Annotated in this window: 37 protein-coding genes, 1 tRNA gene and 4 pseudogenes (1 of these 42 running past the window's edge); 20 read left to right on the forward strand and 22 right to left on the reverse strand. The window is 69.3% G+C overall.

What is annotated here, in order from left to right; translation table 11 throughout:
- Positions 1-299: 299 nt before the first annotated feature.
- Positions 300-1,751 (reverse strand): MFS transporter, encoded by a 1,452-nt coding sequence (locus tag H305_RS0118755; RefSeq protein WP_028801732.1) that lies wholly within the window; start codon positions 1,749-1,751, stop codon positions 300-302.
- A gap of 354 nt (positions 1,752-2,105) precedes the next feature.
- Here H305_RS0118755 and H305_RS0118760 point away from each other — a divergent pair, with 354 nt between their 5' ends.
- On the forward strand, positions 2,106-2,684 hold the full coding sequence (locus H305_RS0118760) for a TetR/AcrR family transcriptional regulator (protein ID WP_028801733.1): 579 nt from the start codon (positions 2,106-2,108) through the stop codon (positions 2,682-2,684).
- 3 nt (positions 2,685-2,687) lie between these two features.
- On the opposite strand, the gene H305_RS0118765 is transcribed toward H305_RS0118760, so the two are convergent.
- Complete coding sequence (locus tag H305_RS0118765; RefSeq protein ID WP_028801734.1) at positions 2,688-3,530, reverse strand: DUF429 domain-containing protein; 843 nt, start codon at positions 3,528-3,530, stop codon at positions 2,688-2,690.
- Between the two features lie 228 nt (positions 3,531-3,758).
- Between H305_RS0118765 and H305_RS0118770 the strand changes: the two genes are divergently transcribed.
- On the forward strand, positions 3,759-4,961 hold the full coding sequence (locus tag H305_RS0118770; protein ID WP_051370727.1) for a carbohydrate-binding protein: 1,203 nt from the start codon (positions 3,759-3,761) through the stop codon (positions 4,959-4,961).
- A gap of 204 nt (positions 4,962-5,165) precedes the next feature.
- Here the strand turns inward: H305_RS0118770 and H305_RS0118775 are convergent.
- A pseudogene (locus H305_RS0118775) lies at positions 5,166-5,588 on the reverse strand (aldehyde dehydrogenase family protein); the annotation flags it as partial.
- Between the two features lie 243 nt (positions 5,589-5,831).
- Between H305_RS0118775 and H305_RS0118785 the strand changes: the two are divergent.
- The 4 genes from H305_RS0118785 (at position 5,832) to H305_RS0118800 (ending at position 11,987) form a co-directional block, all read left to right on the forward strand.
- Positions 5,832-7,043 (forward strand): L,D-transpeptidase, encoded by a 1,212-nt coding sequence (locus H305_RS0118785; RefSeq protein WP_107440059.1) that lies wholly within the window; start codon positions 5,832-5,834, stop codon positions 7,041-7,043.
- A gap of 484 nt (positions 7,044-7,527) precedes the next feature.
- On the forward strand, positions 7,528-8,730 hold the full coding sequence (locus tag H305_RS0118790) for a cytochrome P450 family protein (RefSeq protein ID WP_028801738.1): 1,203 nt from the start codon (positions 7,528-7,530) through the stop codon (positions 8,728-8,730).
- A 624-nt stretch (positions 8,731-9,354) separates the two neighbouring features.
- Entirely contained in the window at positions 9,355-10,926 is a 1,572-nt protein-coding gene (locus H305_RS46395) for a PP2C family protein-serine/threonine phosphatase (protein WP_051370729.1), read from the forward strand.
- On the forward strand, positions 10,923-11,987 hold the full coding sequence (locus tag H305_RS0118800) for a cobalamin B12-binding domain-containing protein (RefSeq protein ID WP_028801739.1): 1,065 nt from the start codon (positions 10,923-10,925) through the stop codon (positions 11,985-11,987). Before H305_RS46395 ends, H305_RS0118800 begins: the two co-directional genes overlap by 4 nt.
- Positions 11,988-12,840: 853 nt before the next feature.
- On the opposite strand, the gene H305_RS0118810 is transcribed toward H305_RS0118800, so the two are convergent.
- From H305_RS0118810 to H305_RS0118825, 4 genes are all read right to left on the reverse strand, one after another.
- A complete protein-coding gene (locus tag H305_RS0118810) occupies positions 12,841-15,711 on the reverse strand; it encodes a pPIWI_RE module domain-containing protein (RefSeq protein WP_028801741.1) in 2,871 nt (956 codons plus the stop codon).
- 84 nt (positions 15,712-15,795) lie between these two features.
- Positions 15,796-19,230, reverse strand: coding sequence for a hypothetical protein (locus H305_RS0118815; RefSeq protein ID WP_028801742.1), 3,435 nt, complete (start codon positions 19,228-19,230; stop codon positions 15,796-15,798).
- Positions 19,223-20,398 carry an HU-CCDC81 and SPOR domain-containing protein gene (locus H305_RS0118820; protein WP_028801743.1) on the reverse strand — a complete coding sequence of 392 codons (1,176 nt, stop codon included), beginning with the start codon at positions 20,396-20,398 and terminating at the stop codon, positions 19,223-19,225. The genes H305_RS0118815 and H305_RS0118820 overlap by 8 nt, the downstream gene beginning before the upstream one ends.
- Positions 20,395-22,035, reverse strand: coding sequence for a PD-(D/E)XK nuclease family protein (locus H305_RS0118825; protein WP_028801744.1), 1,641 nt, complete (start codon positions 22,033-22,035; stop codon positions 20,395-20,397). The genes H305_RS0118820 and H305_RS0118825 overlap by 4 nt, the downstream gene beginning before the upstream one ends.
- A 136-nt stretch (positions 22,036-22,171) precedes the next feature.
- Between H305_RS0118825 and H305_RS0118830 the strand changes: the two genes are divergently transcribed.
- The 7 genes from H305_RS0118830 (at position 22,172) to H305_RS0118860 (ending at position 36,040) form a co-directional block, all read left to right on the forward strand.
- Positions 22,172-23,047 (forward strand): hypothetical protein, encoded by an 876-nt coding sequence (locus H305_RS0118830; protein WP_028801745.1) that lies wholly within the window; start codon positions 22,172-22,174, stop codon positions 23,045-23,047.
- A gap of 88 nt (positions 23,048-23,135) precedes the next feature.
- A complete protein-coding gene (locus H305_RS0118835) occupies positions 23,136-24,254 on the forward strand; it encodes a hypothetical protein (protein ID WP_028801746.1) in 1,119 nt (372 codons plus the stop codon).
- Positions 24,251-25,768 (forward strand): hypothetical protein, encoded by a 1,518-nt coding sequence (locus H305_RS0118840; RefSeq protein ID WP_028801747.1) that lies wholly within the window; start codon positions 24,251-24,253, stop codon positions 25,766-25,768. The genes H305_RS0118835 and H305_RS0118840 overlap by 4 nt, the downstream gene beginning before the upstream one ends.
- Positions 25,765-27,129, forward strand: a complete 1,365-nt coding sequence (locus H305_RS0118845) for an AAA family ATPase (RefSeq protein ID WP_028801748.1) — start codon at positions 25,765-25,767, stop codon at positions 27,127-27,129. Before H305_RS0118840 ends, H305_RS0118845 begins: the two co-directional genes overlap by 4 nt.
- Positions 27,130-27,207: 78 nt before the next feature.
- A complete protein-coding gene (locus H305_RS0118850) occupies positions 27,208-30,426 on the forward strand; it encodes a BPTD_3080 family restriction endonuclease (protein ID WP_234020956.1) in 3,219 nt (1,072 codons plus the stop codon).
- A gap of 89 nt (positions 30,427-30,515) precedes the next feature.
- The gene (locus H305_RS0118855) at positions 30,516-33,155 is read left to right on the forward strand and encodes a site-specific DNA-methyltransferase (RefSeq protein ID WP_234020957.1); all 2,640 of its coding nucleotides are present in this window, start codon (positions 30,516-30,518) and stop codon (positions 33,153-33,155) included.
- A 119-nt stretch (positions 33,156-33,274) separates the two neighbouring features.
- Positions 33,275-36,040: an ATP-dependent helicase gene (locus tag H305_RS0118860; RefSeq protein WP_028801751.1), complete on the forward strand. Its 2,766-nt coding sequence runs from the start codon at positions 33,275-33,277 to the stop codon at positions 36,038-36,040.
- Positions 36,041-36,216: 176 nt separating this feature from the next.
- Here H305_RS0118860 and H305_RS0118865 read toward each other — a convergent pair whose 3' ends face one another.
- Both H305_RS0118865 and H305_RS46400 read right to left on the reverse strand, forming a co-directional pair.
- Positions 36,217-36,402 carry a DUF397 domain-containing protein gene (locus H305_RS0118865; protein ID WP_028801752.1) on the reverse strand — a complete coding sequence of 62 codons (186 nt, stop codon included), beginning with the start codon at positions 36,400-36,402 and terminating at the stop codon, positions 36,217-36,219.
- Positions 36,399-37,333, reverse strand: a pseudogene (locus H305_RS46400) (helix-turn-helix domain-containing protein). Before H305_RS46400 ends, H305_RS0118865 begins: the two are co-directional and overlap by 4 nt.
- Positions 37,334-37,502: 169 nt before the next feature.
- On the opposite strand from H305_RS46400, the gene H305_RS46405 reads away from it, so the two are divergent.
- Both H305_RS46405 and H305_RS0118880 read left to right on the forward strand, forming a co-directional pair.
- Positions 37,503-37,973 carry an ATP-binding protein gene (locus H305_RS46405; protein WP_037764518.1) on the forward strand — a complete coding sequence of 157 codons (471 nt, stop codon included), beginning with the start codon at positions 37,503-37,505 and terminating at the stop codon, positions 37,971-37,973.
- Positions 37,974-38,183: 210 nt separating this feature from the next.
- Positions 38,184-38,915, forward strand: coding sequence for a hypothetical protein (locus H305_RS0118880; RefSeq protein WP_028801753.1), 732 nt, complete (start codon positions 38,184-38,186; stop codon positions 38,913-38,915).
- A 1,024-nt stretch (positions 38,916-39,939) separates the two neighbouring features.
- On the opposite strand, the gene H305_RS0118890 is transcribed toward H305_RS0118880, so the two are convergent.
- The 7 genes and pseudogenes from H305_RS0118890 to H305_RS0118920 all read right to left on the reverse strand — a co-directional run bounded on the left by H305_RS0118890 (position 39,940) and on the right by H305_RS0118920 (position 46,274).
- Positions 39,940-40,425, reverse strand: a complete 486-nt coding sequence (locus tag H305_RS0118890; protein WP_028801754.1) for a hypothetical protein — start codon at positions 40,423-40,425, stop codon at positions 39,940-39,942.
- Positions 40,422-40,751, reverse strand: a complete 330-nt coding sequence (locus tag H305_RS0118895) for a plasmid mobilization protein (protein ID WP_010474533.1) — start codon at positions 40,749-40,751, stop codon at positions 40,422-40,424. The genes H305_RS0118890 and H305_RS0118895 overlap by 4 nt, the downstream gene beginning before the upstream one ends.
- Before the next feature lie 162 nt (positions 40,752-40,913).
- Positions 40,914-41,363 (reverse strand): hypothetical protein, encoded by a 450-nt coding sequence (locus tag H305_RS0118900; protein ID WP_028801755.1) that lies wholly within the window; start codon positions 41,361-41,363, stop codon positions 40,914-40,916.
- Positions 41,360-42,367, reverse strand: a pseudogene (locus tag H305_RS54870) (hypothetical protein); the annotation flags it as partial. The pseudogene H305_RS54870 and the gene H305_RS0118900, both read right to left, overlap by 4 nt.
- A 1,030-nt stretch (positions 42,368-43,397) precedes the next feature.
- Positions 43,398-43,964, reverse strand: a pseudogene (locus H305_RS56400) (AAA family ATPase); the annotation flags it as partial.
- A 39-nt stretch (positions 43,965-44,003) separates the two neighbouring features.
- Positions 44,004-45,677, reverse strand: a complete 1,674-nt coding sequence (locus tag H305_RS0118915) for a DUF262 domain-containing protein (protein ID WP_028801758.1) — start codon at positions 45,675-45,677, stop codon at positions 44,004-44,006.
- A 405-nt stretch (positions 45,678-46,082) separates the two neighbouring features.
- Complete coding sequence (locus H305_RS0118920) at positions 46,083-46,274, reverse strand: hypothetical protein (protein ID WP_028801759.1); 192 nt, start codon at positions 46,272-46,274, stop codon at positions 46,083-46,085.
- 326 nt (positions 46,275-46,600) lie between these two features.
- Here H305_RS0118920 and H305_RS56405 point away from each other — a divergent pair, with 326 nt between their 5' ends.
- A complete protein-coding gene (locus tag H305_RS56405; RefSeq protein ID WP_420708098.1) occupies positions 46,601-47,047 on the forward strand; it encodes an NUDIX domain-containing protein in 447 nt (148 codons plus the stop codon).
- Between the two features lie 24 nt (positions 47,048-47,071).
- Here H305_RS56405 and H305_RS46415 read toward each other — a convergent pair whose 3' ends face one another.
- A complete protein-coding gene (locus tag H305_RS46415) occupies positions 47,072-47,839 on the reverse strand; it encodes an IclR family transcriptional regulator (protein ID WP_037764520.1) in 768 nt (255 codons plus the stop codon).
- A gap of 278 nt (positions 47,840-48,117) precedes the next feature.
- Here H305_RS46415 and H305_RS53435 point away from each other — a divergent pair, with 278 nt between their 5' ends.
- Positions 48,118-48,639: a hypothetical protein gene (locus tag H305_RS53435; protein ID WP_158690548.1), complete on the forward strand. Its 522-nt coding sequence runs from the start codon at positions 48,118-48,120 to the stop codon at positions 48,637-48,639.
- A gap of 210 nt (positions 48,640-48,849) precedes the next feature.
- On the opposite strand, the gene H305_RS46420 is transcribed toward H305_RS53435, so the two are convergent.
- Positions 48,850-49,170, reverse strand: a complete 321-nt coding sequence (locus H305_RS46420; RefSeq protein WP_033178253.1) for a helix-turn-helix domain-containing protein — start codon at positions 49,168-49,170, stop codon at positions 48,850-48,852.
- Positions 49,171-49,191: 21 nt separating this feature from the next.
- Here H305_RS46420 and H305_RS0118940 point away from each other — a divergent pair, with 21 nt between their 5' ends.
- The gene (locus tag H305_RS0118940; RefSeq protein WP_158690549.1) at positions 49,192-50,196 is read left to right on the forward strand and encodes a hypothetical protein; all 1,005 of its coding nucleotides are present in this window, start codon (positions 49,192-49,194) and stop codon (positions 50,194-50,196) included.
- A gap of 95 nt (positions 50,197-50,291) precedes the next feature.
- Complete coding sequence (locus H305_RS0118945) at positions 50,292-52,094, forward strand: hypothetical protein (RefSeq protein WP_028801762.1); 1,803 nt, start codon at positions 50,292-50,294, stop codon at positions 52,092-52,094.
- 246 nt (positions 52,095-52,340) lie between these two features.
- On the opposite strand, the gene H305_RS0118950 is transcribed toward H305_RS0118945, so the two are convergent.
- The 4 genes from H305_RS0118950 to sucC all read right to left on the reverse strand — a co-directional run bounded on the left by H305_RS0118950 (position 52,341) and on the right by sucC (position 56,791).
- A tRNA-Leu gene (locus tag H305_RS0118950) sits at positions 52,341-52,425 on the reverse strand.
- A 414-nt stretch (positions 52,426-52,839) separates the two neighbouring features.
- The gene (locus tag H305_RS0118955; protein WP_051370731.1) at positions 52,840-54,405 is read right to left on the reverse strand and encodes an aldehyde dehydrogenase family protein; all 1,566 of its coding nucleotides are present in this window, start codon (positions 54,403-54,405) and stop codon (positions 52,840-52,842) included.
- Positions 54,406-54,698: 293 nt separating this feature from the next.
- Positions 54,699-55,649 carry a succinate--CoA ligase subunit alpha gene (sucD, locus tag H305_RS0118960; protein ID WP_028801764.1) on the reverse strand — a complete coding sequence of 317 codons (951 nt, stop codon included), beginning with the start codon at positions 55,647-55,649 and terminating at the stop codon, positions 54,699-54,701.
- Positions 55,650-55,660: 11 nt separating this feature from the next.
- Positions 55,661-56,791, reverse strand: a complete 1,131-nt coding sequence (gene sucC / locus H305_RS0118965; RefSeq protein WP_028801765.1) for an ADP-forming succinate--CoA ligase subunit beta — start codon at positions 56,789-56,791, stop codon at positions 55,661-55,663.
- Positions 56,792-56,971: 180 nt separating this feature from the next.
- On the opposite strand from sucC, the gene H305_RS0118970 reads away from it, so the two are divergent.
- Positions 56,972-57,671, forward strand: the 5' end (the start) of a protein-coding gene (locus tag H305_RS0118970) for a thiamine pyrophosphate-binding protein (protein ID WP_028801766.1). Its footprint extends 995 nt past the window's final position; the window shows 700 of its 1,695 coding nt (coding positions 1-700); it begins with the start codon at positions 56,972-56,974; its stop codon lies beyond the right edge, outside the window.

Here is a 57,671-nt window from a genome sequence, read left to right on the forward strand (position 1 = left end):
CAAGGACCCGCTGGACGTGGCGAAGGAGTGGCTGACCTCGGCCGGCCTGTCCTGACGACCGCCGGGCCTGCGACCGCCGGGCCTGCGACCGGCGGGCCTGCGACCGGCGGGCCTGCGACCGCCGGGCCTGCGACCGCCGGGCCTGCGACCGCCGGGCCTGCGACCGCCGGGCCTGCGACCGCCGGGCCTGCGACCGCCGGGCCTGCGACCGGAGCGTACTTCCGCTCCGGCCGCAGGCCCGTTCACCGGTTTGGCGCGCCGAGCCGGGACTCCGGCTCGGCGCGGCGGCCGGTGCCCTTTCAGCTCCGCACGCCGACCGGGGCGGTCTCCGCCTCGGCGCCCGACGTGTCGCCGAAGGCGCGGGACGCGCCGGCGAGACGGCGGGCACGCTGCGCGGGGACGAGGAGCGCGGCCAGCGCCGCGGCCAGGCACAGCAGCGCGAGCAGGCCGAACCCGTGGGTGTATCCGGCCTCGTAGGGCAGCCCGGACGGCTGGAGGCGGCTGGTCACCAGCACGCCGGTCAGCGCGGCACCGATGGATCCGCCGATGGTCCGGATGTTGGCGTTCATCCCGGTCGCGGCACCGGTCTGCTCGGGCGGGACGCTGCCGACGATCAGGTTGGCCATCGAGGCGAAGGCCAGTCCGATCCCGAGGCCGAAGACGCCCGCCGCGAAGGCCACATGCCACTGCTTGTCGTGTTCGAGGGTCAGGAGGCCGCAGGCCACGGCGCCGAGCGCGGCACCGGCGATGAGCAGCTTCTTCGCCCCCAGGACGGGTTCCAGACGGCCGCTCAGGACGCCCGAGCAGAACATCGCGATCAGCATCGGCAGCATGAGCAGTCCGGCACCGGTGACGCTCGTACCGAAGCCGTACCCGGCGGTGCCGGGCGTCTGCACGAAGCCGGGCAGGAAGGACCAGATCGCGTATATGCCCGCACCGAAGAGCAGTGCGGCGGCGTTCGTGGTCCACACCGCGGGCAGCCGCATGATGCGCAGGTCGATCAGCGGGCTCTGCGAACGGGCCTCGGCGAACAGCCACAGCGCGAACAGCAGTACGGCGGCCGCGAACAGTCCGATCACCCGGGCGGAGCCCCAGCCCCAGTGGGTCGCCTGGCTCAGCGGCAGCAGCAGGGCCACCAGCCAGCCGGACAGCAGGACGGCGCCCAGCCAGTTGACGCGGCCCTCCGCACGGCGCGGCGACTCGGGCACGTAGCGCAGGGCGATCAGCGCGGTGAGGGCGACGACGGCGACGGGCAGCCAGAACAGCCAGCGGTAGTCGAGCGCGGTCACGATGGGACCGGCCGCGACGATGCCCACACCGCCTCCCGCGGCGATGACCGCCGACAGGTTGCTGATGCTGCCGCTCACCTGCGCCGGGGCGAATTCGTCACGGATGATGCCGAAGGACAGCGGGAACAGCGCGCCGCCGACGCCCTGGATCACGCGGGCGATGATGAGCACGCCGATCGTCGGCGCGAGCGCGGCCAGCAGACAGCCGGCGAGAACGGCGACGAGGACGGCCACGAGGGTGCGTTTCTTGCCGACGAGGTCGCCGACCCGGCCGAGGATCGGTGTGAAGACCGAGGCGGACAGCAGGTAGGCGGTCATCACCCAGGTCACGGTGGACTGCGAGGTGTGCATCGCGTGCTGGACGGTCGGCAGTGCCGGCGCGATCAGCGACTGCAGCATGGCGAACACGCCCGCACCGGTCGCGAGGACCGTGAAGGTGAGGCGAGTGGATTTTCCGGGCATGAAGAGCCTCTCCGAACAAGCGAACAGGTGCGGCCGAGGTCGTCGGGCCGCGAACGTGGGGACGGGGCGCACCGCGGGGCGGCGCGAGGCACGCCGACGAGCACACGGAGCGGTCCCCTGAAGGACGTGGAGTGTGGGGTGGTGCGGGCGGCGGGACGACTCGGTCGTCGCGGGGTCCGCGCCGGTGGCCGACGTCTCGACACCGGGCCGCGGTACGGGATGCTGTCGCTCCGGCGCGGTGTGCGGCCGCACACCGCCGAGGCGAACGCACCCCGCACTGCTAAAGTGGAGGTACACCTCCACTGTACCGGAGGCACACCTCCGCTTCAACCTGGTCCCTTCAGGGAGGCACCCGTGACGGCACAGCCGTTCCCCGTCAGCGATCTCGTCGCGTCCCGGCGCCCGCACCGCAAGGACGCCGCGCGCAACTACGACGCGCTGCTCGCTGCCGCGCGCCAGGCGTTCGCGGAGAACGGCGCGGAGGCGTCACTGGAGGACATCGCCCGTCGCGCGGGCGTCGGTATCGGCACGCTGTACCGGAACTTCCCCACCCGCCGCCATCTGTTCGAGAGCGTGTACGCGGACGAGGTGAACGACCTGTGCCGGGTGGCCCAGGAGGTCGCCGGGCAGGAACCGTGGGAGGCGCTGGCCTCGTGGCTGCGCCGCTTCGTGGACTACACGGTCACCAAGCGGGCCATCCGTGAGGCGCTCAACGACGAGTCGGAGATCTTCCTGGCCTGCCGCGAGTCCATGTACCAGGCGGGCGGGCCGCTCTTCACTCGCGCGCAGGATGCCGGCGCGGCGCGCACGGACATCGGCTTCGACGACCTGCTCCGCATGGTGGCGGGCATCACCGCCACCAACTTCCTGGACGACGGTCAGCGCGACCGCGTGCTGGCGGTCGCCCTGGACGGGGTCCGCACGACGCGCTGACGCTCACCGGACCTTGTCCGACGACACCCTGCGCTGTTCCGGCCGGGCGGGCGCGATGATCGTGGCGGCCGTCCCCGGCGCGGCCGGGCTGTCGTCACCGAGCACCTGGCAGCGCGCCCGCCCGTGGCGCACCCACAGTGCCGCCGTCCAGGCGCACACCAGCGCATCGACCAGGTCCTCACGGTGCTTGTACGCGGCCGACGCCAGGGGCGAGGGCTCGTCCGCCAGCCGGCGGGACACCGGGTGGGAGGAGATCCGCAGCGGCGGATCGGCCGCCGCCAGACCCGCCAGGCGCCCGATCAGCCGGTCGCACTCGGCGGCGCGCACCGCCCGCCACTCGGCCGCGGGCACCCCCGCGGGCCTGCGTTTGTACGTGGGGCGCTGCTCGGTGTATCCCCACTCGGCCGCCCCGACGAGGGTCGTGTACGGATAGCACTCGGACATGGCCCGCCCGGCGCGCGGCGGCCCGCACCGTCCGTCGTCGTAGACCCAGCCGGCCGCTCGCAGCCGTTCTCGCAGCACCACTCCGGCGAGGCGGGGCGAGGCCAGATTCGTGCTGTTCGCGCTCACCTTCCAGCGGCCGTACCGGCGCCCCACCTCACGCTCGCACGGGCGCTGCCCCGACGGGTTGTCCACGACCAGGGGCGCGTCGACGAACGCCAGCGCCGGGCCGCCCGCGGCCGCCTCGCCGAGCCAGGCCACCGTCTCGTCGATCCCCCGGGTCCATCCGCAGTCGAGCACCTCGCCCGAGGCGTCGACGACCGCGACGCCCGTCTCGTTGGGCCTGGACCGGGGGCCGCCCTCGGACCAGGCGAGGTCGATGCCGATGTACCGCTCGATGGCCATGGACGCTGTCCTACCAGAGGCGCGACCACGTCCGGAGCGGGAGGGCGGTGGGTCGACGGTCCGCGCACGAGGCGGAACCAGTCGGCGAGCTCACCCCCGCCCCCGGAAGTCCGAGTAAAGAGATTGCATGGTCTAGTCCAAAGTGGCGTTTGGTCTAGTCCAACTCATTGACGTGATCGCGACAGCGCCCGGAAGCTGGGGCCCTTCCCCCACTCCCCTGGAGGCACAGTGAGACGTCTTCGCGCATGCCTGGGCGCCGCGGCAGCGGTGAGCCTGGCCGCCGTCGGCACGACCGCGCTCGTCGCGGGCAACGCCTCGGGCGCGACCACCGCGCTCAGCAACCGCTGGTACGCCGCCGCCCCGTATCTGATGCCACTGGACAACGACCCGCCGGACGCGGGCGCCATCATGGACGCGACCGGCCTCAAGGCGTTCCAGCTGGCGTTCATCCTGGCCCCCGACGGCGGCGGCTGTTCGCCGACTTGGGGCGGCACCGCGGCGGTCTCCTCGGACACCGCCGTGCAGTCGGTCGTCAACACCATCCGTGCGAAGGGCGGCGACGTCTCCGTGTCCATCGGCGGATACGGCGGCACCAAGCTCGGTCAGGCATGTTCGGACCCGGCGTCGACCGCGGCGGCGTACCAGCAGGTCATCACCAAGTACGGCCTGCACGCCATCGACTTCGACCTGGAGGAGCCGGAGTACGAGAACACGGCGGCCATCCGGAACGAGATCGGCGCGGCCAAGATCCTCCAGCAGAACAACCCGGGCCTGTACGTCTCCGTCACCACGGCGGGGACGGCGGACGGCACCGGCTGGTTCGGCAAGCAGATGCTGCTGGAGGCGAAGTCCCAGGGGTTCACGCCGAACAACTTCTCCATCATGCCGTTCGACGGCGGCTTCAACGGCGCCGCCTCCCAGACCAGCGCGCTCACCAACTTCAACGCGATCCTCCAGTCCACCTTCGGCTGGGACCAGGCCACCGCCTACGCCCACGAGGGCTTCTCCGGCATGAACGGCCGCAGTGACACCGGCGAGTACTTCTCGCAGGCAGACTTCCAGACGGTGCTGGACTACGCCACCAGTCACGACATGGACCGCTTCACCTTCTGGTCCCTCAACCGCGACCGTCAGTGCACCCCCGCCGACAACGGCGGCCGCACATCGGGCACATGCTCCAGCGTGGCGCAGAACGCGTGGGACTTCGCCAAGTACTCGGTGAAGTTCGCGGGCGTCACCCCGCCCACCGGCACTCCCACGCCGACCCCTCCGAACACCGCGTGCAAGACGGCCTGGAGCTCGACGGCGGTCTACACGGCCGGCAACGAGGTCTCGTACGACAAGCACAACTGGAAGGCCAAGTGGTGGACCCAGAACGAGGCGCCGGGGGCCTCGGAATGGGGACCCTGGCAGGACGAGGGCGCCTGCTGACGGCGGTCGCAGCCGTCGGACCCGTGCGGGGCGGATCCCTGCGAGGTGGAGCCGTCCGAGGCGGAGCCTGCGACGCGGAGCCCGTCCGGCACGCGGCCGTCCGGCGTGGGGCCGGGCACCCTTCCTCCGGGTGTCCGGACCCGTGCCGTGCCATGCGATGCCCGGCTCAGCGCGTCACGACGCGTCACGGCGCATCACGGTGCGTCATCGCGACGTCATCACATGCTTGATGCGCGTGCAGTCCTCGAAGCCGTACGCCGACAGGTCCTTGCCGTAACCGGACTTCTTGAAGCCGCCGTGCGGCATCTCGGCGACCAGGATCATGTGGGTGTTGATCCACACGCAGCCGAAGTCGAGGCGCTTCGACATGCGCATCGCGCGGGCGTGGTCCTTGGTCCACACGGAGGAGGCGAGGGCGTAGTCGACGCCGTTCGCCCACTCGACGCCGCCGGTCCTGGCGTCGGCGGCGGCCTTCGCGAGCGCGGCGACGAACTCGTCGTGGACGGACTCGCGCACCAGCACTCGGGCCGCTGCCGTGCAGCCCTGGCCAGCGTCGCCGAGGCCCGCGGCTCCCAGGTCGAGATCGTGCGGAACATCGACCGGGCGCTCCACCTGAACCGGACACCGCCATCGTGACCGACTCCGGGCGGCGAGAGCGGATCGACTACGCGCCATCCGTCAGTCGATCAGAGCCTCGGCGACGCGCTCGACAGTGCGTGGCATTCACCACAGATTGCTCATTTAGGTATCAATAAACCCATATAAAGAGTTCTATTGCTAGCTGCACCCCCTCGGCATCCAGCTACAGGGATTCGATGACCAGTGACGCGGGAGAATCGTTTGATCACGGCATGTAAAGGGCGCGCCCGGATGGTGGCTGCGGTCGGCGTACTCGGCGGCGTGCTCTCACTCACGGCCCTCGGCGGTACCAGCAACGCCGCTACCAGCGGTGACGGCGCCGGGATTCACCCGAAACCGCAGGCGTCGGCGGATCGGGCGGCCGCCCAGGAGGCTTCCGACGCCCGCATAAAGATCACGCCCAGGCAAGGTGCCTACGACGTCGGGGTCGATGACTCCGTCAAGGTCACCGTCAGCAAGGGCACGCTCACCAAGGTGACCATGACCGCCATCGCGACCGGTGACGAGGTTCCGGGCGCCCTGTCCGCCGACGGCACGTCCTGGAAACCGAACGGCCGCCTGGAGCCGGCCACCCGGTATCAGGTCGCCGCGGAGGCCGAGGACGCCAAGGGCCGCTCCGTCACCTCGAACGCCACGATCACCACGGTCTCCCCGGCGAACAACTTCATCGGGCACCTCTCCCCCGAGGCCGGCTCGACCGTCGGCGTGGGCATGCCGGTGACGGTCAACTTCGACCAGGCGATCGGCTACAAGACCGCCGTGGAGTCGAGGATCCAGGTCAGCTCCAGCAGCGGCCAGCAGGTCGTCGGCCACTGGTTCAACGACTACCGCCTGGACTTCCGCCCCGAGACCTACTGGAAGCCCGGCTCCACCGTCACCGTCACGCTCGACCTCGACGGCATCCAGAAGACGGTCACGTTCAACATCGGCCGGAGCCAGATCAGTACGGTCGACGCCAAGACGAAGCAGATGACCGTCGTACGGAACGGGAAGACGATCAGGACCATCCCGATCTCGTCCGGCAGCGCCGAGCACCCGACTTACAACGGTCAGATGGTCATCTCCGAGAAGTTCCGGCACATCCGCATGAACGGCGCGACCGTCGGGCTCACGAAGAAGGACGGCAAGCCCTCCTACGACATCGAGGCCGTACCGCACGCCATGCGCCTGACCGACTCGGGCACCTTCATCCACGGCAACTACTGGGCTGCCGACGCCATCTTCGGCAAGGTCAACACCAGCCACGGCTGCGTGGGCCTGAAGGACGTCAAGGGCGGCGGCGACGGCAAGCGGCCCGCCGCGTGGTTCTTCGACCACTCGATGATCGGTGACGTCGTGATCGTCAAGAACTCCGAGGACAAGACCACGTTGGCCCCCGACAACGGCCTCAGCGACTGGAACATGCCGTGGGACGAGTGGGTCGCGGGCAGCGCGACCGGCTGACGCCACGTCGCCCCCCGAACATCTGAACCTGAATCACTTCCGCCAGGCGGCGGGCGACACCGTGTCGCCCGCCGCCTGCGGCGTCCGGACACTCGAGCAGCCCTCGCCGCGTGTGGGACCGCGGTTGCGTCACGCAATACGGGCTTGTACGCAGCACGGTAAACGGCGGGCCATCGCTGTCCTGGTGGAGTCCGGGGAGGTCTTCACAGTGCCCCAGCGCGGCACCTACGTGGCGGAAAACCCCAGTTCAGAGGACGGCTCCGGGTACAAGTTCCACCCGGCCGGCCAGGAACTCTCCACGTTGCGAGGGGGTTGGGGCCTCCCTCCCCTGCCACCGTGGTCTTCACGCTCATCGCGGTCGCCGTGCTCGTCTCCGTCGTCCGCGTCGTGCCGATCGCTCCCCGCCCGGTGCGGCTGGATGCGTCCTTCGCCGAAGCGTCGCCCACTGCTAGCTTCGGAGCGAAGCGGGAGACGGGGGTAGGGGATGACGGCAGCCGAGGTGATCGATCTGGTGACGATGGGCGAGGACTTCGTCCGCGATCCGTATCCGGTTTACGCGGCGTTGCGCGAGCGCGGCCCCGTACACAAGGTGCGGATCCCGGAGGGTGCGGAGGCCTGGCTTGTCGTCGGGTACGAGGCCGGCCGGGCAGCGCTCGTGGATCCGCGGTTGTCCAAGCAGTGGAAGAACGCCTCGCCCTCCTTTCCGATCCCCAGTCCATCTGCCGGCCCCCACATGCTCAACTCCGACCCACCGGACCATGAGCGGCTGCGCAAGCTGGTCGTCCGCGAGTTCACTCCGCGCCGGATCGAGCAACTCGCGCCGCGCGTGCGGCAGATCACCGACGAGTTGCTCGACGCCATGACGGCGCTTCCCGAGGGGCGGGCCGATCTGGTCGAGGCACTCTCGTTCCCACTGCCCATCTCGGTGATCTGCGAACTGCTCGGCGTCCCGATGCTGGACCGGGCCGCCTTCCGCGCCTGGACCGGCACGATCCTCACCGACCCGGACCCGAGGGCACGGCTGACGGCGACGGATGAGGTGTCCACGTATCTCTCCGAGTTGGTGAAGCGCAAGCGCCTGGCCCCGGGTCAGGACCTGATGAGCGCCCTGATCCGGACCACCGACGAGGACGGCGACCGGCTCTCCGCGGACGAACTGCGCGGTACCGCCTGGCTGCTGTTGGTCGCGGGGCATGAGACCACGGTCAATCTGATCACCAACGGCGTGTTGGCCCTGCTGACCCACCCCGACCAAGCCGCCGCACTTCGCGAGGACATGACGCTCATCGACAACGCGGTGGAGGAGATGCTGCGCTACGAGGGGCCGGTGGAGACACCGACGTTCAGGTTCACCACCGACCCGGTCGAGATCGGCACTACGGTCGTCCCTGGCGGTGGTGAGCTGGTCCTCGTGGCTCTGGCGGACGCAAACCACGACCCGGCACGCTTCCCCGACCCGGGCCGCTTCGACATCCGGCGGCCCGCCAACGGTCACGTCGCCTTCGGCCACGGCATCCACTACTGCCTCGGCGCACCGCTCGCCCGCATGGAGGCCCGGATCGCGATCCGTGCCCTACTGGAGCGCTGCCCCGACCTCGCCCTCGACGCCCACCCGGCCGCCCTGACCTGGCGCCACGGCATGCTCATCCGCGGCCCGCGTCAGCTGCCGGTCCGATGGACGTTCTGACTTTGCACCTGCTTCGCGGGAACTGGACGCGGCCGATGAGAAGGCCACTTGGCAGAAAGACCTGACGGAGTCCTACCAGACTCCTATGCCCATGGAGACGGGGGAAGTCGGACCGCGGTCGCAGGCCGTGGCGCGACCGGCTGGTCAGGCATCGTGCGCCGCGGCCCTGCCGGCCGGAACAGCGGGGCCGACGGCCCGCGCACGGCGTTCGCCCTGGAGCCGGGGCGTGGCCACCGCAGTGTTCGGCGTGCTCGCCCCGCCCCGCATCCCCGACGGCGCCGTCTGATCCAAGGGGCGCGGGCTCTCACCGGAGGCGTCCAGTCCTGCCCGCGTACCGCGCTCCCACGGCCCGGGTGCGGTCGGCCGCGCGGTCCTGCAGGCGGTGCCCTGGCAAGGACTGGGCTGTATCGTTAGAAATCGGACGTAAAGAATTCCTCGGGTGCCGGATTGTGAAGCGGCGGTGCGTATGTCTCCTGTGCCGGCCGGCGAGGCAGCCGGCGGCGTTCCGCGTCGGGCCGGGACCCGTCCTCTCGAGGCACGGGGCCGGTGACGGGCACGCGAGCCCGAAGCCCGGCGGCGCACGGCGGTGCCGGGGAGTCGCGGAACCGTCCCGGGGGGAAGTTGTTGGATGCCCTGCTCGACCTCGTCGACCAGGCGGTCGTGGTCTGCGACGCCTCCGGCGTGGTGCGCTGGTGCAACGGCCTGACCGGCGTCTACTTCCCGGGCCTGCGGCCGGGGATGGCGCCGAACCCTGTGGCGGCCGGCCCCCTGGGGCAGGCGGTCGTCGCCTCCGCGGCGCGCTTCGATGCCGACTTCCTCGGTCGGCGGCTGACCGGGCGCAGAAACACAGTGGAGGACTGCGCGGTGTGGCTCGTCAGTGACGAGACAGGGGCACGCCGGCGCGAGGCCGAACTGCGCGCCGAGCGGTCCCGGGCGGCGTTCCTCAGCAAGGCGGGCCGACGGCTCGGTGCCTCCCTGCACCACGGCCGCACTGCCCGGAGCGTGGTGGAACTCGCCGTGCCGGCCTTGGCGGACGCCGCGGTGCTCGTACTGCCGCCGCGTAGAGGCCACGCGGACTGGTACCGCTGCGCCGCGCCGGGCGCGGCGGCGGAGTCGGGCGTCTTGCCGGTGTCCTCCATCGAGCATGTGCCGCAACTGGTGCAGGCGCTGTCGGGCCTGTGGCCGCGGCCCGCCCCCTGCCGGCCGGGCGAGCTCGGTGCGCTCGGCGGGGCGGCGCCGCCGGATCCGGGCACGGGAGGGGAGTCGCTCGTGATGGCACTGCCGGGTAGCGGAGCCCCGGCGGGGGTGCTGGTTCTCGTCCGATCGGCGGGATCTGAGGGCTTGGACACCGCGGACACCGCCGTGGTGCGCGATTTCGCGTTCCGGGCCGGTATGGCGCTGTCGACCGCCGCCCTCTACGCCCAGCAGGCCCACACTGCGGCCGTACTCCAGTCGGGCCTCGATCCGGCGCCGCTGCCCGAGGTGCCGGGGGTGCGGCTGGGCGCCGTCTACCGCCCCGCCCCGGAGGCACTGGGCTTCGGCGGCGACTTCTACCAGGTGGAACCTGCGCGGGAGGGCGGCGGGGGCGTGGACTTCGCCCTGGGAGACGTCTGCGGCAAGGGCGTCGAGGCGGCCGTGCTCACCGGCCACGTCCGCCAGAGCCTCCGGACCCTGGCCCTCGTCGAGTCCCGGCCGCTCCGTGTGCTCGACGTGCTCAACCAGGCGCTGCTCGAGGCGGACTCGGGCCGGTTTGCCAGCTTGGTCATCGGTACCGCACGCCTGGGCTCCGGAGGCACCCTGGACGTCGCGCTCGCCGGCGGCGGGCACCTGCCGCCGCTGGTGCTGCGCCGTGGTGGCACCGTGGAGGCTGTGGACGTGGGCGGGATGCTGGTCGGGGCCCTGCCAGGCGCGGAATTCGGCCAGGCCGGAGTCCGACTGGCGCGCGACGAGCTGATCTTGCTGTACAGCGACGGGATCACCGAGGCACGAGGCGGCCCCAACGGCGTCGAGGAATATGGGGCGGAGCGGCTGGCGCACGACCTGGCGGGCTGCGCGGGGATGCCCGCCGGCGCGGTCGCCGAGCGTATCGAACTGCGCATCGCCGACTGGCTGGCCGGACATGCCCACGACGACATCGCGGTGCTGGCGCTGCAGGCCTCGCCCGGTTCGTCCGGCGCCGTCGGAGCCCTGCGGTGACCGGCGCGTCCGCCGTGGCGCCGGGGGCCCGCGCCGCCTTCGACGCCCATCTCACCCACGCTGACGAGACCGGGGCCACCGCGCTCGCCCTGGGCCTGCTGCGGTCCGGGACCGCGGCGGAGGATGTTCTGCTCCGTCTGATCGCCCCGGCACAGGCCGCTGTCGGCGCCCGGTGGGTGTCCACGGAGTGGAGCGTGGCCCAGGAGCACGCCGCGACCCACGTGAGCGAGCGCGTGGTGAGCGCCGTGGCCGCCGCGGCCTGGGCACCGCGGCCTCGGGACTCCGCGCCTGCCCGCCGTGTCCTGTTCGCGTGCGTCGAGGGGGAGCGCCACACCCTGCCCGCGAGGATCGCCGCCGAGGTGTTGCGGCTGCGCGGCTTCGACCTGACGTTCCTGGGCGCCCACGTCCTCGTCCCGCGCCTGGTGTCCCACGTGCACCGACACGGGCCCGACCTGGTGGCCCTGTCGTGCATGATCCCGGTGCGCTTGCCTGCCTCGCACCGCCTCGTCGAGTGCTGCCGGCGCGCCGGGGTGCCGGTGCTCGCGGGCGGCTCGGGCTTCGGGCCCGGAGGCGTCTGGGCCCGCACGCTCGGAGCTGACCTGTACGCGCCCGAACCGGCCACCGCCGCTGAGATGCTCGCCGTGCGGTGGCCGGAGGCGCCACGGGAAGCGGCGCCCCTGGAGCACCTCGCCGACGAAGAGTACTCCCGGATCGTCCGGCAGCGAGCCGAGTTGCTGCGGCGGCTGCTCGCCCGACTGCGCGAGGGGTACCCGTGGCTGCGCGACCCCGGCGCGGAGCACGCTGAGGCAGTTCTGGAGGAGTTCGGCCGTCTCCCGGACTTTGTAGCCGCGGCAAACTACGTCGACGATCCGCAGGTCCTCACCGACTATCTCTCCTTCGGCGTGCAGTTCCTCCCCGCCCGCGGCGTGCCCACCGCCGCTCTGGGCGCGGCCCTGGCGGCGCTGTCCGAGCCGCTCGGCGGCCTTCCACGGGCGGCCGCACACCTGGACGCCGGGCGGCGCTGGCTGGCGGCCGCGGGCCACGCCGTCCCGCCGGCCTGACGGCGGGGGCGGGACGATGTGCACCCGGGCGGCGCCGGCCTCCGCGTAGGTGCGCGCGTCGGTCTGCAGCCGCTGTGCGTAGGCGGTGTAGTCGTCCCCGTAGGAGTCGGTCGACTCGGGCCAGCGGCTGCGTACCGCGGCGAAGTCCTCGCGTGCCCAGCGCAGCACGATCCCGTCGAAGGCCGCTGTGTCCTCGGGCAGCTCCACCGGCCTCCCCGGCGGCAGCCCACTCGGTGTCCGGTCCAACTCTTCACCGAATTCCTGTAGTTCGGCGTGAGCAAGCCCAAGCCCGCCAGGCGGTCAAGGAACGCGAGCGGCGCCTCGCCCGCTACCAGCCGCCCTCGACACCGGAGCCGACCCAGCCCATCGTCACCCAATGGGTCAACGACGCCCAACGCGACAAGGACGCGGCACAGAAGAAGCTCGACGCCCTCCCCACCGTCACCCAGAAGAAGGAGAACCACCCCTCGCCCCCGACAAGATCCGCGAGAGGACTGAGAGTGTCGGCGACATCGCACAACGCATCCAGACCGTCGACGCCGCGAAGAAGGAGCCTCTCTACGATGCCCTGGGCATCGGCATCACGTACGACAATGCAACGAGGACCGCGACCGTAAGGTCGAGGCCCTCGCTTGTGTATCGCTATAGAAAGTAGAAAGTGGGACGTTCACGAGTTCCCTTGACCAGGCACAACAGGACTAATTGCTGTTGAGGTTCCCGCGGGCCGCAAGATCACTCCCCGAGAGCATGCGTATGCATTTATTGAACCCGCACCTACGCCCCTGAGGTAGTGGGGGCCTTACCCGCTGAGGAGACGAGGGGTGAGACTCCCTCGGCTCCTCAGCGGGAAGCCTCATTCGTCCTCATCCCCGTCATCGAGGTCGAAGTCGAAGGCCAGCTGGCCCGACAGAGCGTCGTCCGGCGCGGCCGCAGCCTGGGGCTCCGTCGGGTCCAAAGCCTCCTCGATCTCGTGAGGCAGAGCGTAATCGTCCGCGAGTCGCGCAAGGTGGAGGATCAAGGGCAGAGCCAACCCCTCGCGACCAGCACGGTAGTCCTCGCTGAAACGCTGCTGGTGGACGAATGCGGCCCATGCCTCCGCATCGTCATCGGGCTGAAGGCACGCAACGGTCAGTTCGAGGAGGTCCGGATTCCAGGCGTTCGCCGTCGGCCGGTAGGCGTTGTTGCCCGAGGCGTTGGTGTGCGGAGTGAGTTTGGCGTCGTCGTTGGTGAGATTTGGCTGCGAGCCGGACTTGCCGGTCGTGCTGTAGAAGACGCGGTCCGAGTCACCCCGCACTCCGGGCCGCCACAGCCCCATCGCGATGCCCCCACGCTGCTGGCCCTCCAACTTGGGAGAGCGTTCCTCCGCCTCGGCCCAGCACTGTGCCGTTTCGTCCCGGCTGCCATCGGCGATCCGAACGATACGAAGCTGCTTGCCGTACAGACCGATCCGCTGAACGGGACCCCCGTCGAGGCCGAGCCTGTCCCGTTCCAGCCCGTCGTTCCTCAGCCATGGCCAGCGCTTCCGGACGTCCTGGGCGTGGGTCAGAACGAGCGTCGGGGTACTGCGCAGCTGCGCGAGAGTCTTCTTGACGAAGGCCGCCATGAGGGCCGACTGCTCCGCGCTGTTCTTCTTGCCTTCGACCCTTCCCGTCAAAGACTTGAGGAGTTCGGGGTACGGCACCCATGCGTGCATGTCGGCCGACTTGCCCAGCACACATTTCGCGCCCGGTCGGATGAGCACCGCGATCGGCGTGAACTGCTGCTTGCCTGTGGGCCCGTCAAGGCGGCGTTCCACGAGGTGGAAGGCCACCTGGTTCAGGTTCGCGGGGATGAGCGTGTCACCGAGCGTGTGCTGGGGCACCAGCCGCACACCGGTCTGGCGCAGGCCGTCCGACCAGGCCGCGGCGGCACGCAGACCAGCATCGGCGAGAGCCTCCTCCGTCTCCGCATCCGGGTCTGGTGGACGGATGAACTGGGTCACCAGGCCTGCGTCCGCGCAGCCGAGGCGGATCGCGTGCTTGGGGTCGGTCCGTCGCTTGGCGTGGCGGAAGGCATCCTGCCCGTCGAGCTCCACGAAGGCCAGCCGCACCCCGGGTACGGCTTCCCGCAAGGCGGCCATGGCCCGCGCGACACCGATACGGCGCTCCTCGATGGCCTTGTCGTGCTCCTGCCCCCGGCGCGGCACGCTGTCGCCTCCCAGCGGTGCGCCGAGAGCGCCCAGGGGCCGCGCGTGCAGCCGGACGGTCAGCTCCTCCGCCTCCCACACCCAGGTATCGGGGCCTTGCGCGTGCCGGTGCCCGGCCAGCCCCAGCCCCATTTCCGCCGCTGCGATCATCTGATCGCGGATGGCATCGTTCTGGTGGAGCACGACCGCGGTGAGGTCTTCCCCTTCGAGGGCTTCGGCCAGGCGTGCCCGCAGAACCTGAGCGTTGTGGGCCGCGTTCAGCTCACGCTGGTCCAGGATGACCGCGCGCTCTTCGGGATCCTTCTCTTCCATGTTCTTGGGAATGGACGTCAGCTTCTTGAGCTGCTTCTTGGGCGGCCGCGCGTACGCACTGCGCTCGAGCTTCGGAACGGAGACGAACTCGGGAGCGATCGCCTGCTCCGCCCACTCGATCAGCCGTCGGCGTTCACTGGGCATCAGTCCGGTGCCGATCGTGTGCCTGCCCATGGCCGCCTGGTGCCCGATCGCGATCCGGATGCCGTCCCGGCCGTGGATCCAGTGGTCGGCCTCCTTCACCAGCCGGTCCGGGGACGGCAGTGCGTCGAGTGCGCTGATCCCGGCGAGCATTCCTTCTGCTCCGCCCTGACGCCAGTCCGTGGTGCCGTTCTTCCACTCCAGCATGGCGACGGCGAAACGCTGCGACCGCGGGCCATCGTGGACGAGGGAGTCGTCCGGGAGCAGGTACGCGGACACGCCCTTGCCGTACGGCATGTAGACCTTGCCGGTGACGAACCGACGTACGCCGGCGGCCACGTGGACGCGCGGGACGGGTGAGAAGGGAACGGTGCGCACGGTGATGCGGAGGGTCGCCGCGTAGTAGGCCGGCTTGCCGTCGCCGCCACCACGCCGCCCGGGTACGTACTCGATCACGTTCGACATCAGCTCGGCGCCCCCGCTTCCCTGCCCCCTGGCCCCCGTGCGGCCGGCGACCTGTCGGAACGACAGCTGCTGCCCGTGGTGTTCGTACGGTCCCTGGCGCGCGATCCTTTCGGCGAGGACGTCGGGAAGCAACCGGTACACGTGGGGCGCGGGCAGAGCGGTTCCTCCGGGCGACACCTTCTGCTCGAGGAGGTCGACCCTGCCGGGCCGCCAGCTGAGAGCCGCGGTGTCGAGGTCACGAAAGCAGTTCATCAGCAGGGCCGCGGTCTCGGGATCGCCGGCATCGCGCGGGAGGCTCCTGAGCCAGGTGGCGATGTAGAGGTTCGTCACCGCCATCGGGTACGCGTCCTGGCAGTACAGCCAGGGGTTCTCCGAACCGAACCGTGCCGTGGAGTCGACCGTGACGATGTCCGGCGCGGTGGCGCGCATCAGCTGGTTGACAGCCGCTGTGGGTACGCGGCGCCGTCGCTCGGCCTGCCCCTCTGTCATTCCGCCGTGGTAAAGGCGCAGGAGTGGTTCCTCCCAGTGGGCGGGCAGGGAGAGCGTGTGCATCGGGAAGACGAAGGGTCCCCGTGCCGGGTCGGGCAGGTACGCCGCCGGACGGTTGTACTGGTAGGCCATGGTGTCGGTTCTCCTCGGAGCAAGGCGTTAAGTCTTTGGACGCGACGCGAACACGTCGGGGGTGCAGTGTGGTGACGGATGCCGTCAGCCCATGTCCACCAGGGCGCGGTAGAGCGGTTCGTACAGCTCACGGACCAGGGACTTGTCGATCGGGGCAAGGTGCCGCTCCGCCGTGTTCCCGTCCTCGAAGAAGGGGGCGAGCACCTCACGCATGCTCGCCAGTAGGCTGGTGTCTGGGGTGTCCGTGTCCTGGAATCCGGCTTCTCTGGGAGAGAAAGCCGCGTCGACGAAGACCACCCGGGCCGGCACGCCGCCGCGCACCAGACGACCGATGACCTGCCACATGACGACGAGCTGGTCCCAGGTGAACGCCGTCTTCTCCTCGTCCCGCAGGCTGGACCAGGCCAGCCGTCGGGTGAGGAAGCGGTTCCACTGACGGCGTGCGCGGCTGCGGAACGCCACAGCCGCCTGGTCGGGGGTGGCGGCGGCGAGCGCGTTCTGCCGGAAGGATCCGTCAGCATCCCGGAGTTGGCGTACGGCCCAGTCGTTGATGGACTGGATGGCGAGCGCGATGTCGTCGGGCCGAGGGTGTGGGCGTGCCAGGAAGTAGACCGTGCCGATGGCCGCCTTGCCATCGCGCAGGACGATGTTGTGTCCCCGCTCCACAGCGAGCAGCGGCGCGACGAGAATGTCGCCGCCGACCGAAGGGAAAGCCTTCACGTCACCGCGGGGCAGCGTCCGTGCGGCGGCGTCCTCCGGCAGCCGGGTCCAGGCGGTGTCGGAGTCCGCGTCGTCGGACACCAGTCGGGTGACGCGGCCGTTCCACTCGGGGATCTGGTTGAGGTACTCGGCGGCCCGACGTGCCTCGTCGTAGCTGCCGACGAGCAACAGGATGCGGCGGCGGTCCGGATCGTCGATCTCCTTCAGCTCGGCGTCCAGCATGCTCTCGGCGTCGGGCAGACTCCGGTCGGGCACCGCGAGCTGGTGCAGCATGTGCAGAAGGGCCTGGGGCCGTTCTTCGGGGTCGCAGCCGGACAGGCGCAGCGGCTTGGGCCGGTCGTTTCCGGGCCAGTACAAGAACTCCTTGCGGAACTCGCTGCCCAGGACGGCTTCGACTTCCTCGTCGTGAGGACGCAGAACGGCACCGACGTCGGCGTGCACGTGGTACCTGCTCGACGTGCCCGCCCAGCTCGTTGCGGACATGAGCAGGACGTGCGGGCCCGGGCGGCCGTCCACGGCGCACAGGTCACCGAGCCGCATGAGCAGTTCGCGGCCCACGCCGTTGCAGTGGAAGAAGCGGAGTTCACCGCTGCGGTCACCATCGCGCTCACGGTCGTCGTGGCGGAACTGGAAGCCGAGCACGTTACCCATGGGCGACTCGGGGATGACCGCCTCGTAGTCCTTGGGGGGCCTGCGGGAGAGCACGTTCGAGGCGCTCTCGAGATTGAGGGCGGCCTCGACGCGCGGCCACAGCGTGGTCATGAAGTCGAGACGGCTGTGCAGAGCGGAAAGGAGCAGGGTGAACTCGAAGCGCCGGGCCTGGAGGTCGGCGTCCGCGAGCACCGTGCTGTCGTCTCCGACGATGTCGGTGAGGGTGTCGCGCAGCCTCTCACGCGTCCGTGCTCCCTGGGGCGCGTGCAGGAGTTCCAGGGCGAGGTGGACGAAGGTGTTCACCAAGGGTGTCACTTCATCGTCGTCTCCCGTGCTCTGCTGCTCGTGCAGCGGGTCGTCGCGGAACCGGCCGAGCGCACCGTCCAGCGTCCGGGCCGCCGCAGGCGGGCGTTCGCCCTCCTTCCGCCCCGGGAACCAGCTGTCCAGCAGCAGGTTGTGGAGGGTGAAGGCACTGAAGTAGTCGACGCTGATCCATCGCCTGAGCTTGTCGTCCTTGACGAGCAGGGCGAAGAGGCGGTCGGTGGCGGCGCTGACCGTGTTGACGGCGTTGGTCCAGTCGTCGACGTCACGGGCGGACAGCTGGAGCCGGCCATCCCGGGCCATCTGCTGGAACTTGTGGACGGCGACCTCGTCGAACCAGGAGTTCGGGGCCTTGCCCACCAGAGTGCTGGCCGGCGCGAAGGCCGTGTCGAGCTGCATCTGCACCCGGTCGGCCTCGTCGACGATGATCAGGTCGCTGAGTCGGCACGCGAGTTCGAGGTACCGGAGCTGTTCCTGGTGCTGGTGCAGTGGGACGGAGCTGTGCACGAGACCGGCCGGGGTGGCGACCCACACCTGTGCGTCGACCAGATCACGAGCCCCGCGGTGGCGCGGACAGCGGTTCCACAACGGGCACAGTCTCCGCTGCGGCTTCGGGCCTTGTGCGTCACGCTGCGTGCTGTACTCCTCGTCGAGGAGGGGATCGCCGTCCGTGGCCTCCTGCTCAGGGACGGTGTACAGCGTGATGCACGGTGCTTCACGGACGCCGAGCGGGCGGCGGGCTTCCAGGCCGCGCAGCACGTCGACGGGGCAGGCGCTGCTGAGGTAGGCGAAGCCCGCGTGGTCGTGCCCGAGCATGGTGGCGGCGCCGGCCGTGGCAGTGCGGCGGTGCAGCCGGTTGATGTTGCGCTCCCTGGTGGAGTGCCCGAGGATCGGCGCCGCCCGCACACCGAGCCGGTCGAACTGCTCCACCACGGCGAGCGTCTCGGCCACATCGCCGACGACGATGGTGACCCGGCGGGGTGTCCGGGTCACGAGGTGGTAGGTCAGGATGTCCCGGAGGGTGGACTTGCCGGCTCCCACCATCCCCACGAGGTGCAGCAGCCGGTCGATCCTCAGCCGTCCCTGTTCTGTGAAGCGGCCGAGTTCCGCGTCGCGCACGAGCAGTTTCACCCGCCGGAGCCGCCCGGCCCAGCCGTTGCGCGGCCCCTGTGCCGTCGCCTCGACGGCGTCCATCTCGTCGGCGGCCTTCTCGAGCTCTTCCCAGGTGACGTCGACGGGCTCTCCACGCCCGGCCGGTGGTGCGTCAAGCGCGTGGGCGCGCGGCAGGGTGTCCGTCAGCAGTTCCTCGTCGAACACCACGGAGTGGGTACGGTCCTGCACCCGGAAGGTGTGCTCTCCCTCCTCGGCGAACGGAATGGACCGCGTCGCGAAGCGCGGAGCGGTGCTGAGCAGTTCTTCGAAGATCTCGAAACGGCGTGCGGCGCGCGACGGCTCGCGACGGCGTGGTACGGAGCCGGGTCCGTCGATGTCGTATCCGCGCAGGTGCTGGGGGACCTTCAGGTAGTCGATCAGCGCCTCCGACCAGGCGTGCCGTCGCCGCATGTCCCACAGATAGTGGCGGGCGCGCAGAACACGAAGCCGCTGTTCGTCGCTGCGAACGTCTCCGAACACCTCGCTGTACGGGTAACCGCCCAACAGCGGCCAGACGTCGGCGGCCGTGCGGGTGGGCGTCACGTCCTGCAAGAGATACAGGCCCAGTTCGACGTCGAGAAGGTCGCCGGGGCGGAAGCTGCCGAGGTTCGCCGGCCACACCTCGGTGAGCTGCTGCGGCGAGCAGCGCCGGTGCCATCCCCTACGGTCACGCACGGCGTCCTCCTTCGGTACGCGGGTCCCCCGCCTTGTCACGCGGGGTGGAGATCTCATCGGCGACCAGCCGCAGGAAGGCCTGGTCGTCCAGCAGGGTGACCCGATCGGCCAGGTCCTCCGGCAGGTTTCGGCGGAACTGCCGCCCATACGCCTCGTTGTCGCGGAAGCGGTAGCGGGGCACGACGAGGAACGCCCGGTCGTACGGCGGCTCGTTCCTGAACGGCGTGAGGGAGCGCGCCAGGAGAACGGGGTTCACCCGGTCCTTGACGTCCACCGCCCAGTGCCGTCGCTCAGACAGGGAGACGCGCAGGTCGTACGCGTCGTAGTTGGGCCACATCTCGGCGGTGATTCCGAACTTCTTCTCCAGGGCGGCTTGTAGATCGGTCTCCGCGAGCCCGGGGCTGGTGATGAACATCCGCAGGGGGCGGCTGAGCTGGAAGACCCCGCCTTTGTCGGCACGAAGCGGCGTGCCTTCGTCCGATGTGCCGTCGCGGCGGCACCGGTCCAGTTCGCAGCGGTGGCTGCCGTGCAGCAGCGGCACCATGAGGCAGCGGCAGCGAGCGCACTGCCGGTACGTGCCGCGCCTCAGATAGGAGGCGGGCACAGGCTCGTAGCAGCGCTTGATCACGTCGTGCAGCAGCATTCCGCAGTCGGGATCGCCGCCGAGCAGTGCCAGCTCGGCGCCGGTCAGCACGGGCCTGGAGGTGAGCAGGGCCCGGAACGCGGTGTAGGCCTGCGGGGCCTTGGCCGCACGGCACACGGCGAGTGCTTCCCGGATGCGTTCGTTCTCGAAGAGCTCGGCCGCCGGGTCGGCCGCGCTCACCTCCCACTCCAGACACAGCTGGTGCGGCAGCCGGGTCTCCGGATCGACGAGCAGGGCCGCTCCGGGAAAGTTGTCGGGCGGCAGCTCCAACGGCCACTCGATCAGCGGCCGTTCACCAGCCCAGCGGACCATCTGCGGCACGCTGCCCGGCGGTTCCTCGCCCCGGCGCAGGCAGTGCAGGACGAGGCGGTTGTACGCGTTCTGCACCTTCGCCGGGTAGACCGGGTTGGGTACGGTCCGCTGCCGGGACAGGCACGCCAGGGCGCTGGCGATCTGTCGGAGCAACCCCTCGTCCGTGCCGACGGCGTCCTCGGACCGTGCCTCCCTCATGTCGGTCGTGGTCACGACTCCCCCTCTCCCGCGACGGCGCCGTCGGGCGCGGCGCTCGGACACCACCGGGAGACCGGGCAGGACCGGCAATGCGGTCCGGGGCGGGCGTCCCATGTCTCGTCCTCCCGCCACGGGCCGGCGTACCGCCGCAGCACCGACAGCGCCTTCCGCTGTCGGCCGGGGTCCGTCGGGTCGATCACGTGGGGATCGGAACCGTCCGGCCGGAGGATCTCCACCTCGACGCGCGAGCCGTCCGGATCGCCGCCCAGCGCACCCTGAGCCAGGAGCGCGACCGCCAAGGCGAGTTGGGGGTAGGTGTCGAGAAGGTCCTCGTGGTGGCGGCGCCGCTTCCGTGTCGTCTTGAGCTCCCGCCACACCCACGAGCCGTCCTCCTGGTAGAGCAGGTCGGGTTTGGCGATGACGACGGCCTGCGCCGCGGTGTCGTGGACGACTCGGAGGGCTTCGGGCTCGACCCGCTGGATGAGTGCGGCGTCCTGGAAGGGACAGGCGTCGACGTGGTGGAGCAGCATGTCCCGACCGGTCGCGGCGTCCTCGTCGGAGACCCGCCAGCGTCCCTCTGTCCAGTTCTCGCCCGCCGGGGGCATGTCGCCGACCGCGCACGGCGGCTGTTCCGGGCGCCGGTGCAGCTTCTCGATCCAGCCGTGCACCGCCTGGCCGAGCCTGGCCGCGCTGCCGTATTCGTCAGACTTGGGCAGGTGCAGAGAACGGAGGAACCCCTGTGCGGGGCAGGCCGCGTGATAGCGCAGATCGCTGACCGACACCTTCCTCAGCGGTGCCACCCGCGAGGGAAGGCCGAGGACCCCCGGCCTGCGCGGCACGGCCTCGCAGCCCGTGAACTGCTTGCAGTCCACGCAGGATGAGCCGGGTGCCGGCCTGCCGCCCGCCACGACACGCGCCACGTGCGCGTGCCCGTGCTCGGCGTAGTAGGCCTCGGCTTCCTCGGCCGCCCCGTCGAACTGCACGCGCGGCCGTCCGTCGGAGAACCCGACTTCGACGACACGCACCCGCTCGGGCCGGGCTGTGGGGCCATACGGCTGGAACGCGCGCGCCCACTTCCGCGGCCAGGCCGCCTGGCGCCCGTGAACGGCCACGTACACGGCGATGGCGATCTCGCCGGGCTCGGAGTCCTTGGCCTCGCCGTGCCGCAACCGTCGGTACTCGCGCAGGCGTCCGTCGGCCGACTCGTACCTGCGCCACCAGGCGTACATCTCCCAGAACTTGCCGTTCTCCCGCTGGGCCACCCAGTACGGTCGGACCGGCCGCAGCCGCTGCTCACCATCGTCGGCGCACGCTTCTATGTACGTACGGAGGGCGTGCTCGGCATACGTCAGGTGACCGGGGTGCAGGGCGGGGGTGCGGGAGCGCAGCCCTGCAAGGGCCTGGTCGGGTGTCTCACCGTGGAATTCGACCCGGTCCACGGCGTCCATCACAGGCCCGAGGGTGAACGTCTCGAGCTCCGGCTTCGGAAGACGGAGACGCCGGGCCGGCCAGAGACCGGGCCGGGCCTTGGCAGCGGCGTGCGAGGGGCAGGTGTGCTCCTCGCTCCCGCCCGTACCGGGCCCCACGCGAACGAGGTCGTCATTCCCGGTCAGCCAGTGCGGCTTGTGCCATGCCGTCGTGTCGTGACTCATTGCCTCCCCCTTGTCTCGGAACAGACGGCACCCTTTGGACCAGCCGGGTGCGCCGCCGCACTCGACCGTAGCAGTTAATCTTGGAACTCATTGGAAGTTCTTGGCATAGGTTGGTTGCTGCGCTAAGCTGCCCCACATGGCGGCATCACTGGAGGAACTCGAGCAGCGCCTGTCCCACCTGCGCACCGAGCTGCGCGGTGCCGTGCGCGCACGGGACAAGGCCGAAACCGCGCGCATCCGTCGCGCGCTGCGCGAAGCCGAGGCCGCCTGGGAGCACGCCCTCGAGACCGAGGCGGAACCGGACGGCGAGGCACTCCCGGCCGAGCCCCCGGCCCCGCAGGCATCGGCGACCACAGGCGCACCACGCCGCACGGAGCGCCCGGCGCACGGCTCCATCCCGATCCGCGAACAAGTCCACCAGGCGCTCACCCTGCTGGGCGCCCCTGCCTCTCCGAAGCTCATCTCGTCCACGTACGAGGCGTTCTTCACCGAGTCGCTGGTCGCCACCAAACTCGCGTCCCTCCGCCGCGACGAGGAGCGATCCTTCACGGCACAGGGCTATGCCCGCCCGTACTACATCTGCGCGGCACTGACCCACGACCGCCTGGTCCCCGCACGCGGACTCCTAGCCCTGTCCACCTGGCCCGTGGAGCGGCGGATCATCGGCCCACTCAGCCCACGCACCGACTTCCTCATTCACGCGGTGGGAACCGCCGAGCAGATCCAGCGACTCACCACTGCGGGGCATCCGGCCCCAGACGCGGCCTGGCGGCTGCTGCGCCGCTTCGCCCTCACGATCCCGGGCGCCTACGACGCCGCGGCCCCGGAGCCCGACCCCGCCCGCGTGATCGCCGCCGCCCACGCCGAAGCGGCCGTCCACCAGCAGGAGGACGACCAGCAACGGCAAGCGGCCGCGCAGCGCGCCCGTACCCAACTCTCCGACGTACAGCAGCTGTTCGGTGCGGCACCGATGCGTGACGCCCTGCGCGACGCGAGTGGGACCCTGTCCTGACGACCCCTTTCCGACGGATGACGTCAGACGCCTCGCACGCCGGTGAGCTCCTGAAGACGTTCCCGAAGACGTTCCCGAAGTAGAGACGATGCCCTCGCAGCAGTCCGAACCTCCCGACGACCGACTCGCACGGCTGCGTGGACCGCAGCCCCCTCAGCCGTACACCGCCCGCAAGATCACCGCCCTGACCGCCAATCCCGCCTGCGCCCGCCGCGCCGTCCTCGACGCCGCCGGGGTGGACAAGGCACTGCTCGCCCAGCAGGTCGGATACGAGCCGCGCTTCGGCCAGTCCCCCTTCGCCCTCGCCCGCGAACAGGCATTCCACGGCCTCGTGAAGTGGGGCAGCTACGCCGAACTCATCCGGCTGCTGCGCGAGCAGCTCTCCGTCCCCGTAGCGGAGGCCCATGTCACCGACCTCAACGAGGCAGGGGGCAACACTGCCCTGCACCTGCGCGAGCGGGAGACCCGCCGCCTCATCGCGCACGTGGCCTCCGGCCAGGACGTACGCCTCATCCTCGACCGCCCCGTGCTCACCCTCGAAGTCGCCGGTCAGACGGCGTACTTGGAACCGGACGCGCTCACCCACCGCATCGAGGGGAAGTTCCACATCGTCCTGATCCGCTCGTTCGCCGCGATCGACGGCCAGGCCAATCCGACCGCCGTCGCCGAGGCGGCCAAGCAGGCCGCGGTGTACGTCCTCGCCCTGCACCGCGCCTTCGAGACGGCCGGCCTGCCCACCGAGCAGATCTCCCACGAGTTCCTGCTCGTCTGCCCCAAGGACTTCTCCAACCGCCCCTACGGCCGCCTGATCGACCTCCGGCAGGAACTCGACGCCCTCCAGTTCCAGCTCTCCCGGCTGCGGCGCGCAGAGGACCTCGCGGCCCAACTGCCCGAGACGGCAACCCTGGACACGACCCGAAGCGCGGACGAACTCTCCTCTTCCATAGAGGCGTTGGACGCGTCGTACACGCCCTCCTGCCTGTCCTTCTGCGAAATGGCGCGCTACTGCCGCGACGAGGCCGACGGATGCGCCTCGCCGGCCCGCCTGGGCAGCGGCGTGCGCAACGACCTGCCGGGCATCGACTCCACCCGCACCGCGCTCGACTACGTGGACGGCGTCGCCGCCCCCGGAGAGGCCGAGGCGGAAGCCGCCGACCTGCTGCGCGCCGCCGCCCGGCTGCGCCGACTCCGCCGGGGGGCCGCATGAGCGTCCTGTCCACCGTCGCGGCGCTCACGGCGTCCCGCACCGGCCGTGCCGAACCGCTGACGACCGTCCGCCACCAGCACCTGGACGAGAAGCCGTTCGTCCTGGTGCCGCTCACCCTCGCCGGCGAGGCGTGCGCACCCCTGGCCGCGCTGGCGGGTACGGACCCCGAGCACCCGACCCTCCTCACCGTCCGCCAGCCGCGCAACCGCGCCGAACGCTTCCGGTTCGCCGAGCGCCTGGCCGCACTCCTCCTCGCGTACATCGACGGGTGCCGGACGGAGACGGAGCCCTACACCGTCGGCCGCGGCAAGGAGAAGGAGGAACGCCTGCGCTTCCAGCGGGCTCCGCAGCTCCTCGTCCCGAACGGCGAGGGCATCGCGTACGTGCGCCTGCTCGGCCGGCTGACCAGACTGCGCGCCACCGAGGGGCCGTACGCGGTCGACCCATCCGTGCCCACCCTCGGCAAGTGGCTGACCTGGTTCGCGGACCTGGCCGAGTTCCCGGACTCCGGTGTGATGCTCGCGATGACACGGCTGCTCGCCGCCAACTGGGCCACCGGCCAGAGTTCTTCCGAGGACTCCCACCTCGCGTCCCTGCTCTCCTGGATTGATCCACCGGAGGACAACGACGGCGCGCGGGCGGCACGGGAGGCGGAGGACCCCGCTGTGTGGCCGCCGGCCGGTCCGTCCACGGACCCGGTCTTCGACCGGACCCTGCACGAGTTGATGACGCGCTACGACGAGGCGTCCGACGACCGCGGACGCGAGGCGGTCGGCCGCCAGATCGACCGTGAGCTGAGCGGCCAGATGCTTCCCACCTGGCGGCTGATGTGGCACGGCGTGGAACTGCTCCGCGGGCTGCCGGAGGGCACCCACGTCTCCGACCGCTGGTCCCGAGACCGGCGCTGGTTCTCCGAGTACGCCGAGTACCTGGACGCCGACGGCCGCCCGCAGGCCCGCCGCGACCAGGCCGTCCGAGCCGCCCGCCGCCTGGCCCGGCTGGAGGACGCGGTCACCCGCTACGAGGCGGAGCGCGCGTTCGACGACCCGCTGGTGATGGCGGAGTACGAGCTGACCGGCGAGGCGTTCACGGGCACGGTGACGGCCAGGGACGAGGACCGCTTCGCCCCCGGCGACCGTCCCGGCTCCCAGGTCTGGCGCCCGACGATCAGCCTGCGCACCGGCACCGACGCCCGCGTCGCCCTCGCGGTCGGCACGGAGGTGAAGTCCCCTGCCCGGCCCCGCCAGGAGGCCCGCATCCTCGAAGTCAGACAGGAGGACGACGGCGGCCACACCGTGGTGCTCCAGCTCAAGGGCGGCTTCGACAGGAAGCGCACACCGCCGGCACCGCCCGGCACGCTCGCGGAGACCGGCGAGGAGCTGACGTACACCACGCTCAACCCCACGGCCATGCCGTCCGCCCTGCCCGACGAGGAGAACACCCCCTGGACCCACGGCGGTCCGCCCCATCCGTACGAACCCACCGACGAGGACGCAGAGGAGACCTGGGAATGACCGCCCTCCTTCCTGACACCGGGGAGCCCGAAGCTCTCACCCCCGGCGAACGCGCGGACCGGGCGGTCGCGGGGATCCTGGCCAGCCTCGACACCGCGCCCGGCCGGGGCGTCGTCGTTGACTCGCCTCCCGGAGCCGGCAAGTCCACGCTGGTGGTGCGGGCCACCGGGCACCTGACGTCCGCAGGCCACCAGCTCATGATCGTCGCGCAGACCAACGAACAGGTCGACGACCTGGTGGACCGCATCGCGCGGGAGCATCCCGGCCTGGCACTCGGCCGCCTCCACGCCGGTGGCCACGTCCTCCCGCCCCGCGTCACCCGGCACCCCAACGTCACCGGGAGCAGCCAGGTGACGGACCTGCGTGACCTGCCCGTCGTGGTGTCCACCGCGAAGAAGTGGTCGTTCGTCACCCCGGACAAGTGCGTGCCGTGGCGGTGGGCCATCGTCGACGAGGCGTACCAGATGCGCTCGGACGGGCTCCTGGCGACGGCCCCGCTGTTCGCCCAGGCCGACTCGCAGGTCCTCTTCGTCGGCGACCCCGGCCAGCTCGACCCCTTCGCCACTGTGGAGTCCGACCGCTGGCACGGCCTGACCTGGGACCCCCTGCGCAACGCGGTCGACGTCACCCTCGCCCACAACCCCGACCTCCTCCGCCACCAGCTCCCCGTCTCCTGGCGCCTGCCGGAGACGGCGGCGCCCCTGGTCGAGGAGGCCTTCTACCCCTTCTACCGGTTCGTCCCCGGCACGACAGCACCGGAGCGCGTGCTGTCGTACGCCAGCCTCCCCCACGGCTCCGGCCCGCTGGACGACGTCCTCGCCCGAGCCGCCGACTCCGGCTGGGGCCACCTGGAACTCCCCGGCCGCCACACCCTGGACCAGGACCCGGAGGTGGCGGATGCCCTCGCGGAGACGGCGGCCCGGCTGCTGGAGCGCGGCGCGCTGGTCAACGGCGACCCCCTGACGGCGGACCGCATCGCGATCGGCACGGCACGCACCGTGCAGGCGGACGCGGTCCGCTCCCGCCTCGCCGCCCACGGCCTGACCGGCATCACCGTGGACACCGCCAACCGCCTCCAGGGCCGCGAGTTCGACGTCACCCTCGTCTGGCACCCGTTGTCCGGCCGCCAGGACGCCTCCGCCTTCCACCTGGAGACGGGCCGCCTGTGCGTCCTGCTCTCCCGGCACCGCTTCGCCTGCATCGTGGTGGCCCGCGCCGGCATCCGGGACCCGTTGGACCGGCATCCGCGGAGCAGCCCTGTGTACCTGGATGTGCCGCCTAAGTTTCCGGATGGGTGGCGGGCACATCAGGTGGTTATGGGGCATTTGGAGCGGGGGGAGCACCGGGTGCGGGCGACGTGATCATGGGACGAATGGGGTCATTGTCGGTGGCAGACTGTACGGTCCACGCAGACGTGGCGTGAGGGAGATATCCAGAACATGGCAGCAGTGATCGAGAACCCGATCATCAATTCGCCGTACGCGGAACCGGCCTGGCACTGGGAGCTGGACCAGCGGGGCCAGCCGACCGGCGAGCGGGTTGCCGGCCGCCGCCCGAGCGAGACCTGGATGCCTGTACCGCGTGCCAGGAAGGGGCGCAAGACCGGCGCCGGTGTTCAGCACGAGTTGTTTCTCGACGGCATCCTGGAGGAGCGCAAGGGCCAGGACGTCATCGGCAACATCCGAGCCGAGGTCTCCCGGTGGCGCCAGGCCGGGTATCCGAACATCACGCCCACGACTCGTCGTCTTCTGGAGTACTGGACGGACGCGACCCGGGAGCGGAAGCTGTTCTTCGCCCAGGTGGAAGCCGTCGAGACCGCCATATACCTGACCGAGGTGGGCACGAAGCTCGGCAAGACGTGGATCGGTGCCCACCTGGACGAGGCCAACCAGGAGCACAACGCCGGCCTGCCCAGAGTCGCTCTGAAGATGGCGACGGGCGCGGGCAAGACCGTGGTGATGGCGATGCTGATCGCCTGGAACACCCTGAACAAGGTCGCCGGCCCGCAGGACCGCCGGTTCGCCAAGCGCTTCCTCCTGGTGGCGCCCGGTGTGACCATCCGGGACCGGCTGCGCGTGCTGATGCCCTCCGACCCGAACAACTACTACAAGGAGCGGGACATCGTCCCGGCGGACCTGTGGGGTGCGCTCGGTCAGGCTCAGGTGGCGATCACCAACTACCACACGTTCATGCTCCGGACGACGCGGGAGGGTCAGGGACTCGCGTCCAAGACCAAGAAGCTGCTCCTGGCCAGGTCCAAGGACGACCCCTTCATCGAGACGCCCGCCATGATGGTCAACCGGGTCCTGCGCGATCTGGGCGGGAGCAAGGGGGAGATCATCGTCTTCAACGACGAGGCTCACCACTGCTACCAGACCCGCGGGGCCGCCCTGGAGGGGGCCGTCACCGTGGATGAGCTGAAGGGGGAGGAGAAGAAGCAGGCCGAGGAGGAGAACAAGCACGCTCGTCAGTGGTTCGACGGTCTGAACCACATCATGCGCAAGACCGGCATCAAGACCGTCTACGACCTCTCCGCGACCCCCTTCTACCTGAACGGCTCGGGCTACCCGGAGGGCACCCTCTTCCCGTGGGTAGTCAGCGACTTCGGACTCCTGGACGCCATCGAGTCGGGCCTCGTCAAGATCCCGCGTGTACCGGTGGACGACGACGCGGAACACAAGGACGTCTCGTACCTGAACCTGTGGGAGCACATCAGGGACAAGATGCCGACGCGCGCCCAGAAGCCGGAGACGCTCGCGGACAAGACGCTCCCCCCTGTACTGGAAGGTGCCGCCCACAGCCTGTACCGGAACTACGCGCAGGCGTTCGCTCGGTGGGAGGAGGAGACCCGGGGCACCGGATCCACACCCCCGGTGTTCATCATCGTCTGCAACAACACGACGGTCTCAAAGTGGGTGTACGACCAGATCGCCGGACACGAGCTCCCGGACGCGGACGGTCTCGGCAAGCCGGGCATGCTGGAACACTTCTCCAACTACGACGCCCAGGGCCGCCGCTATGCCGTCCCGCGCACCATCCTGGTCGACTCGGCGCAGCTGGAGTCCGACAACCCCCAGCTCGACGCCCAGTTCAAGGCAGCGGCGGCCGAGGAGCTGGAGGCGTTCAAGGAGGAGTACCGCATCCGGTTCCCGGACCGCGACGTGGAGGCGCTGAAGGACGCCGATCTGTTGCGCGAGGTCCTGAACACCGTCGGTAAGCAGCGCAAGCTCGGGCAGGACGTGCGGTGCGTGGTGTCCGTGTCCATGCTGACGGAGGGCTGGGACGCCAACACGGTCACGCACATCCTCGGGGTCCGAGCCTTCGGCAGTCACCTGCTGTGCGAGCAGGTGGTGGGCCGCGGCCTGCGCCGCATCTCGTACGCGGTCAACGAGGAGGGGCTGCTGGAACCGGAGTACGCGGACGTGTACGGCATCCCGTTCCAGTTCATCCAGACCGATCCGAACCGGGAGCTGAGGTCCAAGCCTCGACCGGAGCCGAAGCACGTCCGGGCCATGAGGGACCGGGAGGATCTGCGCATCACTTTCCCTTGTCTGGAGGGATACCGGGTGGAGGTGGAGGAGGCGCAGTTCTACGCGGACTTCACCGACGCGGAGCCGTTCAAGGTCGACGAGGGCGTCGCCACGCGGGCCGATGTGGAGGGCATCGTCGGCGAGCAGGCCCGGCACACGCTGGTCGACGGCCGTGACATCCGTGTGCAGCAGGTCGCCTTCCACCTGGCCAAAGTGGCGCTGGAGTTGCTGGAGGACCCGAAACGGGGGCGCAAGCCGTGGATGTTCCCGAACCTGGTACGGCTCGCCAAGGACTGGATCACGCACTGTGTCGGCACGGACAACCAGCGTGCCCTGGCGATCATCTCCCAGGTCTCCGAGGAGCGGCAGCGGGCGGCTGAGTTGTTCTTCGCCGCGCTGAACCGCCAGGAAGGCGACAACACGTCCAAGGTGCTGCCCATCTTCGCGCGCTACGCGCCGGAGGGCTCCACGGACAACGTGGACTTCTACACCACCAAGGCGGTCTACGAGGCCGACGAGGACAAGTCGCCGGTGAACTACGTCGTGCTCGACGGGATAGACGGCAACACGTGGGAGCAGATCCTGGCCATGCTGCTCGACGGCAACAAGAACGTGCAGTCTTATGTCAAGAACGACCACCTGGAGTTCGCGATCCCCTATCTCTTCGCGGGGCGTACGCATCGGTATCTGCCCGACTTCATCGTCCGGCTGAAGCCCCGGGACGAGGATGACGAGCAGCGCCACCTGATCGTGGAGGTCTCGGGTTCGCGCAAGTCGGCCGGCAAGCGGGCGGTGAAGGCGGAGACCGCGCGGATGTGGTGCGCGGCCGTGAACAACCACGGCGGCTTCGGCAAGTGGGGCTATGTCGAGCTGTCGCAGAACCCGACCACGTTCAAGTCCGGCCTGGCGGCCGCGATCGAGTCGCTCTACGGCGACGGGGCGTTGACGGGTCTGCGCGAAGAAGGGCTCAAGAGCGTGGACAGGCTCAAGAGCGACGATGACGAAGCGGACTGGGGCGACGACGACTACCCCTGGGACGACGACCTGTTCAGCGCGGCGCGCGAGGCCGAGGGCGAATCCCGGCAGCGGCGGCAGCACGACGGCAACGACGACGAGGAAGGGAAGTAAGCACGATGGCCGCTCCCCGGAAGCGCAGTGCGAAGACCGCCGCGAACAGCACCAAGGCCGTGCAGGCCATAAAGCATGAGGAAACACGAGTGAACAACCCGACGGCGGACGCGTTCGACCTGGTCACGGAAGCGGTCGAGGCTGCCATGACCTGGCGTGGCAAGCGCGATTTTGCCAAGGACCCCCAGCTTGTCTGGAAGGGCAAGGACGAGCAGGACCGCGAGGACCTGGAGGTCCCGGCCCCTCCGATCTTCCGCCAGGAGCGGATCGAGCCGCGCTACCTCGTCAAGCAGCTGATGGACGAGACGAAGAGGCGGCGGGAGAGCGAGGGAGGTGAGAGCGCCGGGGAGGAACTCTCGCTCTTCGGTACCGAGTTCTTCGACGACGGTATCCCGGACGAGTTGGACAAGGTCGACTGGTACAACCACCAGATGAACTGGACCAACCGCATGATCCTGGGGGACTCGCTCCAGGTGATGGCGAGCCTTGCGGAGCGGGAGAATCTGCGGGGCAAGGTTCAGATGGTGTACATCGATCCGCCGTATGGGATCAAGTTCAACTCGAATTGGCAGGTATCCACACGATCACGCGACGTTAAGGACGGCAATCTAGCATCCGTCACAAAAGAAGTAGAACAGCTTCGCGCCTTCCGCGACACCTGGGAGTTGGGAATCGACTCCTATCTCTCCTACCTACGTGACCGATTGACCGCATCCCGAGATCTCTTGACCGAGTCAGGGTGCATTTTCGTGCAGATAGGGGATGAAAATCTCCATCTCGTTCGATCAATCCTAGACGAAGCTTTTGGAGCGGAGAACTTCGTCAGCTGCATCACAGTAACCAAGACTTCAGGGGCGACTTCGCAATATTTGGCCGGAGTTGCCGATTTCATTCTGATGTACGCACGGAACTATGCAGCCCTCAAGTTCCGGCCCATCTGGATCGAAGCACGTGACTCGCGAACGGGGTACAAGTGGGTACAGGAGGAAAACGGGAGGCGCAGAAGTGCATCTCGTGAGGAACTTCGAGACGAGTTCAGTCTCCCTGAAGGGGCTCGGATCTACCAGCCAGACAACTTGACCAGCCAGCGCCCCCCTGGTGATTTCCCCGTAGAGTTCGAAGGAAAGATCTACAAGCCACGCGTCGGCTACTGGAAAACTGGCGAAGAGGGAATGAAGCGACTCATTCTCGCCGGCAGGATCCATTCCGCTCAAAATAGTCTGCGCTATATTCGCACAAAAGACGATTTCCCCTACAGAGGCGTCAATAACGTCTGGACCGATATGGGAACCGGGAACTTTACCGAGGACAAGGTCTACGTCGTTCAAAGCGCCACGAAGCTCGTCGAACGTTGCATGCTGATGGCAACAGACCCCGGCGACCTGGTTCTCGACCCTACCTGCGGTTCTGGTACCACCGCCTACGTTGCCGAGCAGTGGGGCCGCCGATGGATCACCATCGACACATCCCGTGTCGCGATCGCTCTCGCCCGGCATCGCCTCATGGGTGCCAAGTACCCCGCCTACCTCCTCTCCGACTCCCCTGAAGGAAAGGCCAAGGAAGCCGAACTCAGCCAACAGCCTCTCGACCGCTCGCCCTCAAAGCACGACATCCGCCGCGGCTTCGTCTACGAGCGCGTCCCCCACATCACGCTGAAGTCGATCGCGAACAACCCCGACATCAAGGAGGGGATGACCCGCGACCAGATCGACAAGGCGATCAAGAAGCATGCCGAGTTCGAGACGCTGTACGACCGCCCCTACGAGAACAAGAAGGCCGTCCGCGTCGCCGGCCCCTTCACCGTCGAGTCGCTCTCGCCGCACCGCTCCGTCTCCTTCGACCAGGACGTCCCCGCCTCCGAGAAGGCCGCCGAGATGATGCCGTCCGGCGCCTCGTACGAGGAGACGATCCTGGAGCACGTCAAGAAGGCAGGCGTGCAGAACGGCTACCGGAACGAGCGGCTGGAGTTCGAGTCGGTCGAGCCGGTGTCCGGGCGGATACTGACCGCCGTCGGCATCCGCAAGGACGCCGAGGAGGGGACACCGGCCCGCGTCGGTATCGCGCTCGGCCCCGAGTACGGAACCGTCGACTCCCTCTTCATCAAGAACGCGGCCCGTGAAGCCCTCCGGTTCGGCGAGATCGATCTTCTGCTCATCCTCGGTTTCGCCTTCGACGCGAACGCGACCGAGGCGACCAACGAGATCAATCAGGAGCGAGGCGAGTTCTCCGTCATCCAGCAGCGTCAGGTCGGCAAGATGGCCGTGCTCAACGTCCGTATGAACCCGGACCTCGCCATGGGCGACGAACTCGCCAACACAGGCGCCGGAAACCTGTTCACGGTCTTCGGTGAGCCCGACATCGAGCTGACGGAGACGAGCGACGGCCAGCTCGTCGCCGTGATCAAGGGACTCGACATCTACAACCCGACGACGGGTGACGTCCGCGCCGAGGGTCCTGACGACATCATGATGTGGTCGATCGACACGGACTACGACGCCGAGGCCTTCATCGTGCGCCACGTCTACTTCTCGGGCGAGAACGGGAAGTCCACGGGGCTCAACCCGTACGAGCGGCTCGGCAAGGCGCTCAAGGGGCAGATCGACGAGGAGGCTCTGGCCACCCTCTTCACCACGAAGTCCCGCCCCTTCCCCAAGCCCGAGTCCGGCCGCATCGCCGTCAAGGTCGTCAACTACTACGGCGACGAAGTCCTCAAGGCCATCGACATCTGACACCACCGGGTGGGGTGCGTACCGCCACGAGACGCACCCCACCCGCCACCGACCACGCCACACGAAAGCACCACGTCACCGCACCAGCACCAGCACAACAGCCAGTTTCGGGGGGAACAGTGCAGTTCACGGACGCCCAGCGCACCGCCATCGACACCCACGACGACAACCTCCTCATCGTCGCCTGCGCCGGTTCCGGCAAGACGGAGGTGATCTCGCAGCGGATCGCCCGCCTGCTCGGACGGCCCGGTGTCCAGCCCAGGAACATCGTCGCCTTTACCTTCACCGAGAAGGCCGCAGGCGAGTTGAAGGAGCGTGTGCACACGCGGATCCGTGAACTCCACGGCGAGGTGCACGGCCTCGCCGAGATGTACATCGGCACCATGCACGGCTACGCCCTCGACCTACTGCACAGCCACGTGCCCGAGGCGTTCAAGTACAACGTCCTCAACGACGTGCAGACCCGCCTGATCATCGACAAGTACAGCACTCAGTCAGGGCTGACCACGACGAACGCGATCGTCCAGGGAACCCCGAAGCCCCTGCGGCGCTGGGTCAACTCCAAGCTGTACCAGCAGGTCATGTCGATCCTCCGGGAGGACGACGTGGATCTGGACGGGCTCCGCTCCGACGTGGCGGACGGGCTCGACAAGTACATGCAACTGCTCAGCGACCGCGCGTACTTCGACTACACAGCCATCCTCCACAACACCGCGGTCCTGCTCAACGACGACAACGACGAGGGCGACGAGTCCGTCCTGAGCCTCCAACGGCATGTCAAGGAGACCGTCAGGTACGTCGTCGTCGACGAGTACCAGGACACCAACCCGGTCCAGGAGCAGCTGATCCGCGGGCTCACCCGCCACGGGGCGAACCTCTGCGTGGTCGGTGACGACGACCAGACGATCTACCAGTGGCGCGGCAGTGCCGTCGAAAACATCCTCACGATCGAGAACCGCTACCCGGGCGTCCGCCGAGCCACGCTGAACGAGAACTTCCGCTCCAGCCCCGCCATCGTCGACCTCGCACGCCGCGTTGTCGAGCAGATTCCGCCTGGCGAACGCCTTAACAAGGCGATGACGGCGGCGGGGCACCAGACCTTCGAGCGCGGCGACCTGCTGGCACTCGAATTCCCGGACACGGAGGCGGAGGCCGGCTGGCTCGTGGACCGCATGGAGCGGCTACGCGGCGTGCCGTTCCAGGACCGGGAAGGCAGCGAGCCCCGGGGACTCGACTGGTCCGACTTCGCCGTCCTGTTCCGCTCCGTGAAGGCCGACGCCGGCCCGCTCGTCGAAGAGCTCCGACGCCGCGACATCCCGTATGTCATCAAGGGCCTGACCAAGCTCTTCGAGACGCCGGAGGTGCAGGCGGCCGTCAGCTGCTTCCGGTTCGTCGCGGGGGAGGCCGACGAGCAGGACGTGATCGACGCATGGGTCGACGCCGGCGTCGGGCTCACGGAGGGCGATGTCCGCGCCGGACTCCCCGTGCTCACCGCGGCCATGCGGTGGGACGCGTCCAAGCCCTGGGACTCCACCACGCTCCAAGGCGTCTTCCTTGATTTCCTCGAAGCCGTGGAGCTGCGCGAAGAGCGTGTTCCGCGCGAGCGGGGCGAGCTCGTCTACTACAACCTCGGTCGCTTCTCCACCGCGATCGGGGACTTCGAGCGCATCCATCTCACCAGCGAGCCCCAGCAGCGATTCGACGCGTTCGCCAAGTGGGTCGAGTACCAGGCTCCCGACTACTACGAGGAGTCCGACGGGGACAACGGCTACGCCCAGCCCAACGCCGTCGTCATCGCCACCGTCCACCAGGCCAAGGGCATGCAGTGGCCGGCCGTCTTTCTGCCCGCCCTGCGCAAGAACACCTTTCCCGCCTCCGGCCGGGGCGGACTTGGCGTATTCCATGTGGTCGAAGAGAGCCTCGTCCCGGGCGCGGCCCGCTACCGGGGCACCGAGGCGGACGAGCGCCGCCTGTTCTACGTCGCTGTCACCCGCGCCCAGAAGTACCTGGCACTCTCCTTCGCCCCCACGGAGAAGCGCACGGGCAAGAAGCGTTCGGACTTCTTCAACGAGGCCACGCAGGTGCACACCGTCCTGACCCGCGAGGTCCGCCCTTCCTCCGACGGACGGCTCACGCCGACCCCCATGCGCGGTATCCCCGAGGTCGTCATGTCCTTCTCGGACCTGAAGTACCTCTTCGAGTGCCCGTACTCCTTCAAGCTCCGTCTTCTGTACGGCTTCGACTCGCCTCTGCAGAAGGAACTCGGCTTCGGCAAGTCGCTCCATGACGTCATGGCGGAGATCCACAAACGGGCCATCGAGGGCGACATCGCTGCCCCGGAGGAGGCGGAGGACCTGGTGGACCGCCACCTCAACCTCCCCTTCGCGAACAAGGCGGCGGCCGACCAGCTCCGCCCCGCCGCCGAGACGGCCGTGCGGCGCTACCTGGAACGTCACGGCGCGACCCTGCACCAGACGAGATACTCCGAGCAGCCCGTCGAGATCCACCCGGTTCCCGGCGTCACCGTGACCGGCCGTGTCGACCTGATCAAGCGACTGGACACGAACGAGACATCGGTCGTCGACTTCAAGTCGAGCGAGCGCGCCCAAGCCGAGAACCTCACCCGTGACCAACTGCACCTGTACGTGCTCGGGTATCGGGAGCTGACGGGCCAGAACGCGGATGTCGTAGAGGTCCTCAACCTCGACAAGGCGGGGCGTGACACGCGCGAAATGGTGGACCCCGAGGTCATGACCGACCTCAGCAAGCGGGTCACCGAGGCTGCCGATTCTTTGCGCACGAACCGGCTCCTCCGCCTGGACAGTTGGTGTTCGTCCTGCGCCGGCTGCGACTTCGCGGGTATCTGCCGAAGCCGCGAAAGCTGACGGGACTCTGCCATCCCATTTGAAAGTCCGGTCGTGGCCTGTGCGAGGGCATGGAAGGGGCCCGGCCCCAGTTGGGCGTACGTGGCTCGGTACGCGGCGTTTAGCGCCGGTGTGATGCGGGATCGGGCGGCACCGCTCCCGCATCACCTGTCATCGGCCATCGACGCCTACACCGCTCAAACCTCCGTCACGAACCCCACGAACCGCGACCACCCCTCACGCCCCACCGCGAAGTGAGGGCGCGTCACGTCCTTGGAGTCCCGTACGCAGATGGCCTGTTCGGTGACGGCGACCTCGACGCAGTCGTCGCCCTGGGTGCCGCTGTAGCTGGACTTGAACCAGGCGAGTTCCGTCGTGCTCATAGCTCTCCTCGCAGTCGCTCCAACAGACCCCGTGAGTCTTTGGGGTTCAGGGCCTGCGAGCGCAGTGTGTCATAGCGCTGGTAGAGGAGGCTCGCCTCTTTCGGGTCGGAGATCAGGCGGCCGTTCTACTGCCCCTCGGAGTACGCGAGCCGCTGCCGCTTCGGAGTCTCCAGAAGCGCACCGGGCCATCCAGACATGCATGGAACTCCGTGTCCACCGGCATGATCTGCAACGTCACGTTGCGCGGCGCGGTCAACTCCAGGACATGGTCGTACAAGCCCCGCATCACATCCGCCCCGCCGAGCCGACGCCTGAGCACATGCTCCTCGACGATGAAGCTGAAGGGGACGTTGTGCCGCGCACGCAGCAGCTTCTGTCGATCGAGCCGCGCGACGAGCTGGTCCTCCAACTCCTGGTCCGACAGCAGCGGGATGCTGTTGTCGAACACGGCCCTGGCATACCCCTCCGACTGCAACAACCCCGGCACCAACCTGCACTCATACGTACACAGGCTCACCGCCACCCGCTCCAGCCGAGCCCACTCCCGGAACCAGGCCGCGAGCCCCACATCCCCCCGCCCTCGCCTCACGTACTTCGACGACTTCCGCAACGCGCCTGTGTTCCCGAGGAGTTCCTCCGACCGCACCACGTACGACTCGTCGGGCATCCGCCGCCCCAGCTCCACCGACTCCACGGTGTGCTTGGAGAAGCGCACCAGGTCCGCGAACTCGGCCCTGCTGTAGCCCGCGTGCTCGCGCAGCGCCTGCTGGACGGCACCCCACGTCCGCAGGCTGTCCGAGGGGTCGGGCTCGCGATCCGGCTCACAGGCGGCCAGGTCGTCGCCGTCAGGACCACCGTCATGACTCCCGTCGCGGCCGTTGCCGCCGCCGTGGTCGCTGCCTACGATGTCGATGTCGATGCCGCCCGTCATCCGCGGCCACCTCCGATTCCGTACACGCACTGTCCGTCGTCTCTGCGCCCGACGGCACCCAGAGTGACGGACCGCGCTGCGTACCGTCCACGGAATGTGCCCGTACCCTGACGTACCGTACGGGCCGGGCGCCTGGAACACGCCCCCGCGCGCCCGTCACCGTGGCCTCATGAACGCAACCACACCCCAACTCTCCGCAACCGTACGCACGTTCTCACTGCTCTTGTCATCCACCCGCCGCGGAGCCCGCCTCGCCCGTCTGCTCGCCGTCGAACAGCTCCGCGCCTGGGAAGTGTCACCCGGGGTCACCGAGCGCGCCGAACAGATCGTGGCGGAACTCGCCGGCAACGCCGCCCTGCACGGCCGCGTCCAGGAACGCGACTTCCGCCTCGTCCTCACCCTCGACACCGGCACCCTCCGCATCGCCGTCACCGACACCCGTGGCGATCGACTCCCGCTCCTGTCGGCCTCGGCAGACGGAGGCCCTCTCCCCGACGCCGAGTCGGGTCGAGGCCTCCTCCTGGTCGCCGCCTTGGCCGACCGTTGGGGCACGGACCCGTATCCGCCCGGCAGCAAGACAGTCTGGGCCGAATGCGCCCGTGAGCCCCACGGCCCGGACACGCACAGCGGGCGTACCTGACCGCGACGGCCGGGCGCGGTTCACCCGCTACGCGGCACGCGGCTGAGCACAACCCTCGGCCACGACTCAGGAGTTCAAGCCAGACGTCTGGATGAACCGCCACCGCGACGGCTCCAATCTCGAAACCGGTAGGCGCTGTCGGGGAAAACGTCCCAGAACCGGCTGCCTGAGTGGGAGACTTGGGGCCTAACGACCCAAGGAGTTCAAAGCGTGGCAACAGATGCCCACGGCGGACCTGTGCCGGCAGAAGACGGACGTGGGCAGCGAGTCCTCGACCTCCTGGACAAGGCGATCGACAGCCAGAGCATACTGGTGCGCAAGAACATAGCCCGGGCCCGCCAACGGACCCCGGAGGCGACGCCGGCACAGGTGATCCGCAATCTGGAGCGGATGTACCTCAGCGCCTTGACCGGGACCGGTGCCGCAGTCGGAGGAACCGCAGCCGCGCCCGGCGTCGGCACGGGAGTCGCACTGGCACTCTCGGCAGGTGAGGCGCTCTCGTCCCTTGAACTGAGCGCCCTCTTCGCGCTCTCGCTCGCCGAGGTCCACGGAGTCCCCATCGACGAGATCGAGCGCCGCCGAACGATCGTGATGGGAATCATGCTCGGCGGGAGTGGCTCCGCCACCATCACCAAGGTCGCCGAGCGTACGGGGCAACACTGGGGACGTCAGGTTGTCGCCAAGGTACCGGCCGAGACGTTGCGTCAGATCAACAAGATCCTGGGAAAGAACTTCATCACGAAGTACGGGACCAAGCAGGGGATCATCGTTCTCGGTCGAGTGGCACCGTTCGGTATCGGCGCTGTGATCGGTGGTGGTGCCAACGCCGCCATGGCCACTCTGACTGTGAGGGCCGGTCGTCGCGCCTTTGGCCCGCCCCCGACGTCGTGGCCAGGGCTGACGTCCAGCACGCCGCCCACGTCCGAGAACCCGCCTGGCTGACCCTCGGTGCACTGAAATTACGTCGAGCACCCCGCCACCGCCATCGCAGTCGATTACGGCGCGTCCAGCGCCTACGTGGTTGCCGCGAGGCCGCTCGCTCCGGGCCATCGGGGCGAGTTCACGCGGAACGTCCCGTCCGCGATATCCCACGTGATGCGAGCCGAGACCGGCAGGACACGGCAGCAGGCACGGTAGACATCAGCTCAGCCAAGGGGGTGCTTGTGGGCGACGGAGGGTTCAACCGCACGTGTTTGAAGTGCCGCAACTCCATCGAGGTCGACCAGGACGGGCGCGTGGTCGCCCATGACAGGCCGATAAGTCGTCTCCCCTGCTATGCCTCCGGTCAGCTCGCCGCACTTGTGTCGGTCGAGTGGGGGCCCGGGCCTCGACGTAACCGGCGGACTACGGGCAGGGACAAAGGGCGCGGGCGTGCCTTGCGGGAGAAGACCGAGTACCTCAAGCCCCCTGAGTGGCTGCCGAATTATCGGGGTGAGCACCTGCCGACAATCGGCCTGCCCGCCAAAGGGTGGTTCGGTGTCTGGTTCCCGGCTCACACGATGTGGGAGCACGAACGGAAACTGTCCGGCTGGGTCGGAAGCGATAGATCGTTCCGGTGGGACAGCCGCGAGGGGTGCTGGACGGTGGCCAGCGCTCACTTCCCCCACATCAGCCGGGAGCTGCTCCGCAGGTATCCGAGCGTCCTCATCGGCCGTGAGTACAACCCGCGTGAAAGGTGCAACTCGTCCTGCCAGAACGCCCAGGGCTTCCTGTGCACCTGCTCCTGCCGTGCCAAGTACCACGGCCGTGGTAAATGGCGAAGCGGGTGGAGGACTCTGGGCGAGTTCAGCGGTCGGCGCGCGGGGAGGCCGTGGCACTGGATGGCCGTTGCCGTTGATGGCTGATCACCTCGGCACCCGCTCGCGGAGCGAGTCTGCGCAGGGCCGAACTCCGTGCCCCGCTCCTGCCGACGGCTCGTTCACCGCCTGCGCCACGCCTGGACGGGGCCGAGCGTGGCTCCCGGTCATCAGACAGCGACCACGTGCACGTCCGACGGCGCGAGAATCGTGAGGTAGGCGTGCATGTCTCCCGGGTCGGTGGTGAAGATCACCGAGCTGCCGTGCCGGGCCGCCGCCAAGGCCACCCAGGCGTCCACCGCGTCCGGCCGCTTCTTCGCCGGCAGGGCCGCCCGCCCCAGAGCGGTCCCGATGCGCCGCCAGTCCGCGAGGTCCGGGCCCGTCGCACAGGCCAGACACTCCGGACGGCCCGCCTTCGTCTCGCGCATGGGCGGCTCGGACGTACGGGCCTGAGGGACGGTGCAGTCCTTCAGGACGCCGGACAGGGCATGCACCAGCGCCGGCTGGGGGCGCCACACCTGTGCGAGGACCGGTCCGAGCACCAGCGCCCGGTGCGGGACCGTGCGCAGTCCCTCATGGAGGGCCACCGCCTTCGCCTTGCGGTCGGCCAGTGCGATGAGCATGCCGGTGTCGTAGACCGGCACCCGTGCGCTCACGCGGCGTGTCCCGGACGGCGGCCTTGCCGGTCGCGACCGTGGACGAGCCCCAGGGCCTCCTCCACATCGCGGCGTTCCTGCTCCGTCAGCTCCGCGGTCGGTTCCGGGGCGGGTTCTGCGGGCAGCCCGTCCGCCGCTCGCTCCGCCCGGGCGATGAGTGCGTCCACCTCGGCGAACTGTTCCTCTATGGCATCGCTCTCGGCCATCTGGCGCGTTGCGGCATGCACCAGATAGGCCGAGACGTCCATGCCCGCCCGTTCCGCGTGCTGCCTGATGCGTTCGGCCTGGTCCTGCTCCAAGCTGATGCTGATGCGTGTCTTCGCCACGAAGACATCGTAATACGCGTATGACGACGGTGCGAGTGCGGCTGGTCGAGGTGGGCAACCGGGCAGCCCCCTCCCCGGCACCCCGTTCCGTGCCGCCCCCGCCCACCGGCCGACGTCCGCCGCCTGCCCCGCGCGAGGGGCCTGCGGTCCGACGGCGATCCGTCACCGCGTCCGGAGCGTCAACGCCCCGATCACCCGATCTACGTCGTCCCGCCACGCCCACAGCTCCCCCTGCGTGGGAGCCAGCTCGTACCCGTGGTAGTGGCAGGCCCGGCTGAGGCCGGCCCAGGTCGCCGACCAGCGGCGGGCCGTGTCGGGGTCGGCGTAGGACTCCAGGCACAGGGCCTGGGCGTGCGGCGGGCAGCGGGCCAGCTGCGGTTTGCGGGTCTGCCAGTAGCGGCGCAGGGCCTCTTCGAGGGCGTGTCTCAGCAGCAGGGCCACGGCGCGCGGCCAGACGCCCGTGGTGGAGGCGGTGGCAGTGCCGAGCAACCGGTCCGCGCCCGCGAGCAGTTCCTCGGGGGTCGAGATGGACGGCGACGGAGGCGGGAGGGTCACGGGGAGCCGGGGCGGGCGCGCGGAGGGCACGGGTGTGGCCGGGCGGATCGTGGTCACAGGGATCGCACCGCCTTCGCGAGGTCCGCGGTGCGGCGGATGATCTCCTCCACGTCGTCGACGGGCACGGCTTCGTGGGAGCCCTTGTTGCACCACCGGATGTGGTCGGTGGCCTGCTGGCCGTAGGCCCGGGTGAGGTCGGTCATGGCCTCGCCCACCCGATCCATCTCCCCGTAGAGGGCGAGGGAGGCCAGTTCGGTGAGTTTGTGGGCCTTGGCGATGCGCTGCTCGACCTCGTCGTGAGGCAGGCCGGTGCCGAGGAGCCGGCGGCGGGCCGGTTCGAGGAGGGCGGCCTCCAGGGCGGTTCGGCACAGGCCGGGCAGGACCCGGGCGACCACGTCACCGGGCAGGTCGCGCGTCCTGGCGAGCGCCTTCGCGTCGTGCAGGGCCTGCTTGACGGGGTCGTCGCCGGAGCGTACGCGTACGGCGGAGCGCTCGCGGCGGTCGACGGTGAGGACGGTGGCGGGCAGCCGCAGGTACTTCAGGGCCTGCGGCAGGCGGGTGTCGTGGGTGAAGACGACGACCTGGCGGTGCTCGGCGAGGAGGGCGAGGACGCGGGCGAGGCCGTCCACCTTGGCGGGGTCCATGGACTGCACCGGGTCGTCGATGACGAGGAACCGGAAGGGGTTCCCCGGGAGGAAGGTGCGCGGGAGGAAGAGGGACAGGGCGAGGGAGTGCAGTTCCCCCTGGCTCATTACGCCGAGCGCGGGGGCGTCGATATCGTCGACGGTCACGTCGAGGGCGACCTTGCGCTGAGTTGCGGAGCCGCTCAGACGGACCGGGCCGAGGGCAACGTTGCTCTGCTGGCGCAGATTGGACCAGATGCGCTGGGCGTCCTCGGCGATGGGCCGCATCCGGTCGGCGCGGATCTCGTCGTGGGTGGCCCTGAGCCATTTCTGGGCGGCCTTGACGCGGGCCAGGTGCGGGGCCGCCCGCTCGGCCCGCGTGGGCCTTGTCGAGCCAGGCGGCGAGCGCCCGCGCGCCGTCGCGCCAGGTGTCGTCCTGGTCGGCGAGGCGCGCCGCGGCCTCCTGGCGGGTGACCCGTGCGGCGTCGGCGGCGATCCGCGCGGCGTGCTCGGCGGCGGACGCCAGCACGGCCGGGTCGGACACGGTGCGGCACCGCAGCCAGTCGTCCCAGGCGGCGGCGATCCCGGACGGCAGCCAGTCGGGGGGCGGGACGGCCAGGTCGCGGACGGCCTGCGCGGCCGCGTCGAGTTCCCTGCGGACGGTGAGCACCTGCTCGGCCTCGGCGCGCAGCCGGCGTTCCTGCTCGGCGGCGTCGCGTGCCCATTCCTCGTCGAGGCGGGCCGCGCCGCCGCACACCGGGCAGGTGTCGAGGTCGGGGTGGGCGCGGTGGTGGGCGAGCGCGCGGGCGAGGAGTTCGGCGCGGCGCAGCGCGTCCTCGGCGGACGTGCCCCGCAGGTCCTCGGCGGAGGCGATGGCTTCGCGCAGCCGGGTCACGGCCGTGGCGACCGCCTCGGTGTCGGGTCCGGTCAGGGTGGAGCGGCGGCGCAGGTCGAACAGGAGGGCCTCGTCCACCGGGCCGGTCCCGACGGCCAGTTCGGCCGCCCGCGCGAGGTCCGGGCGCCGCCCGCTCAGTGCGGTGTGGGCGCTCCGGGCGCGGGGGTCGTCGGTGCCGGCCAAGAAGGTGAGCAGAGCGGGGAGTTCGGCCTTCGCCTCCTTGGCGGGCGCGTCGTACTCGCGGCTCAGGTCGCGCAACCACTTGTCGGCGGCGGCGAGTTGCTCCAGCCCGAGGATGGAGGCGACGGCGTCGTACATCTCGCTGGGCTTGCCGCCGATCACCTGGCCGAGCTCGGAGTACGACAGGAAGGGGCGGTAGGTCGCCAGGTCCTCCTGCCAGCCGAGACCCGGGAGGGGGACGGGGTCGTGGCCGGGCCGGTCGAGTTCGGCGGTGGAGTCGGCGACGTCGTCCCCGTGCCAGGTGCGCAGCACGGTGGCCAGCTCGGGATCGCCGTCGAGACGCAACTCCACGGCGACCTGGGGTTCCTGGCCGTGGTGGAGGTTGCGCCAGCTCTTGCGCCAGATGTCGCTGCGGCCGCGCCAGCGGGCGTTGTCGCCGGTCAGCGCGATCTCGACGGCCTCCGCGAAGCTCGACTTGCCGGAGCCGTTGCGGCCGGTGACCAGGGTGAGTCCCGGGCCGGGGGTGAGGGGGAGACGTGCGGTACGGCCGATGCCGCGGAAGCCGCTGACCGTGACGGACTGCAGGTAGGCGCCCGGCATCCGGCCGCGCGCCCCGCCGTCGTCCTGGAAGGCGGTGAGCAGGAGGGCTCGGGTGTCCTCGTCGAGGTCCGAGCCAGCGAGCCGCCCGGCGAGGAGACTGGCAAGGGCGCCGGCGGTCGGATCCTGGGCGGGCTGCCCTGCTGGAGACGGGTCCGGGGCGGGATCGATGGGTACGGGCATGACGGGACTCCCGTGGAGGCGACGACTGCGGTGCGTACGGCCGGACAGGCCGACGGCAACTGAACGACAGGGGACACACGGGAGCAGCGTGGTAACGCGGGGCCGTGAGACCTGAGTTGTGGACGACCATAGCCCACACAGGCCCAACAATGGAACTCTTTGGAACTTCATGGAGATCATTGGACTCAGGGCCGGGGTATGCCGCCCCGGCCCCCGCGCTCACAAACGCCACTCCTCGAAGAGCACCCCCAGCAGCTCCTCCTGCCTGGCCTTCAGCACGTCGGGGGTCCACTCGACGTGCTGGAGCACCTGGCTGGTCAGCGCGAAGGGGACCACTCCCCCGCGGCCGGTGAAGTACTTGGCCTTCTTGGCGGCGAAGTCGTAGTTCTGGGCCGCCGAGTTCTTGGCGCGGTTCAGCAGCACCAGGTTTCCCAGGCGGTGTGTCCACTGGGCACGCAGCTCCTCGTCGAACAGCCCGACCCACTGCGAATCGGCCTTCGGGTTCTGCGGCAGCACGTGCTCCACGGTGATGAGCGGGTGGTCGTACGTCACCCCCTGCCCGCGGGCCAGCAGCTCGTCGAGCCGGAGCAGCACATACTTGCGGATCTTGCCGACCAGATAGAGATCGCCGTCGAGCCTGGCCCGGGTCTCGACCTTCTCATCGTCCCTCAGTTCGAGAGCCGGGGAGGCAAGGCCCTGTCCCTCGTCGAGCTGCCGAAGCAACTCGGCGTACCGCGTGACGCGGGGAGTCGTGTAGACACGGCGGACGAACATGCTGGCCGACAGCCGCTCCAAGGCCCGCATGAACGTGTCGAGCCATGCCGGGTCGTCCTCGTGGTGACGCAGCGCCCAGAGAGCGGCGGGCCGCCAGTCGTAGTTGTCGACCTGCTGGAGCCTCCTGAACCAGGCGTTGACCGCCTCCGCACCCGAAGCGGACTCATAACGTGCTTCACGGATCTGGGCATAAGCCTCGGCATACGGCCGGACAACGTCATGGACGAAGACCTCGCCCCTGCCGGGGAGGTAGCGTTTGAGTACCTGCTCAGGGAACTCCTTGAGCAGCTCCTGTTCCGCCCGCTTCTTGGCAAAGATCATCCGCAGGTGGAGGAAGAGTTCCGCGAAGTCGTCGCGCCCCAGCATCTCCTCGGCGTCCTCCCAGGTGGTGGCGCACGCCTCAGACGCCTCAGCCCCGAGATCCCCGATTATTTGCGACTTGAAGATGTCGGTGGGAGACAAGTCCAGGCCGCGGGAGTTCATGACGCTGAAGATCCGGTGTGCGCTGTCGAGGTCAGGAGTGCTGACGACGACAAGGAACGTCCGCTCGGCGAGCATCTGAGCCAGTTCCAGCCGGCGTTCCTCGGTCAACGCGGTGAGGCTGCGGTGGAGGACTGTCGCGTTGCGGAGGACGGCCTTCTGCGCGTCGGTCCGCAGGGCTTCCTCCTTGAGCGTCAGAAGAGTGGCCACTGCGCCCTTCGTCTGGACGTACTTCTCGAAGAAGTCCGCGTCACGGCTCCGCAGAGTGAGCCGCGGCCTCGGGGCGAGCCCACGGATCTTGGCACCCGGCTCCATGACCAGCCGGTCGAGGTCGCCACGCAGCTCCGGATCCTCGGTGAGGTCGCGCAGGACCGACAGGAGGATGGTCAGGGTCGTGAGGCGCTGCTGGCCGTCGATGACGTCCGCCTTCGGGACCGCGCTGTTCTTGACGAGCACAACGGATCCGAGGAAGTACGGCTCATCCGTCCCACGGACCAGGGCTTCCTGCAGGTCCATCAGCAGTTGAGCAGCCTGCTCCTCCTGCCAGGCATAGGGGCGCTGGTAGTCAGGTATCTGGAAGTCGTAGTCACTGCTGAACACCTTGTGCAAGGGCATCTCGTGCGCCTCGAGCTTCTGCATGCCCCGATGATGTCGGAAAAATGGATCTCCGCGGCACCAATCCGACGCAACTTCCGTCCACCCGGCAGCGATTTCATGGGACCGGGGCCGTCCCACGCCTGGACGAGGGTTTCACTGTCCACTGCTGTATCGACGAAAGCGTGAGCACCCGCCACGTCCGGCATGAGTTTCAACAGGGACCGGAAGGCCGTCATCCCGCTTAGCCGGCGCTCAGCCGCGCCCTCATCCCTTGTCCCACGCTTCTGCGTGACACGTCAACGCCCGCCGCGCATAGGTGACACCAAGCCGGAGGACCTGCTCGATCGTCAGGTTCGGAGCGGGGATGCTCCGGTAGACGAAGTCGGGCGCGAACCCGTTGAAGGGCAACCGAGCATGCGGGGCGGCTACAGTCACTCGGGACCGGTGTCACCCAGCGGGGTGCGCTCGGTCGAAGCAGAAGTAGTCGCGGGAAGCGCGGGCCTCCTGTTCACGGGCCGCCCGCCGTGTCGGGCCGGGGCCGTGGGCAGGGCCGGGGCCGGTCAGGTAGACCAGCCGGAACTGACCTTCCTGGATCTGCCAGCCGAAGCAGGGGGTCGTCTCCGCGGTGAACATCTCCATGGATGGTCCAGGCCGTGGAGGTTGCCCGATGCGTACACGTTCGACTGGCCGCTGTCCGGGAGCGAGACCCCCCAGCCTTCGGGCCATCGAAATCTCTTGCGGAACTCGAGACCATCCGGCCGCTCCTGCTCGGCGCCTACTCAATCCAGATTCGGCATACCGGAGCCCACAAGCCGACCAGGTTCGCCAGCTCATCTCCGCGATAAGACCCTCGTCGGCGCGGGGTAAAACTGGCCGGTTAAGCGGCCGCATGTCAGGATCGGACCGTGCCTGTTTTCCTGGACGCTGCCGAGAGTTCGGGGTGCCCTGCCGTGCCGCCTCCCAGGATGCGGCGGGTGGTGTTCGTCGCGTTGCTGAGCTCGGACGGGCGGCTTGCCCTGGGGACAGACGACCTGCCTGGAGCTGGTCCCCGATGGGTACTCCCTTCAGGATCCGTCCGAGCCTCAGAAACCTACCGTGAGGCGGCAGTGCGCGTACTCCGCGATGCGGTCGTTGCGATGCCGGTGCGCGGGGGCACTGTTGAAGGATGCCGCTGGGCTCAGGTGCCTGTGCCCGTAGGCCGGAGCCGTCGAGAGGCGCACGTGTTCATCTTTCGTCTCCCTGAAGCTGGTGATCCGCCGGAGCATCTGTCCTGGAGGGAAGCGACACACTGGGCGGGGCCTGAGCAGTGGCAGGAGTTGTGCACACGGTGCGATCTGCCAGATGTGGATGTGCTGTTGACGGGATATCTGGAGGGGTGGATCCCGGACGGGCGGATCACGTTGGGGCCTTGAGTCCCGGCACCTCGGCACCCGCTATCACTCTGCCCTGGCGATCGTGGTGGCGGTCTCCTGCAGGGCCGTCGCAACCGCTGGCATGTCCTGTTCGCGCAGACGTACGGCGGGTGCGCACACGGAGATCGCGGCGAGCGGTTCCCCGATGCGGTTGCGGATGGCCACGCCTACGCCGTGCAGGTCGTGTGCACTTTCCTCGAGGTCTGCCGCCCATCCCCGGGCTCTAACTTCCTCCAACTCCACCTCAAGCAGCGGCCACTCAGTGATGCTTCCTGCTGCCGTGGCAGGGAGCGCGGCCGGGAGCGTCGCGCGTACATCTGACGGGTCGCGCAGTGCGAGCAAAGCCTTGCCGGCCGCCGTGACGTGGGCGGGGAGCTCCTGTCCGAGCGGAACGCTGACGCGCAGGACATGCCGGCACTCGACTCCGTCGAGTAGTCGGACGACAGCCGCATCCAGGGAGTACAGGCACACCGTCTCCTGCAGCTTCTCGGAGAGCTCCTCCAGGGGTCTGCGCGCCTGTCGTCGGACGTCCAGCTGGGCGATCGCGGCCAGTCCCATGCGTACGAGCTGCGGACCCGCTGAGTATCCGTGCTGGCCAGGATCGTGACGCAGGAAACCCGTGCGCTGCAGGGTGACCAGGATGCGGTGTGCGGTGGAACGTGAGATACCGAGCTCCCGGGCGGTTTCGGTAACACCGACTTCCCCCCGGTCATACGCCAGGACTAGAACATCCAGGGCCTTCGTCACCGACGCCAAGGCCTCCGTCGCCGACAGATGCTTGCCATCCACCATGAAGGAACCGTAACGCTCAAACGTTCCCGGAGACCGGGAGCTTCGACAGAATCCACACGTCAGAATTCTGCGATGGCACGTCTCACAGTTCCGGTGCGGCATCGCTCGAACCCGGCGAGCCAACTCTGCGCCAAGACAGGTCGATTCCTGCTATAACCCGGACCGGACTTGCCGTGCCTGAGCGCACTGCTGACCGTTTGATAGCGCCTCACAGGAATGGGGTGCGTGCCACAGTGTGCCGTCCCTACACTGGCAGCGGCCTTCCTTAGGAGTTCGCTATGGCGGGATACCGGACCAGCACACCTGCGTCAGACAAGGGTGTCTACATCGGCCAGGCCCGGCATGCCGTGAAGGAGCTGATCACTTCACTGCGCGGCGAGTTGGCGACATTGGAAGCTGTGTACGCGATGATGTGCCAGGGCGTCGAATCCACCGATGTCCGCGAAGAGCCGTCGGACACTGGCGAGGACGCGGCAATCGCCCGGCCTTCCCGGGAGGGTCCGTCTGAAGTTTCTGTCGCCGATGAGGATCCTTCATCCGAAGATGCGCGCCCGGGCATTGGCACTCGGGCCCTGGGGCCACCGCGTAACGGAAGCATGCGCGATGCGATCCTCACACTCCTGTGCGCTGCTCAAGAGGCAATGTCCATCACCGATATCGCGGCGGCGGTGCGCCCGGGAGCGGACGCGACGGTCCGCTCATCCGTAGGAAAAACCCTCAACCGCATGAAGCAACTCGGCGAGGTGGAAAACGTAGCACCGGGAATGTTCCGGGCCGTGCTGTCATCCCGGGCTGCTTGATCCATCCGAGAACGACCCTCACCCAACAAGCAGGCCTCCCTCGATTAGTGGTCGAGGGAGGCCGCCAAACACGCGAACGGACGCTTCTCCTAGCAGGGTTCCGGTCCGTCGCGCACGTTCACTCTAGCTCTCCGACGGGTGGCGCTATAGGGCGTCTGCACCATTCCGCACTTGAGCGTGCACGACTGACCTCAAATAGGCAATTGGGGATCAGTCATGAGCACATTGCGTCGCATTCGATCCGGGCCAGAGCGCCAGGCCCAGGGCGCGCTCCAGTCGGCAGACCGTCAGCACATCCGGCCAGGTGGCGCCCGCCAGCAGATCGCCGATGGTCTGTCTGCCGACGTCGCTCTGTGCGGCCAATGCACGCAGCGAGAGCTCCGGCCTCTCACGCAGGGCGGCGGCGAGGCGGCGGGCAATCGTCTGGACCACCGCCGCGGCGGGCTCCCCGGCGATCCGGGCATCCGGCCACTCCTCCGGATCGACGGCGTAGCTCCATGGCGGCGCCGTGCGCGCTCGGCCTCCGGTCATAAAGATGCGTTCCTTCAGATCGTGATCGACACTGACACCAGCGGCCGGTTAACCGGCCACCTGTCATGGACCTTGCGCCTGGAGGTCGCTGTGTCGAATCGCCTGCTGGCCTACGCACCGAAGGCGGAGACGGTGCCGCCCGCCCAGTGGCGCCGCATCGCTCCGGTCGTCCGCTCGCTGGGATTCATGGCCGTCGCAGCGGGACCCTACGGCCCAGACGTGGTCATGACGCCGCTCGCACGGCTGGTCGCCTGGGTCGAGGCCCAGGGCCTCCCGCTCGAACCCTCGGTGATCCTTGACCAGAGCACCGTCGAACGATTCATCCTCGTCGGCTGCCGCGACATGGCCGCCAACAGCCGCCGAACCTGCAGCAGCCAGCTGCGCCGGGCCTCCGAAGCACTCCTGTTGGACCAGCTCGGACAGCGTCCGCCGATCCGGCTGAAGGCCACCGCCGCCCCAGTGGCCCCCTACCCGCCGGCGGAAATCGCCTACTGGCTGATCTGGGCGCAGAGCCTGCCCACCCCCGCCCAGCGGCGCAACGCCTGTCTTCTGTTCTGTCTCGGCGTCGGCTGCGGGCTCGCCGTTGAGGATCTTGTGTACGTTCAGGGGCGGGACATCCTCGCGGGCCCCACCGGCCGGGCCCTGGTCAAGGTGCACGGGCGCCGTCCGCGCACTGTCGTATGCCGGTACGCCTACGAGGAACTGCTGCTGGCGGAAGCCGCCCACATCCCGGCAGACGCGTACGCCTTCCGGCCAGACTGGCAGGACCGCACCAGCAAGCACATCGCATCGGACTGGCTGGCCAGGTACCCGCGGATCATCGGCCGTTGTGACGGTGCAGTGCTGCAGACCCAGCGGCTGCGTACGACCTGGCTCGTCGAACTGCTGAATGCAGGTATTCCGCTGAAGGTGATTCTCAAAGCGTCCGGACTCGGGACCCTGCACAGCCTCTCGCGCTACCTCGTCTTCCTCCACGGCGTGCCCGAAGCGGAGGCATCCGATCTGTTGCGGGGGGCGGCGGCATGAGCAGGAAGAACCCGGGGGACAAACCCTGCCGACGTACCGGCCTCGCGCTACGCCCTGCACCGCACGCCCCCGGCCGTACCCTCAGCGACCGCGTTGTGAGGCAGGTCTTCGACCTTGTGCGCCACAGCGGAGTACTGGAACGTCTTCCCTCCAACGAGCACCGGCCAGGCCCAAAGGGCTTCCCGTTCCGCACGGTGCTGATCGGCCTGATCCTGTCGCAGTACATGGGCAAGAGCGCGAACATCAACGACGCATGGGAGACGCTCTTCTTCGCCCTGTCTCCAGGGTCCAAAGCCCTCCTTGACGTCCCCGACGTCGACCTGCACATCCGTGAGGGCGCAACCCGAGAAGAGATCGACCGCGTCGCGCACCACCAGTACGCGACGTCGAAGCGCGTCTACCGGTCCTGGTCCTCGATGACCCGGCGCCTCGACCCTGCACCGCACGACCGCCGCAAGCGGCTGTCGCTCAGCGAGGCCAAGAAGATCCGACGGAAGTGGAGTGCCCGCGACAACCAGGACACCGTGCGCAACCTGGAGGCCATCGCCCAGGACCTGATTCTCGCTCCGGTGATGGCTTCCTACCGGAGCGGCGACTTCGCTCGGTGGCCCGGCCACATTGCGGTCGACGACACTCCGGTTCCAGTCTGGGGCAAAGAGCCGGACTACCACCAGGATCGGGCTTCGCTTGAGATCACCGCCGGGATGTACGTGAAGGGAGGAACGCAGAAGAAGTCGGGGCCCAGCGGCAAAGCTGCGGCCTCCATAAACACTGGCACCCGGCGCGGCACGGCAAACAAGCCAGTGCCTCGCAAGACCAAGTCGGCACGGGAGAAGAAGGCCAAGGCACCGGAGAAGAGAGAGTTCCGCTACGCCATGATGGCCGCGTTCCCAGGCCATGGCCATGGCGACCTCGCCGGCGCCTACCCCGCCGTCTGCCTCGGCATGATCCTTCACACCCCGGGCACCGAACCCGGCCCGGCTGCCCTGCGCGCCATCCAGCCGGCCTTCGAACGAGGCCTGGTCAAAGACCTGTTCTGCGCCGACCGGGGCATCACCCAGGCCAAGCCTCACAACCTGCATCTGCAGCTGCTCAAACTCGGCCTCAACGCGGTGAAGCACTACAACGACGACAAGGTCGACCGGCAGGGAGAGTTCCGCGGCATGCAGCTGGTCGGCGGCGAATTCTACTGCCCGCTGATGCCCACCCCGCTCATCACTGCTGGCGCCGCATACATCGACAGCCGCACGGACGAGGATCGCGCCCATGCACTCAACTTGATCCAGTCCCGGAAGGACTACCAGACCAAGGTCAAGGAGTACGGGCTCGTAGGGGACCAGCGTCGACAGTGCCCCGCCCTCGGGTCCCACGCCACGGTCACCTGCTACCGCCGGCCCCAGCCACGCCCGTCCACCGTCGTCGACCTCGACGCCCCCACTGTCCGTACCCCGGCAGCCCTGCCCACCATCCCCAGGCCCAAGCGGGACACCCCCGTCTACCCCGACATCTGCAGGGGGAAGAGCATCACCGTCCCGGGCATCGTGTTGGCCAAGTGGCGGCAGAAATACCCCCTGTTCACCCCTCTGTGGCAGGAAGCCTGGTCCGGACTGCGCAGTCAGAACGAGGGCGGCAACGGCAACCTCAAGAAGTCCGCCCTCGACAGCATCGACAATCCCCAGCTCCGCCTGCCGCACGGACGCGTCGCACAGACCCTGCTCAATGCCGTCATCATCTTTGTGGCGAACCTCAGAGCCATCCGACGGTTCCTCCGCGACCAGGGCATTCAGCCCCGCAAAGCCAGCACGCAGAGCGCCGCAACCCAACCCGGTGAGCCCTCCGACCCGCCCCTGGCGCGACCGCTTCCGACCGAGCAAGTCGAGCCTCCGCCACGCGAGTGACGCACCTCCGCCGCGCTCCGCCCCCTGAGAACCCCACATGCCTGCGCCACGGCTACCAGCCGTCGCGCAGGCATGTCCTGTTTCCACAGGTGAGAGGCGCAGTACCTGGACCGCCACCGCCCCACCCCCTCACCGAGCCGATCACGAGGCTCGAAGGCCCCAGGAACGACGAAAAACCGGTGAGTCACATGACTCAACCGGTAATTCGTGAACGCTTCGGGGACGATCTCGTGAACGTCCCGAAAGTGTCCGAGGGGGGACTTGAACCCCCACGCCCGATAAAGGGCACTAGCACCTCAAGCTAGCGCGTCTGCCATTCCGCCACCCGGACAAGGTGTCTGCCGCCTGACCGGGGGTGTTCCCCGCGGCGACATGGACAACAATACCAAGCTTTCGGAGTGCCTTTCACCTGCGTTTCCGTGCTGCCGGAGGCGATGCGAGGGTGCACGGAGGGGGCGTCCCGAGCCCCTCACGACGCGTGACCGGCCGGCTACGGGCGCGGGCGCGAGGTCACGGCCCTTCGGCTCCCGGCCACCGCTGGACGACGGGCCGCGGGGGCGCCATGTCCGGGGTGCTCCGGCGCCGGAGCGGACGGTGCCCGCGCTCCGGCGCCGGAGATCGTCGGGACCGCGGGTGAGCGGCGCCCCGGCACGGGCTCCGTTCACCTCCTCCCGCCACGTCGAGGCCCCTGAGGGGAGGCCTCGCACGAGCGGGCGGCACGGTCACAACGGGAGACGGCAGGCCGTCACGGCATGAGGTGGTAGTCCGGGAAGTTGCCGGGCAGCCGCTCGCCCGCCGGTCCCTGCGTCACCGCGCGCACCAGCAGCTCGCCGCCCACGAACGCGCCGCGCCATGACGCCCCGAATCCGCCGAACAGCTCGTCCCGGTCACCGCGCGAGCGCGGCTTGCTCCGCCCGACCTTGAAGGCGCGGATCTGCGGGGCGAGCCGCTCGTACGTCGCCTCGTCGTCCGTGGACAGGGTGGCGACGAGCGCGCCGTTGGAGGCGTTCATGGCGGCGAGGAGTTCGGCCTCGGTGTCCACGAGGACGATGGTGTCGACCGGGCCGAAGGGCTCCGCGTGGTGCAGCGGCGAGGACGGCGGCGGGTTGAGGAGCGTGACCGGCTGGACGTACGCCGAGGTGTCCTGGCCGGGCAGGAAGCGGGCGTCGGACAGGCTGCCGCGGTGCAGCGGGACGGCGCCCCGGTCGATGGCCTCGGCGACCTGGTCGTCGAGCTCCTTGGCCTTCGCCGCGTTGATGACGGGGCCGAAGTCGAGGCTGGGGTACGGGTCGTCGCGCTGCTCGACGGCGAGCGGGTGACCGACCCGCAGGGTGCGGACGGCCGGCAGGTAAGCGGCGAGGAACTCGTCGAACAGGGTGCGCTGGACGACGAAGCGCGGATAGGCGGTGCAGCGCTGTTTGCCGTAGTCGAAGAGTTTGGGGACCACGGCCGCCAGCGCGTCCCAGTCGGTGTAGTTCCAGATTCCCCAGGTGTTGAGTCCTTCCTGTTCGAGCACGTGCCGCTTGCCGAGGTCGGCGACGGCGGTGGCCACGGCGGCGCCGGTGTCCCGGCCGCCGACGAAGGAGACGCAGCCGATCTCGGGCGCCCGCACCAGCGCCTCGGACAGTTCGCCTCCGCTGCCGCTGACGAGGGTGACGGGGATCCCTTCCCGCGCGGCGAGCGCGCAGGCCAGGGTGAGGCAGGCGACACCGCCGTCGGTCGGGGTCTTGGCGATGACCGCGTTGCCCGCCAGTGCCTGCACCAGCATGGCGTGGACGAGCACGCTCATCGGGTAGTTCCAGCTGGCGATGTTGGAGACGGGGCCTTCGAGCGGGGCGCGGCCGGCCAGCATGGGCTCGATGCCGTCGACGTACCAGCGCACGCCGTCGATCGCCCGGTCCACGTCCGCCTGGGCGAGCCGCCAGGGCTTGCCGATCTCCCAGACGAGCAGGAGGGCGAGCAGTTCCCGGTGTTCGGTGAGTGCGTCGAGGGTCGCCGCCACGCGGGCGCTCCGCTCGGCGAGCGGCACGTGGCGCCAGGCGCGGTGCTGGTCGAGGGCGGCTCGCACCGCTTGCTTGGCGGTGGCGCCGTCCAGTCGCGGCGGGCCCGCGACGGGGCTCTGGTCCACGGGGCTGGTGGCGGGCAGCGCGCGGCCGTCCGCCTGCCATGCGGCTTTCCAGAGGTTGAGCGCCCGGTCGTCCCGGAAGGCCTCGGGGGCGACGGCGAGGCATCGCCGCCACGCGTCGGTCCAGGAGGTGCCGGACTTGAGGGTGAGGATCCGGGGCGGCGAGATGTCGTGGTGGATTGCCATGGGGTGTCTCCGCTCTCGGTGCACAGTCGGGGGCGGGGGGCGTGGCCGGCCCGGCGGGGCCGAGGAGGGTGACTCGGCCCGTGGGTCGTGCCGGGCCGGCGTACCGGACGGGCGCGGAAGTCGATTCCGGTCGGGACGGGTGTCGCGCAGGCCGGTGCCGTACGGGCGTGTGGTGAAGCTCGTCGGTGTCGTACGGACGTGTGGTCGTGGACGTCCATGTCGAGCGTGTGGTGAAGCTCGTCGATATCGCGTGCTCCTTCAGGACGGTAGTGAGACCGTCCCGTTTCCGGCAGTCACCTCGCGTCGACTATGAGTGACGTCACGCTCTCCTCCAGGCGGGCCAGCACCAGGCGGGCGGTCTCGGTGGGCGTGCCCCCCACGCGCACCCCGGCCGCCTCCAGCGCCTCCTTCTTCGCCTGCGCGGTGCCCGACGAGCCGGACACGATCGCTCCCGCGTGGCCCATCGTCTTGCCTTCGGGCGCGGTGAATCCGGCGATGTAGCCGATGACGGGCTTGGTCACGTGGTCGCGGATGTACGCGGCGGCCCGTTCCTCGGCGTCGCCGCCGATCTCGCCGATGAGGACGACGAGTTCGGTGTCGGGGTCGTCCTGGAAGGCGGCGAGGCAGTCGATGTGGGTGGTGCCGACGACGGGATCGCCGCCGATGCCGACGCAGGTCGAGAACCCGATGTCGCGGAGCTCGTACATGAGCTGGTAGGTGAGGGTGCCCGACTTGGAGACCAGGCCGATCCGGCCGGGCTTGGTGATGTCGGAGGGGATGATGCCCGCGTTCGCCTGCCCCGGGGTGATCAGGCCGGGGCAGTTGGGGCCGACGACGCGGGTGCCGCGTGCGGCGGCGTAGGCGTGGAAGGAGACCGAGTCGTGGACCGGGATGCCCTCGGTGATCACGACAACGAGTCCGATGCCCGCGTCGGCCGCCTCCATGACGGCGGCCTTGGCGAAGGCGGGCGGCACGAAGACGACACTGACGTCGGCGCCGGTCGCCTCGATGCCCTCGGCCACCGAGCCGAACACGGGGACGGCGACGGGGGCACTTCCCAGGCCCTCAAGGCCCTCAGGGCCCTGGGGGACGTCGAAGTCGACGGTCCGGCCGGCCTTGCGCGGGTTGACGCCGCCGACCACGTCCGTGCCGGCCGCGAGCATCCGCCGGGTGTGTTTCATGCCCTCGCCACCGGTCATGCCCTGGACGAGGACCTTGGACTCCTTGGTGAGAAAGATGGCCATGTCCGGCTCCTTCAGCGGGCGACGGCGAGTTGGGCGGCGCGGCGCGCGGCGCCGTCCATGGTGGTGGCCTGTTCGACCAGGGGGTGTGCGCGTTCGTCGAGTACGGCCCTGCCGCGTACGGCGTTGTTGCCGTCGAGCCGCACCACGAGCGGTTTGGTCAACCGCACGCTCTCCAGGGCCTGCACGATGCCGTCGGCGACGGCGTCGCAGGCGGTGATGCCGCCGAAGACGTTGACGAAGACGGATTTCACCGAGGGGTCACCGAGGACGACGGACAGGCCGTCCGCCATGACCCGGGCGGAGGCTCCGCCGCCGATGTCGAGGAAGTTGGCGGGACGGGCTCCGCAGCCGGCGACGACGTCCAGCGTCGACATGACCAGTCCCGCGCCGTTGCCGATGATGCCGACCTCGCCGTCCAGTTTCACGTAGTTGAGGCCCCTGGCGGCGGCTGCCGCCTCCAGCGGGTCGTCGTGCGCGGTGTCCTGCTCGCCCCAACGCGATTGCCGGAAGCGGGCGTTGTCGTCCAACGTGACCTTGCCGTCCAGGGCGAGGATCTGTCCCTGGGCGGTCCGCACGAGCGGGTTGACCTCCACCAGGACGGCGTCCTCACGGGTCAGTACCTCCCAGAGCCGCACGAGGACGTCCACCGTCTGCGGCGGCAGACCGGCCGCCTGTGCGATGTGGGCGGCCTTGGCCGAGGTGACGCCCTCGGCGGGATCGATCGCGACGCGGGCCACGGCCTCGGGCCTGGCCGCGGCGACCTCCTCGATCTCCATGCCGCCCTCGGCGGAGGCGATCGCGAGGAAGCGCCCGGCGGCGCGGTCGAGGACGTAACCCACGTAGAACTCGGTCTCGATGTCGACGGGTTGGGCCAGCATCACCTTGCCGACGGTGTGCCCCTTGATGTCCATGCCGAGGATCTGGCGTGCCGTCAGCTCGGCGGCCGCGGGGTCGGCGGCGAGTTTCACGCCGCCCGCCTTGCCGCGCCCCCCGGTCTTCACCTGAGCCTTGACGACCACACGGCCGCCGAGCCTGCGGGCGATCTCGCGCGCTTCCTTGGGCGAGTCCGTGACCTCGGCCCTCGGCACCAAGATGCCGTATTCCTCGAAGAGTTCCCTTGCCTGGTGCTCGTACAGGTCCATTCCCGGCTCCTGTCTGCTGAGTCATCTGGGGAGCGGCCCCCAGGCCTTCGAAAAGTTGCCGCACGCCCCCTGGACACCACCCACCGGATGCGGGATAACAAGCTTCATACAGTATTCGTCGACTGTATGCAATGTACCGCGAGAGTGTTCCAACCCCCTACGAAGGGACAGGACTTCGCCATGCCCGACGGCAGCAGCGACACCAACACGACCTTCATCTCCGGTGGGCACCTGGTCGCCAAGGCACTGAAAGCGGAGGGTGTGGAGGTCATCTACACCCTGTGCGGCGGCCACATCATCGACATCTACGACGGCTGCGTCGACGAGGGCATCGAGGTCGTCGACGTACGCCACGAGCAGGTCGCCGCCCACGCCGCCGACGGTTACGCACGCATCACCGGCAAGCCCGGATGCGCCGTGGTCACGGCGGGTCCCGGGACCACCGACGCGGTGACCGGCGTCGCCAACGCCTTCCGCGCGGAGTCCCCGATGCTCCTGATCGGCGGCCAGGGAGCGCACACCCAGCACAAGATGGGGTCCCTCCAGGACCTGCCGCACGTCGACATGATGACGCCGATCACCAAGTTCGCGGCGACGGTGCCGGACACCGCGCGCGCCGCCGACATGGTGTCGATGGCGTTCCGCGAGTGCTACCACGGGGCGCCCGGCCCCTCCTTCCTGGAGATCCCACGGGACGTCCTGGACGCGAAGGTGCCCCTGGAGAAGGCCCGCGTCCCCGCGGCCGGCCGCTACCGCGCCTCGACCCGCTCGGCCGGCGAGCCCGAGGCGATCGAGAAGCTCGCCGACCTGCTCGTGCACGCCGAGAAGCCGGCGATCCTGCTGGGCAGCCAGGTCTGGACGACCCGCGGCACCGAGTCCG

Source organism: Streptomyces sp. 142MFCol3.1 (assembly GCF_000424945.1).
Lineage (GTDB): Bacteria > Actinomycetota > Actinomycetes > Streptomycetales > Streptomycetaceae > Streptomyces > Streptomyces siamensis.

Bases quoted from the DNA above. Each gene is read 5' to 3' on its own strand.
- H305_RS0118915 (WP_028801758.1), bottom strand. From the start codon at position 45,677: ATGCAGAAGCTCGAGGCGCACGAGATGCCCTTGCACAAGGTGTTCAGC.
- H305_RS0118840 (WP_028801747.1), top strand. From the start codon at position 24,251: ATGAGCGTCCTGTCCACCGTCGCGGCGCTCACGGCGTCCCGCACCGGC.
- H305_RS0118845 (WP_028801748.1), top strand. From the start codon at position 25,765: ATGACCGCCCTCCTTCCTGACACCGGGGAGCCCGAAGCTCTCACCCCC.
- H305_RS0118790 (WP_028801738.1), top strand. From the start codon at position 7,528: ATGACGGCAGCCGAGGTGATCGATCTGGTGACGATGGGCGAGGACTTC.
- H305_RS56405 (WP_420708098.1), top strand. From the start codon at position 46,601: ATGCGGCGGGTGGTGTTCGTCGCGTTGCTGAGCTCGGACGGGCGGCTT.
- H305_RS0118785 (WP_107440059.1), top strand. From the start codon at position 5,832: ATGGTGGCTGCGGTCGGCGTACTCGGCGGCGTGCTCTCACTCACGGCC.
- H305_RS46420 (WP_033178253.1), bottom strand. From the start codon at position 49,170: ATGACCGGAGGCCGAGCGCGCACGGCGCCGCCATGGAGCTACGCCGTC.
- H305_RS0118850 (WP_234020956.1), top strand. From the start codon at position 27,208: ATGGCAGCAGTGATCGAGAACCCGATCATCAATTCGCCGTACGCGGAA.
- H305_RS0118955 (WP_051370731.1), bottom strand. From the start codon at position 54,405: ATGGCAATCCACCACGACATCTCGCCGCCCCGGATCCTCACCCTCAAG.
- H305_RS0118920 (WP_028801759.1), bottom strand. From the start codon at position 46,274: ATGGAGATGTTCACCGCGGAGACGACCCCCTGCTTCGGCTGGCAGATC.
- H305_RS53435 (WP_158690548.1), top strand. From the start codon at position 48,118: ATGGCGGGATACCGGACCAGCACACCTGCGTCAGACAAGGGTGTCTAC.
- sucC (WP_028801765.1), bottom strand. From the start codon at position 56,791: ATGGACCTGTACGAGCACCAGGCAAGGGAACTCTTCGAGGAATACGGC.
- H305_RS0118765 (WP_028801734.1), bottom strand. From the start codon at position 3,530: ATGGCCATCGAGCGGTACATCGGCATCGACCTCGCCTGGTCCGAGGGC.
- sucD (WP_028801764.1), bottom strand. From the start codon at position 55,649: ATGGCCATCTTTCTCACCAAGGAGTCCAAGGTCCTCGTCCAGGGCATG.
- H305_RS46415 (WP_037764520.1), bottom strand. From the start codon at position 47,839: ATGGTGGATGGCAAGCATCTGTCGGCGACGGAGGCCTTGGCGTCGGTG.
- H305_RS0118825 (WP_028801744.1), bottom strand. From the start codon at position 22,035: ATGAGTCACGACACGACGGCATGGCACAAGCCGCACTGGCTGACCGGG.
- H305_RS0118865 (WP_028801752.1), bottom strand. From the start codon at position 36,402: ATGAGCACGACGGAACTCGCCTGGTTCAAGTCCAGCTACAGCGGCACC.
- H305_RS0118810 (WP_028801741.1), bottom strand. From the start codon at position 15,711: ATGGCCTACCAGTACAACCGTCCGGCGGCGTACCTGCCCGACCCGGCA.
- H305_RS0118830 (WP_028801745.1), top strand. From the start codon at position 22,172: ATGGCGGCATCACTGGAGGAACTCGAGCAGCGCCTGTCCCACCTGCGC.
- H305_RS0118755 (WP_028801732.1), bottom strand. From the start codon at position 1,751: ATGCCCGGAAAATCCACTCGCCTCACCTTCACGGTCCTCGCGACCGGT.
- H305_RS0118835 (WP_028801746.1), top strand. From the start codon at position 23,136: ATGCCCTCGCAGCAGTCCGAACCTCCCGACGACCGACTCGCACGGCTG.
- H305_RS46405 (WP_037764518.1), top strand. From the start codon at position 37,503: ATGAACGCAACCACACCCCAACTCTCCGCAACCGTACGCACGTTCTCA.